This is a genomic window from Clostridium algidicarnis DSM 15099, assembly GCF_002934235.1.
Lineage (GTDB): Bacteria > Bacillota > Clostridia > Clostridiales > Clostridiaceae > Clostridium_L > Clostridium_L algidicarnis.
Window position 1 is genome coordinate 57,672 of record NZ_PTIS01000005.1, and the last position, 57,671, is coordinate 115,342.

The 57,671-nt window shown below is 31.7% G+C and carries 45 protein-coding genes and 4 pseudogenes (2 of these 49 cut by a window edge); 44 read left to right on the top strand and 5 right to left on the bottom strand.

Features of this window, described 5'->3' with window-relative positions; translation table 11 throughout:
- The 23 genes and pseudogenes from BD821_RS05260 to BD821_RS05365 form a co-directional block, all read left to right on the top strand.
- Positions 1-133 carry the end of a methyl-accepting chemotaxis protein gene (locus BD821_RS05260; RefSeq protein WP_104409621.1) on the top strand. The gene continues 1,880 nt to the left of window position 1, outside the view, so the window shows 133 of its 2,013 coding nt (coding positions 1,881-2,013); the start codon falls outside the window, past its left edge; the stop codon is at positions 131-133.
- Positions 134-359: 226 nt separating this feature from the next.
- Positions 360-1,283, top strand: a complete 924-nt coding sequence (gene yhfZ, locus BD821_RS05265; RefSeq protein ID WP_104409622.1) for a GntR family transcriptional regulator YhfZ — start codon at positions 360-362, stop codon at positions 1,281-1,283.
- A 95-nt stretch (positions 1,284-1,378) separates the two neighbouring features.
- A complete protein-coding gene (locus BD821_RS05270) occupies positions 1,379-1,777 on the top strand; it encodes a PRD domain-containing protein (protein WP_104409623.1) in 399 nt (132 codons plus the stop codon).
- 2 nt (positions 1,778-1,779) lie between these two features.
- Positions 1,780-2,142 carry a DUF2620 domain-containing protein gene (locus BD821_RS05275; RefSeq protein WP_104409624.1) on the top strand — a complete coding sequence of 121 codons (363 nt, stop codon included), beginning with the start codon at positions 1,780-1,782 and terminating at the stop codon, positions 2,140-2,142.
- 129 nt (positions 2,143-2,271) lie between these two features.
- Positions 2,272-3,561: a YhfT family protein gene (locus BD821_RS05280; RefSeq protein WP_104409625.1), complete on the top strand. Its 1,290-nt coding sequence runs from the start codon at positions 2,272-2,274 to the stop codon at positions 3,559-3,561.
- A 140-nt stretch (positions 3,562-3,701) separates the two neighbouring features.
- Positions 3,702-4,577, top strand: a complete 876-nt coding sequence (locus tag BD821_RS05285) for a phosphotriesterase family protein (protein ID WP_104409626.1) — start codon at positions 3,702-3,704, stop codon at positions 4,575-4,577.
- Between the two features lie 21 nt (positions 4,578-4,598).
- Positions 4,599-5,702: an aminotransferase class V-fold PLP-dependent enzyme gene (locus BD821_RS05290; RefSeq protein ID WP_104409627.1), complete on the top strand. Its 1,104-nt coding sequence runs from the start codon at positions 4,599-4,601 to the stop codon at positions 5,700-5,702.
- Between the two features lie 17 nt (positions 5,703-5,719).
- On the top strand, positions 5,720-6,877 hold the full coding sequence (locus tag BD821_RS05295) for a YhfX family PLP-dependent enzyme (RefSeq protein ID WP_104409628.1): 1,158 nt from the start codon (positions 5,720-5,722) through the stop codon (positions 6,875-6,877).
- A 112-nt stretch (positions 6,878-6,989) separates the two neighbouring features.
- Positions 6,990-8,198: a phosphopentomutase gene (locus BD821_RS05300; RefSeq protein ID WP_104409629.1), complete on the top strand. Its 1,209-nt coding sequence runs from the start codon at positions 6,990-6,992 to the stop codon at positions 8,196-8,198.
- Positions 8,199-8,558: 360 nt separating this feature from the next.
- Positions 8,559-10,634, top strand: a pseudogene (gene dnaE / locus BD821_RS05305) (DNA polymerase III subunit alpha); the annotation flags it as partial.
- 597 nt (positions 10,635-11,231) lie between these two features.
- Entirely contained in the window at positions 11,232-13,355 is a 2,124-nt protein-coding gene (ltrA, locus tag BD821_RS05310; RefSeq protein WP_479723206.1) for a group II intron reverse transcriptase/maturase, read from the top strand.
- A gap of 28 nt (positions 13,356-13,383) precedes the next feature.
- Positions 13,384-13,512, top strand: coding sequence for a hypothetical protein (locus BD821_RS13760; protein ID WP_278335144.1), 129 nt, complete (start codon positions 13,384-13,386; stop codon positions 13,510-13,512).
- Positions 13,493-15,019, top strand: a pseudogene (locus tag BD821_RS05315) (helix-hairpin-helix domain-containing protein); the annotation flags it as partial. The gene BD821_RS13760 and the pseudogene BD821_RS05315, both read left to right, overlap by 20 nt.
- Before the next feature lie 447 nt (positions 15,020-15,466).
- Positions 15,467-16,423: a 6-phosphofructokinase gene (gene pfkA / locus BD821_RS05320; protein ID WP_104409631.1), complete on the top strand. Its 957-nt coding sequence runs from the start codon at positions 15,467-15,469 to the stop codon at positions 16,421-16,423.
- Positions 16,424-16,494: 71 nt separating this feature from the next.
- Positions 16,495-17,916, top strand: a complete 1,422-nt coding sequence (gene pyk, locus BD821_RS05325) for a pyruvate kinase (protein WP_104409632.1) — start codon at positions 16,495-16,497, stop codon at positions 17,914-17,916.
- Positions 17,917-18,621: 705 nt separating this feature from the next.
- Positions 18,622-20,010 carry a 23S rRNA (uracil(1939)-C(5))-methyltransferase RlmD gene (rlmD, locus tag BD821_RS05330; protein WP_104409633.1) on the top strand — a complete coding sequence of 463 codons (1,389 nt, stop codon included), beginning with the start codon at positions 18,622-18,624 and terminating at the stop codon, positions 20,008-20,010.
- A gap of 508 nt (positions 20,011-20,518) precedes the next feature.
- The gene (locus BD821_RS05335) at positions 20,519-20,887 is read left to right on the top strand and encodes an ArsR/SmtB family transcription factor (RefSeq protein ID WP_104409634.1); all 369 of its coding nucleotides are present in this window, start codon (positions 20,519-20,521) and stop codon (positions 20,885-20,887) included.
- 145 nt (positions 20,888-21,032) lie between these two features.
- Positions 21,033-21,254 carry a cation transporter gene (locus BD821_RS05340; protein ID WP_003145146.1) on the top strand — a complete coding sequence of 74 codons (222 nt, stop codon included), beginning with the start codon at positions 21,033-21,035 and terminating at the stop codon, positions 21,252-21,254.
- A 15-nt stretch (positions 21,255-21,269) separates the two neighbouring features.
- Positions 21,270-23,114, top strand: a complete 1,845-nt coding sequence (locus tag BD821_RS05345) for a heavy metal translocating P-type ATPase (protein ID WP_104409635.1) — start codon at positions 21,270-21,272, stop codon at positions 23,112-23,114.
- Positions 23,115-23,938: 824 nt separating this feature from the next.
- Positions 23,939-24,385 carry a MarR family winged helix-turn-helix transcriptional regulator gene (locus BD821_RS05350; protein ID WP_104409636.1) on the top strand — a complete coding sequence of 149 codons (447 nt, stop codon included), beginning with the start codon at positions 23,939-23,941 and terminating at the stop codon, positions 24,383-24,385.
- Complete coding sequence (locus BD821_RS05355; protein WP_226104351.1) at positions 24,385-25,455, top strand: FUSC family protein; 1,071 nt, start codon at positions 24,385-24,387, stop codon at positions 25,453-25,455. The genes BD821_RS05350 and BD821_RS05355 overlap by 1 nt, the downstream gene beginning before the upstream one ends.
- A 159-nt stretch (positions 25,456-25,614) precedes the next feature.
- Entirely contained in the window at positions 25,615-26,550 is a 936-nt protein-coding gene (locus BD821_RS05360; protein WP_104409637.1) for a type I phosphomannose isomerase catalytic subunit, read from the top strand.
- A 229-nt stretch (positions 26,551-26,779) separates the two neighbouring features.
- Positions 26,780-27,502, top strand: a complete 723-nt coding sequence (locus tag BD821_RS05365; protein WP_104409676.1) for a ferritin-like domain-containing protein — start codon at positions 26,780-26,782, stop codon at positions 27,500-27,502.
- 69 nt (positions 27,503-27,571) lie between these two features.
- Here the strand turns inward: BD821_RS05365 and BD821_RS13640 are convergent.
- Positions 27,572-27,778, bottom strand: a pseudogene (locus BD821_RS13640) (cytochrome b5 domain-containing protein); the annotation flags it as partial.
- A gap of 60 nt (positions 27,779-27,838) precedes the next feature.
- A pseudogene (locus BD821_RS05370) lies at positions 27,839-28,399 on the bottom strand (cupin domain-containing protein); the annotation flags it as partial.
- A 232-nt stretch (positions 28,400-28,631) separates the two neighbouring features.
- Here BD821_RS05370 and BD821_RS05375 point away from each other — a divergent pair.
- The 13 genes from BD821_RS05375 to BD821_RS05435 all read left to right on the top strand — a co-directional run bounded on the left by BD821_RS05375 (position 28,632) and on the right by BD821_RS05435 (position 41,006).
- On the top strand, positions 28,632-29,153 hold the full coding sequence (locus tag BD821_RS05375; protein ID WP_104409639.1) for a DUF1643 domain-containing protein: 522 nt from the start codon (positions 28,632-28,634) through the stop codon (positions 29,151-29,153).
- A gap of 316 nt (positions 29,154-29,469) precedes the next feature.
- On the top strand, positions 29,470-30,363 hold the full coding sequence (locus tag BD821_RS05380; RefSeq protein WP_104409640.1) for a DegV family protein: 894 nt from the start codon (positions 29,470-29,472) through the stop codon (positions 30,361-30,363).
- 396 nt (positions 30,364-30,759) lie between these two features.
- Positions 30,760-31,404, top strand: a complete 645-nt coding sequence (locus BD821_RS05385) for a corrinoid protein (RefSeq protein WP_029452287.1) — start codon at positions 30,760-30,762, stop codon at positions 31,402-31,404.
- Positions 31,405-31,437: 33 nt separating this feature from the next.
- Entirely contained in the window at positions 31,438-32,496 is a 1,059-nt protein-coding gene (locus BD821_RS05390; protein ID WP_372443407.1) for a uroporphyrinogen decarboxylase family protein, read from the top strand.
- A 10-nt stretch (positions 32,497-32,506) separates the two neighbouring features.
- Complete coding sequence (locus tag BD821_RS05395; RefSeq protein WP_104409678.1) at positions 32,507-33,505, top strand: uroporphyrinogen decarboxylase family protein; 999 nt, start codon at positions 32,507-32,509, stop codon at positions 33,503-33,505.
- Positions 33,505-35,229 (top strand): ASKHA domain-containing protein, encoded by a 1,725-nt coding sequence (locus tag BD821_RS05400; RefSeq protein WP_104409641.1) that lies wholly within the window; start codon positions 33,505-33,507, stop codon positions 35,227-35,229. Before BD821_RS05395 ends, BD821_RS05400 begins: the two co-directional genes overlap by 1 nt.
- A 44-nt stretch (positions 35,230-35,273) precedes the next feature.
- Entirely contained in the window at positions 35,274-36,134 is an 861-nt protein-coding gene (locus BD821_RS05405; RefSeq protein ID WP_104409642.1) for a uroporphyrinogen decarboxylase family protein, read from the top strand.
- Between the two features lie 475 nt (positions 36,135-36,609).
- Positions 36,610-37,767 carry a GGDEF domain-containing protein gene (locus BD821_RS05410; RefSeq protein WP_104409643.1) on the top strand — a complete coding sequence of 386 codons (1,158 nt, stop codon included), beginning with the start codon at positions 36,610-36,612 and terminating at the stop codon, positions 37,765-37,767.
- A gap of 226 nt (positions 37,768-37,993) precedes the next feature.
- Positions 37,994-38,347: a NifB/NifX family molybdenum-iron cluster-binding protein gene (locus BD821_RS05415; protein WP_029452297.1), complete on the top strand. Its 354-nt coding sequence runs from the start codon at positions 37,994-37,996 to the stop codon at positions 38,345-38,347.
- A gap of 18 nt (positions 38,348-38,365) precedes the next feature.
- Positions 38,366-39,196, top strand: coding sequence for a P-loop NTPase (locus BD821_RS05420; protein ID WP_104409644.1), 831 nt, complete (start codon positions 38,366-38,368; stop codon positions 39,194-39,196).
- A complete protein-coding gene (locus BD821_RS05425) occupies positions 39,187-40,035 on the top strand; it encodes an ATP-binding protein (protein ID WP_104409645.1) in 849 nt (282 codons plus the stop codon). Before BD821_RS05420 ends, BD821_RS05425 begins: the two co-directional genes overlap by 10 nt.
- Positions 40,036-40,161: 126 nt before the next feature.
- A complete protein-coding gene (locus BD821_RS05430; protein WP_104409646.1) occupies positions 40,162-40,518 on the top strand; it encodes a NifB/NifX family molybdenum-iron cluster-binding protein in 357 nt (118 codons plus the stop codon).
- 44 nt (positions 40,519-40,562) lie between these two features.
- Positions 40,563-41,006 (top strand): DUF134 domain-containing protein, encoded by a 444-nt coding sequence (locus BD821_RS05435; RefSeq protein ID WP_104409647.1) that lies wholly within the window; start codon positions 40,563-40,565, stop codon positions 41,004-41,006.
- A gap of 98 nt (positions 41,007-41,104) precedes the next feature.
- On the opposite strand, the gene pdxR is transcribed toward BD821_RS05435, so the two are convergent.
- Positions 41,105-42,487, bottom strand: coding sequence for a MocR-like pyridoxine biosynthesis transcription factor PdxR (gene pdxR, locus BD821_RS05440; protein WP_104409648.1), 1,383 nt, complete (start codon positions 42,485-42,487; stop codon positions 41,105-41,107).
- A 214-nt stretch (positions 42,488-42,701) separates the two neighbouring features.
- On the opposite strand from pdxR, the gene BD821_RS05445 reads away from it, so the two are divergent.
- The 6 genes from BD821_RS05445 to BD821_RS05470 all read left to right on the top strand — a co-directional run bounded on the left by BD821_RS05445 (position 42,702) and on the right by BD821_RS05470 (position 53,915).
- Positions 42,702-43,562, top strand: a complete 861-nt coding sequence (locus BD821_RS05445) for a pyridoxamine kinase (RefSeq protein ID WP_104409649.1) — start codon at positions 42,702-42,704, stop codon at positions 43,560-43,562.
- A gap of 44 nt (positions 43,563-43,606) precedes the next feature.
- Entirely contained in the window at positions 43,607-44,374 is a 768-nt protein-coding gene (locus BD821_RS05450) for an ECF transporter S component (RefSeq protein ID WP_104409650.1), read from the top strand.
- Positions 44,375-45,345: 971 nt separating this feature from the next.
- Entirely contained in the window at positions 45,346-50,880 is a 5,535-nt protein-coding gene (locus tag BD821_RS05455) for a S8 family serine peptidase (protein ID WP_104409651.1), read from the top strand.
- 116 nt (positions 50,881-50,996) lie between these two features.
- Positions 50,997-51,917 carry an SMR family transporter gene (locus BD821_RS05460; RefSeq protein ID WP_104409652.1) on the top strand — a complete coding sequence of 307 codons (921 nt, stop codon included), beginning with the start codon at positions 50,997-50,999 and terminating at the stop codon, positions 51,915-51,917.
- A 166-nt stretch (positions 51,918-52,083) separates the two neighbouring features.
- Entirely contained in the window at positions 52,084-53,031 is a 948-nt protein-coding gene (locus BD821_RS05465) for an MYG1 family protein (RefSeq protein ID WP_104409653.1), read from the top strand.
- Positions 53,032-53,186: 155 nt separating this feature from the next.
- Positions 53,187-53,915 (top strand): spore coat protein, encoded by a 729-nt coding sequence (locus BD821_RS05470; RefSeq protein WP_104409654.1) that lies wholly within the window; start codon positions 53,187-53,189, stop codon positions 53,913-53,915.
- A 237-nt stretch (positions 53,916-54,152) separates the two neighbouring features.
- Here the strand turns inward: BD821_RS05470 and feoB are convergent, their stop codons facing one another.
- Positions 54,153-56,303, bottom strand: a complete 2,151-nt coding sequence (gene feoB, locus BD821_RS05475; protein WP_104409655.1) for a ferrous iron transport protein B — start codon at positions 56,301-56,303, stop codon at positions 54,153-54,155.
- 65 nt (positions 56,304-56,368) lie between these two features.
- Positions 56,369-56,608, bottom strand: coding sequence for a FeoA family protein (locus BD821_RS05480; RefSeq protein ID WP_104409656.1), 240 nt, complete (start codon positions 56,606-56,608; stop codon positions 56,369-56,371).
- 224 nt (positions 56,609-56,832) lie between these two features.
- Here BD821_RS05480 and BD821_RS05485 point away from each other — a divergent pair, with 224 nt between their 5' ends.
- Both BD821_RS05485 and BD821_RS05490 read left to right on the top strand, forming a co-directional pair.
- The gene (locus BD821_RS05485; RefSeq protein ID WP_104409657.1) at positions 56,833-57,324 is read left to right on the top strand and encodes a metal-dependent transcriptional regulator; all 492 of its coding nucleotides are present in this window, start codon (positions 56,833-56,835) and stop codon (positions 57,322-57,324) included.
- A gap of 212 nt (positions 57,325-57,536) precedes the next feature.
- On the top strand, positions 57,537-57,671 hold the 5' end (the start) of the coding sequence (locus tag BD821_RS05490) for a DUF2156 domain-containing protein (RefSeq protein ID WP_104409658.1). 771 nt of this gene lie beyond the right edge of the window; only the first 135 of its 906 coding nucleotides appear in the window; the start codon lies at positions 57,537-57,539; its stop codon lies off the right edge, out of view.

Genomic DNA, 57,671 nt, shown 5'->3' on the forward strand with positions numbered 1-57,671 from the left:
AGCATCCTCAGAAGAAATAGCAGCATCTAGTGAGCAAATGGCTGAAACTAGTAAAGAAATGCACACTTCAGTAACCTCTTTAAGTGACAAAACCAATGAAATGAGTGAAGAAGTAAATAAGTTTAAGATTTAATAAAAAATATAGAAGATATATTTTTTAAATAAACAAATACAAATATATAAAAGATACCCTTATACCATATTTATGATATAAGGGTATCTTTTTAGTTCCTTTAAAAAATATACATTTATAAGTTAACAATAATTAAATTTATAAATTACCGTTGAAAAGGTTTTTATAATGTGGTATTATAAAGATACAAAGTACAAAAAAGTGTATATTGACATGGAGAAATAATATGAATTTAAAAGAGAAGTTAATGCAAAAGAATGGATATGTGGCTATGACCTTAGCTAAGGAATTTGTATCAAAGGATGTGGGAGATAGAATAGACACTGTAGCTACATTTACTGAAAGATATAATACAGCCAGAGGGACAGTTCAATCAGCTATTAAGTTTTTACAAGAATATAAGGCTATATCTTTTGAATCTAGAGGACATCTTGGAACTTTTATAACATATATAGATTATACAAAACTTCTAGAAGTAGCAGACATAAAAAGTATACTTGGAGTTATGCCACTTCCTTATTCAAAAAGATATGAAGGACTTGCTACAGGTATTTATAAAAGCTCATTTGCAAAGAAGTTTCCAGTAAACCTTGCATATATGAGGGGAGCTAGAAATAGATTAGATTCTCTAGAAGAAGGTAGATATGATTTTGCAGTTATGTCTTGTCTTGCAGCAGAACATTATATTGAAAAGGGCGAACCTATACAAATAGCAGTAAACTTTGGTACAAACTCCTTTGTTGATAACCATGTACTGGCATTTAACAAAAACTTCGGCTCTGAAATAAAAGATGGCATGAGGGTTGGAATAGATACATCTTCATTAGATCATGAGATAATGACACTAAAAGAATGTGCTGGTAAAAAGGTAGAGTTAGTTCATTTATTATATAGCCAAATAATAAGCAATTTAGTAAACGGAACAATTGATGCCTCTATATCTACCATTGATGAAATAAGAGATAAGAAGCTAGATGTTAAATATAAAGTAGTATCGGAAGATTATGGTGGAAAAAATACACAAGCAGTTTTAGTTATACACAAAGATAGAGAAGAAATGAGAAATTTAATACTGAAATTTTTAAATAAAGAAGAAATCATAAAATATCAAAACTCAGTTGTAGAGGAAAAAATCATACCAAATTACTAAAAAGCTTTTATATAATAAATAAAAATAGTCTAAAGATATTTTTTAAACTCAATGTACAAAATTATGTATATTGAAAAGTTTCGGGGGGATGGAAAATGAATTTAATGACAAGACTAGTTATCTTAAAAGATGCTGGACAAATAGACCAAAACATACATGGAGATATAATAAAAATAATAGATATGTTTGATGAAAAATATAACATAAAACTAACAGAAGAAAATGCATCAATGTTAATAACTCATTTAGCTATTTCTTTTAAAAGAATAAAGATTGGGGAAACTGTGAATCCTATAGAGGAAATTATGTATGAGGAGATAAGGGCAGATAAAAATTATAAAAAGGCAGAAGCAATATTTAAGGATATTGAAGTAACAATTGGAAAAAGTATTAATGACAATGAAAAAGGATTTATAATAATGCATTTATGTAGTTTACTACATAATGAAGATACTGACAAAAATACTGACGAAAATATAATAAAGGATGTGTAATAATGATTAAAATAGTTATAGGTGGGCAATTAGACAAAGATATGGTAGCAGAAATAACTAGAAAGGTTGCAGGGGATAGAGCAACTATAGAGATTAAATCTGATATAGAAGCGGCTATGGCAATTAAAACAGGAGAAGCAGATTATTATTTAGGAGCTTGTAATACTGGTGGCGGTGGAGCTTTGGCTATGGCTATAGCGCTTTTAGGTATGGGACTTTGTGCTACAGTTTCAATGCCAGGAAATATAAAAAGTAAAGAAGCAATCATAAGTGAAATTGAAGCAGGAAAAAAGGCATTTGGATTTACACCACAACATGCAGATACAGTTATTCCAATCATAATTAACAAAATACTAGAAGGTTAAAAATATGATATTAAGTCTGATATTAAATTCCATTTTAAGTTTAGTATTAAAACCAATATTAAATCTGAATTAAATCTAATTTTAAATATCAGACATTATATAAAAATATAAAAAATAGGAGGGTTTTACATGAAATTTGTAATTATAGCACTTTTAGGGGCTCTTGCAGCTATACTTTCAAACATGGGAGTTGCAGTGTTTAATGATGGGTTAAGACCCGTAGTCCCAGAATACTTAGAAGGAAGGATGGATAAAAAAGCTTTAGCAGCCACATCTTTCGCCTTAAGCTTTGGACTAGTTATAGGATTTGGTATACCAGTTTCTATAGCAGCTTCTATTATTTTAATACACAGTATACTACTAGGAACAGACATCATCGGAAGTTGGTGCCCAAGTGGTAAAAAAGGTATCATAATGTCAGGAGTTATAGGAGCTTTATATGGTTTAGGTCTTGTTAGCGGACTTCAAGCTATTGTAGATTTATTTGCTAAATTACCAATTAATTTCTTGCCTCAACTAGGACAAGTTGGAGCACCAGTTGTTGCAGCATTTGCTGTATTCCCAGCTTTAGTTGTAGCTTATCAATTTGGATTTAAAAAAGGTATCATTACATTATGTATTTCATTTTTAGTTAGACAAATAACATTATATTATGGAAAGTTTAAGTGGAATGGAGCAACAATTAAGATAGATCAAGAAGGAATGGCTTTACTTGCAGGTATGATTATAATGCTTGTATTTGCAATGAAAGAAAAACCAGATCCTAATGCACCAAAGGTGGACCTTGTATCTATATTTGCGGAAAGAGTTAAAAAGATCAAAAAGAATTTACCTATACTTGCAGTAATGGGTGGACTTATTTCAGCAGCTACTAGCCTTGCTATGGTTGCAGGAGACCCTATATCATTAAACTTACTTAAAGAAGGTAAAAATGTAGAAGCAGCTATGACAGCTTTTGCAAGAGGAATTGGATTTATTCCATTAGTAGCAACTACAGCAATAACTACAGGAGTGTATGCTCCTGCTGGAATGACCTTTGTATTTGTAATTGGATTACTTGTAAAAAATCCTTTATTATCCTTCATATTAGGTGCAGGAGTAATGTCTTTAGAAATATTATTCTTAGATGTACTTGCAAGATTCTTAGATAAATTCCCAGGAGTTAAAAAGTGTGGAGATAATATAAGAACATCCATGAGTAAGGTGCTTGAAGTTGCATTGCTTGTAGGTGGACTTATGGCAGCAAATGCTATGGCACCAGGACTTGGACTATTCGTTGTTATAGGACTTTATGTACTTAACAAAACTTCAAAGAAGCCTATTGTAGATATGGCAGTTGGTCCTATGGGAGCAATTTTAGTAGGTATACTAATTAACATATTATTTGTAGTTGGACTATATCTTCCACCAATAGTTTAATAGGTTTAAGGTTAAGTAGATAATTTATATGAAATTTACATTAGATATGAGTGAGGCATTAGATTAAAAAATTAAAACCTTAGATGTCTCAATATCTTTAAGATATTGGGACATCATTTTAAAAGGAGGGAATGAACTTTATGAAATTAGTTGAAGGAATAACTTATTCTCATGAACACGTAACATTAGATTTATCTGGAGTAAAACAAAACGATGATTGCAATCTTAATGTCTTTGATGAAACTGTAGAAGAATTTAAGGACCTTTATAAAAAAGGTGTTAGAAACATAATAGAGGTAACTAATAGAGGCATGGGTAGAGATATAGATTATATAAAATCCGTAGCTAAAGAAACTAATATGAATATATTATGTTCTACAGGATATTATAAGGTTCCATTTTTCCCGAAGGAAGTTTATGATTTATCCGCTAAAGAATTGTCTAAAATTATGATTGATGAAATAGTGAATGGAATTGATGGCAGTGATATAAAAGCAGATATTATAGGAGAAATAGGAACAAGTAACAATATTATAGAAGAAGCAGAGAAAAAGGTATTTGTTGCAGGGGCTTTGGCTCATGTTGAAACAGGAAAGACTATAATAACGCATACGACTTTAGGGACTTTAGGATTAGAACAAATTGAATTATTAAAATCTTACGGTATGGATATAGAAAAACTAATAATAAGTCATGTGGACTTAACAGGAGATATAGATTATATATTAAGACTTATAGACAAGGGAGCAAATGTTGCCTTTGATACAATTGGAAAAGAAAATTATAAGCCTGATGGTGTTAGAATAGATATGCTTAAAGAAATATGTAAAAGAGGACTTAGTGATAAGGTACTTATGTCTATGGATATTACAAGAAAATCTAATCTAAAAGGTAGAGGTGGTATAGGGTATTCTTATTTATTAGATAATTTTATACCAAGACTTTTAGACAGTGGTATTTCAGAAAATCATATAAAAACTATTACAGAAAAGAATATAGTAAGAATTTTAAATTAAGCTTTAGATAGGAGAATCTTTATGAATACTTATCCTTTAAAGTCTATAGGAATAGACGAAGCAAAGAAGATGCAATTTAAGATGATAGATACCATAACTAAATACTTTAATGGTTCAGAGGTGTTAAGCCTTGGTGACCTTGGTGTAGTTAAGGGATTAAATAAACCTTCATTTACAAAAAAGGCGGAGAAGGTTTTGGCAGAGTTTTTTAATGCTGAAGCTGCAACTTTAGTAAGGGGAGCTGGAACAGGTGCTTTAAGATGGGGTATTATAAGCTTTTTAAAACCTGGAGATAGTATACTTGTCCATGATGCTCCCATATATCCTACTACGGAAGTTACATTAAATACTATGGGAATAAAAACTATAAAAGCTGATTTTAATAATATAGATGAAGTTAAAAAGGTGTTATTAAAAAGCAAATTAGATGGAGCATTAGTACAGTATACAAGGCAAAAGTTAGAGGATAGCTATGATATTGGAGAGATAATAACTCTTATAAAACAGCATAATGAAAATATAAAGATTATAACTGATGATAATTATGCAGTAATGAAGGTAGATAAAATAGGTACACAACTTGGTGCTGATTTATCTGGATTTTCATCCTTTAAACTTTTAGGACCAGAAGGTGTAGGAGTTTTAGTTGGAAAAGCTGATTTAATTGAAAAAGTGGTTTCTTTAAACTATTCAGGTGGAAGTCAGGTACAAGGATTTGAAGCTATGGAAGTATTAAGAGGACTTGTATATGCTCCAGTGTCTTTAGCTATTCAAGCTGAAGTAAATGAAGAGCTGGTTGAAAGACTAAAAAACGGAGAAGTTAAAGGGGTTAAAAATGCCTTTTTAGCTAATGCTCAATCAAAGGTTTTGTTAGTAGAATTTGAAAAAGAGATAGCCAATATTGTATTAGAAGAATCAGAAAAGTTAGGAGCAGCACCGAATCCAGTGGGAGCTGAATCTAAGTATGAGATGGTTCCAATGATATATAGGATTTCAGGAACCTTTAGGAAGGCAGACCCTACTCTTGAAAAAAGAATGATAAGAATTAATCCTATGAGAAGTGGAGCAGACACTGTTATTAGAATACTTAAGGAAAGTGTTAAAACTGCTTATGAAATATTGTAAGGAAGAGGAATGATGTTATGTTTTTAGAAAAGACTATAGATAGAAACCCTAACCTAATAAAAGCTGCATTTTATCTTCATCAAGAAGGCGTTATATCACCTGATACCTATGTATTAGATTATGATATGATCTTAGAAAATGCAAAGATGATGAAAAAGGAAGCAGATAAGTACGGAATAAAGCTATATTTTATGGGAAAACAAATAGGTAGGAATCCTTTAATTTGTAAGGCTTTAGTGGATATGGGGTTTGAAGGGGCTGTGGCTGTAGATTATAAAGATGCCAAGATTCATATCGAAAATGGTATTAAACTTGGTCATGTGGGACATTTAGTACAAATACCTAAAAATGATGTGGAACTTATAGTTTCTGCAAGGCCACAAACTATATCTATTTACTCTATTGAAAAGGCTAAAGAGATATCTAAGGCAGCAGTAAAACTTAATGTAAAGCAAAATATTACTTTAAGAGTTATTGATGATGAAGATATGTTATATCCCGCTCAATATGGTGGTTTTTATTTAAAGGATTTAGAAAAGGTTGTAGATGAACTCAGAAGTTTACCAAATATAGTGATTCATGGACTAACCTCATTTCCTTGTTTTTTATATGATAGCAAAGAAAAGAAAATAAAAGACACTCATAATTTGAAAACTGTATTAAAGGCAAAAGATATATTAAAAGATATGTACATTAATATAGAAGAGGTAAATCTTCCTTCAGCTAATTGTACTGAAAGTATGAAGCTTATAAAATCCTTTGGGGGAACACATGGAGAGCCTGGACATGGATTTACAGGTACTACGCCATTTCATGGTGATCATGATAACTATGAAAAGCCTGCAATGGTTTATGTAAGTGAAGTTTCTCATAACTTAAATTCAAACAGTTATTGTTATGGAGGAGGATACTACAGAAGATCTAACTTAAAAAAAGCTTTAGTTGGAACAGATATAAATAATGGTAAATTAATAGATGTAGAAGAACCAAGTTTAGAAAGTATAGATTACTATTTTACACTAAAAGAAAATACAAAGGTTTCAGATACTGTAATTATGGCTTTTAGAACACAAATATTCGTAACACGCAGTGATGTTGCCATAGTTAAAGGAATAAGTGATGGAAAGCCAGAACTTATTGGGCTTTATGATTCTCAAGGAAGAAAAATCAGATAAAATTATAGTTTTGAATTAGAGAAGGGCAGATAAACTTATGATTTTAGATGGGAGATATTAAATAAACTTATGAAAAATAAATCTTTAAATAAAAGATGAAGGGGTGACAGTGTTGGGTAAATTTATGGTTATAGTTTTAGATGGATTTGGTATAGGGTATATGAAGGATGTTAGTATTGTAAGACCGCAAGATATGGGATCAAATACTTGCAAACATATATTAGAAAACTCTCCAAATTTAAAGCTTAAGACTCTAGAAAGACTAGGACTTATGAATGCTTTAGGTGAAGAGATTGGACTTATGAAATTTGCTAAGGGAGCAACCTTTGGTAAGGCAGAATTAACTCATTTTGGAGCGGATACATTCTTTGGACACCAAGAAATAATGGGAACAAAACCTATGAAACCATTAAGAGAACCTTTTTCTAAATATATTGATGAGGTATATAACCTTCTTAAAAAAGAAGGCTATGATGTGGAGTATATAGAAGGGAAAGAGGCAAAACTTCTTATGGTGAATGGTGCCCTTACTGTAGCTGATAATATAGAAACAGACCTTGGTCAAGCTGTGAATGTTACAGCATCTTTAGAACTTATGCCTTTTACTGAAGTTTTAAAGGTAGGTAAATTAGTTAGAAGTATAGTTATGGTTCCAAGAGTTATAACCTTTGGTGGAGAAGGCATAACAAAAGAAGATATATTAAATGCTATTGAAGAGAAGCCAAATGGATTTATTGGTGTTAATGCACCTAAGTCTGGAGTTTATAATAAAGGATATCAATGTAGACATTTAGGTTATGGAGTAGACCCAAATGTTCAAGTACCAACTATTTTAGGTGAAGCTTCCATAGATGTTACATTACTTGGGAAGGTTGCAGATGTTGTAATTAATGAAAAAGGCAAAAGCATATCCTGGGTAGATACAGCAGAAGTTCTTCAGCTCACCTTAGATGAAATGGATAAAATAGATACAGGATTTATATGCACTAATGTTCAAGAAACAGATTTAAGTGGACATGCAGAAAATGTAGAAAGATATGCAGAAAAATTATCTATAGCTGATAAATATATAGAAAAGATTATAGAAAAATTAAAGGATGACGATATATTATTAATCATGGCAGACCATGGAAATGACCCAACTGTAGGTCATAGTAAACACACAAGAGAATGTGTGCCTTTACTTATTTATGGTAAGAATGTAAAGAATGCTAATTTAGGTACAAGAAAGACCTTATCCGATGTTGGAGCTACTGTAGCTGACTTTTTAAAGGTAGATAGACCTGAAAACGGTGAGTCATTCTTAAATTTAATAAGATAATATATTCTAAAAATACTTTAAATAATATACTTTAAGTTTATATATAACAAAGTAAAGGTAGAGTGCTTAAGACTTAATCATTATAATTAAATAAAATTACAAAAACACCTCTAGATTAATATTTTTATTAGTCTAGAGGTGTTTAATATATTATAGAAGGATTTGTGAAATGCAAAATATTTATGTATAGGATGGAGGCTTCTATAGTGATTCCATGTACATTAAAAGCTATTAAGGGTATAATTAATATGAATAAATCTCTTTGGAAAGGGGATTAAATTTTTGGATTATTCAATTTTAGAAGAAAAAGATACAGAGGATTCATTAGAAAAGAGCAAAGAAAAACATAATGAAGGCTCCATTAAAAAGCAGTTTTGTCACCTTCATTTGCATACTGGGTACAGCCTTTTAGATGGATCTGGAAAGATACCTAATATAATAGAAAAGGCTAAAGAGCTAGGTATGGAAAGTATAGCTATAACTGATCATGGAGTTATGTATGGCTGCGTTGAGTTTTATAAGGCAGCAAAGGATGCTGGAATCAAACCTATTTTAGGTTGCGAAGTATATGTAGTAGCTAAATCTCTAAGTTTAAAGCAGGCTGATGAAGAAAATGAAACTCATCACCTAGTGCTACTTGTGAAAAATGAAGTAGGTTATGAAAACTTAATGAAGATAGTATCTAAGGCATCTATAGAAGGTTTTTATTATAAGCCTCGAATAGATCATGATTACCTAAAAACACATAGTGAAGGACTTATAGCATTAAGTGCATGCCTTGGAGGAGAAGTTCAGTCTTATATATTAAGAGAAAATAAAGCAAAAGCTGTAAAAACAGCACTTTTTTATAAAGAAACATTTAAAGATGGGTTTTATTTAGAACTTCAATATCATGGAATAGACGATCAAAGAAAGGTGAACAAGGAATTAATTGAAATGTCTAAAGAATTAAACATTCCTTTAGTAGCTACAAATGATGTCCATTATATAAATAGAGAAGACTCAAAGTCTCATGATGTATTACTTTGCATACAAACTGCAAAAACCATACAAGAAGAAAATAGAATGAGATATCCTTCAGATCAGTTTTATTTAAAGTCTCCAGAGGAAATGTGGAGGGAATTTGCCTATATAAAAGAAGCCTTAGAAAACACAGTTAAAATTGCAGAGCAGTGTAATTTTGATTATGAATTTCATAAATCTAAGCTACCTAAATTTCCACTAGAAGAAGGAATAGATCCCTTTGAATATCTAAAAGAAACCTGTTACAAGGGCCTTGCTTCTAGGTATGAGGTATTTAGTGAAACAGAAGGAGAAAATTTTAGTTTAGAAAGAATTTATGAAATAGCAGAGGAATCTAAAAAGGCAAAAGAATATGTGGAAAGACTTGACTATGAACTTCAGGTAATAAATCAGATGGGTTATATAGATTACTTTTTAATAGTTTGGGACTTTATAAGATTTGCTGTGGAAAATAGTATTCCAACAGGTCCTGGAAGAGGTTCAGCTGCGGGGTCGCTAGTTGCATACACCCTTGGCATAACAAAGATAGATCCAATAAGGTATGGACTGATTTTTGAAAGATTTCTAAATCCAGAAAGAATCTCAATGCCAGATATTGATTCGGATTTTTGTTATGAAAGGCGTCAGGATATAATTGATTATGTAGTGGATAAGTATGGCAAGGACAATGTGTCTCAGATAATAACCTTTGGAACTATGGCAGCGAGGGCTTGTATAAGAGACGTAGGAAGGGCTATGAGCTATTCCTATCAAGAGGTAGATAAGATAGCTAAGATGATACCTACCGTGCTTAATATAACCATAGATAAGGCCTTGGAATTAAACCAAGAACTTAAAAATGCTTATGATGATGATATAAGAGTAAAGGAATTAATAGATGTAAGTAGAAGCCTTGAAGGACTTCCAAGACATTCATCTACCCATGCTGCAGGTGTAGTTATAGCATCACAGCCTCTTGTAAATTATGTGCCACTTCAAAAGAATGAAGAAATGATAGTTACACAATTTACCATGGGAACCCTAGAGGAACTTGGACTTTTGAAGATGGACTTTCTTGGACTTCGAACCCTTACTGTAATGAGAGATACAGTAGATATGATAAAGGTTAACAGGGGAATTGACATAGACATAGATAAGCTAGAATTTGAGGACAAAGAAGTATATAAAATGATAGGTGAAGGTAAAACCGTTGGTGTATTTCAGCTAGAATCAGCAGGAATGACTAACTTTATGAAGGAACTAAGGCCAGACTCTTTAGAGGATATAATAGCTGGAATAAGTCTTTATAGACCAGGGCCTATGGCAGAAATACCTAGGTATATAGAAAGTAAGAAAAACCCTGAAAAGTTAGTTTACGAAACACCAGAACTCGAAAGCATACTTGATGTAACCTACGGTGTCATGGTGTACCAAGGTGCGACTCGTTCTTAGCTTAAATAAACAAAGGCTAAGCACATTAAGTAATTAATGGAGAACTAATAATTTCGAAGTGTGGAATGATAGGGTAACGTCTTGAAACACACTCTTTAATACTCCGACTGGCATTACAAGAGGAAACTTTAAATGTCAGAAGCTCGGTGAAGTCGGCAGAAGTAAGTCTAAGTCAAAGAAATAATCAAGTAAGATTGGTTCAAAAGTGGTTAGAACCCACCTGTCATGAAAGATTAAAGTATAAGATAGGATTTATGATATGCCGGAAGTCTACAAAATACCTATGGTGAGTATGTCAAAATGACTGACGAACTCGAGAATTTAAAGGGTCTATATACCACCATATGGAAACATATGGGGCTGTTTGAAACAGTGTTAGTGTAGTTGAGTAAAAATCTTGGTTATGAAAGACTATGTTGTGTTACAGGCACATCAAAGCTAACAGGCTTATATTGAGCACCTAAAGGTATCATGTACAGATAGAAATTATTGGAACGAGGAAAGGTATTGGATATTTTCAAAAGATGATTATTACTTTTGGAAATATAAACTGACGAAGAATAATAAGCAGTTGAACCAATGCTGAAAAGTAGTGTTCGAACCAAAGAAATCTTTGTAATGAAGATGGAGGAATGGGCACAAGTCGTTGTAACTTTTATAAATTTAGTTATTAAATTCATTCATTCAAACACAATAGGGATTTCGTGTATGACTAAAAAGGCTCACTTTCAGCTACAGAAAGGAAGTGAGAGCCCTATGCCTAAAGACACAAGAAATTGTATTGACAGTTTGAGACATAATGAATACTACGACACGCAGAATGTCTTTGATGAACTTTATGACAAGAGTAAAAAGGACTCTGAATTTTACAAGCTAATGGATATTATCCTTAGTGAGAAAAATATCTTACTTGCTTATAGAAATATCAAAACTAATGGAGGTAGTATTACTCCTGGTACTGATAAAAAGAATATTAATGATATAGCAAGGATGCAACCAGATGAAGTTATTCAAATGGTAAGGTATATTCTAAGAGGAAGTAAACATGGCTATAGACCAAAAGCTGTTAGAAGAAAAGAAATTCCGAAACCAAATGGGAGCATAAGACCACTTGGTATTCCCTGTATATGGGATAGACTTGTTCAACAATGCATCAAACAAGTAATGGAACCAATTTGCGAAGCAAAGTTTTCTGATAACAGTTATGGCTTTAGGCCTAATCGCTCGGTTGAACATGCAATATCAAGAACTTATCGAATGTTGCAAATGTCCAATTTACATTGGGTAATTGAATTCGATATAAAAGGTTTCTTTGATAACGTTGACCATAGCAAGCTCATCAAACAAATATGGGCATTAGGAATTCGTGACAAAGAGTTATTATACGTAATCCGAAGAATTTTAGAAGCTCCTATGAAAATGCCCGATGGTAGTTTGGTAAAACCAGATAAAGGAACACCACAAGGAGGAATTTTATCTCCGTTACTCGCAAATATCGTTCTAAATGAGTTGGACCATTGGGTTGAAAGTCAGTGGCAGTATAGCAAAGTGACTGACAACTATAGTCAAAGACTACAGAAAAATGGAACGGTTGATAAAGGACATGGTTACAGAGCGATGAGAGACTCCACCAATCTGAAAGAGTTGTGGATAGTGAGATATGCTGATGACTTCCGTATATTTTGTAAGAATAAGCAAGATGCGGAGAAATCTAAAGTTGCCATTGAGAAATGGTTAAAAGAAAGATTAAAGTTAGACATTTCACAGGAAAAAACTCGAATTGTTGATGTGAGAAAAAGAAGTATGGAATTCTTAGGATTCAGTATTAAAGTTCATAAAAAGAAAAGAAGTTCAAAGTATGTTGTAGATTCACATATTAGTCAAAAAGCCCTTAGGGATAAGGGTGAAAAGTTAGCAAATCAAGTAAAAGTATTTTGTAGCTATCAAGGTTCAGATAAAGAAGCAAAGGAAGTTGTCATTTACAATTCAATGGTAATGGGAATTCAAAATTATTATCGTATTGCTACCAATGTAGCAAATGACTTAAATAGAATTCAAAATAGAAATTACCGAATTATGTACAATAGATTGAACACACAAAGGGGAAACCGACTTGTGAGACAAGGAAGGCCTCTAAGAGACATAGAAAAGAAACGATATGGGAAATCAAAATCCTTGAGATATATAGCGGGGACGAGAGAACCAATCTACCCAATCTATTATGTTCAGTTTAAAAATCCGATTGCTCTTAATCGAAAAATATGCCCTTACACAATTGAGGGTAGGAAAATAATACATGATAATTTGAGAACTAATAGTAACATCATGTATCAATTAATGAACCAAAAGATAGGTAATATTAGCATTGAATACTATGATAACAGGATTTCATTATACATTGCCCAATGGGGAAAATGTTATATCACTGGTAAGGAATTTACAAATACCGATGAAATACATTGCCATCATAAGAAAGCAAAATATAAAGGTGGCACTGATGAATATTCAAATCTTGTTCTTGTAGATAAGGATGTACACAAACTATTACATGCAAAGAAACTTGAGATAATTAAATATTATATAGATTTGCTACATCTAAAACAAACTGAAATAAGAAAGGTTAATAGATTAAGACAACTATTGGAATTACCAATAATAGTTAAGGAAAAACAGAGCCTTAATCTTAGTTATAATTATGAATAGACTATAAGTTTTAGGTTGTTTGATTAGAATGAATAAAAGTTATGACGATGGAACGCCGTATGCGGGGAAACTTGCATGTACGGTGTGGAGTGGGGGAAAAGCTGAAGATAGTATCAAAGGCTTACCTATCACTATAGCAGGTTATGGAAATTGTTAGAAAGCTTGCAGGATATTCCATGGGCCGAAGTGACTTAGTTAGAAGAGCTATGTCAAAGAAAAAACATAAGGTTATGGAAGAGGAAAGACATAACTTCATAAACGGTGTAGTAGATGAAAAGGGAAATATAGAAGTACCAGGTTGCGTAAGAAATGGAATTTCAAAAGAAGCAGCAAATAAGATATTTGATCAAATGATGGATTTTGCTTCCTATGCATTTAATAAATCCCACGCGGCGGCCTATGCTGTAATTGGATACCAAACAGCTTACTTTATGAAGTATTATCCTGTAGAATATATTGCTGCTATGTTAAATAGCGTCATGGGAATAAGTGAAAAAGTATCAGGGTATATTAGATTTGCAGAAAGCATTGGAATACAAGTTTTATCACCAGATATAAATGAAAGCTATGGTAAGTTCACCGTTAAAGGAGATACCATAAGATTTGGACTAGGTTCTGTGAAAAATGTAGGATTAAATGTAGTAAATGGAATAGTGGAATCTAGAGAGAAAAAGGGTAGATTCGTATCCCTTTATGATTTTTGCAATAAGATGGAAGTTTCAAGCATTAATAAAAGAGCATCCGAAAGTCTTATAAAAGCTGGAGCCTTTGATGGGTTTAAGACCTTTAGATCGCAAATGCTAGCAGTAAATGAGAAGATGTTAGACGGAATTTCTAATCAAAAAAAGAAGAACATAGAAGGCCAGGTAAGCCTTTTTTCAACCTTTGATAATACAGAAGAGCAGTTTCAAATAAAATATCCTAATATAAAAGAATTTGATAAAAAATATATATTAGCTATGGAAAAAGAAATGACAGGATTATATCTTACAGGACATCCTTTAGATGAATATGAAAAAAGCTTAAACCTTCAAACTTCTACTAATATTGCTAAAATATTTAGTGATTATGATGAAACTTATGGTGAAAATTCTATAATAGAAAATACATCAGTTGATTTACTAGAGTCCATTGAAGATTCTAATATAAATAAAATTATAGCAGATACTTTAAAAGATGGGGATAGAGTAGCAATAGGTGGAATTATTTCAGATTTCAATAGAAAAATAACAAGAAATAATGATATGATGGCCTTTATAAAACTAGAGGATTTAACAGGAGTTATAGAATGTATAGTATTCCCTAAAGCCTATGAAAAATTATCATCTTTAATAGATGCGGATAGCCTAATAGTTATAAAGGGAAGGCTTGTAATGAATGAAGATGAAGATCCTAAAATCATCTGTGAGCAGATAATACCCTTAGAAAAGGTTGATAGTTCAAAACTTTATATAATGGTAGAAGATGAAAAGACAGCAAGAAATATAATAAAAGATTTAAAAACAATAATGTTTAAATTTAAAGGAAATACCCCAGTATACTTATTTGCAGCAAAGGAAAGGACTTCATTTAGACTTTCAAGAGATGCATGGGTAGACTTAGATACTGAAATAGTAGGGATTTTAAGAGAAAAGTTTGGAGAAGATAGGGTAAAAATCACTTAGAATTAGTTAAGGATTAATTAAAGTAGATATTAAAAATAAAAATTCATAATCCTTAGATTTTAGTAAATACTAATAAGGATAATCTCCTAAATTTTTAAAGCGGTTCTAAGATAAAATTAGAATCGCTTTAAATAAACAAATAATTATAGGAATCTACAAGATATACTAGGATGTAAATGTATACACCAAGAGTATTGTGAATTATACTAAATATTTTGAAGAAAGAGTTGAAAAAACCTACATAATTCAGTAAAATTAAGGTGAGAAGATATTAATGGTAGTACCTATATATTATTAAATTGCATGTCAGTATCTGTCATTAATTAAATAAAATGAGCACTAATTATGTATACTTTGATTTTTATTATACAAAGTCTAAAAAATAAACGAGTACAAATTTAACCTAGGCGGGACTGAATTTGACCTGCCGGTATAGGAGGAATAATTATGAAGAAAATAGCCATACTTACAAGTGGTGGGGATGCACCAGGAATGAATGCTGCTATAAGGGCTGTAGTTAGGACAGCTATAGAAAAAGGTATAGAGGTAATGGGAATTAGCAGAGGGTACAGCGGACTTATAAACGGTGAAATATTCACAATGGATAGGCATTCGGTATCAGATATAATCCAAAGAGGAGGTACTATGCTTAGAACTGCAAGATGCGAAGAATTTAAAACTGAAGAGGGAAGAAAAAAGGCAGCTAATGTACTTGAAGTTTTTGGCATAGATGGGCTTGTGGTAATTGGAGGAGATGGCTCTTTTATGGGGGCTAAGCTTCTTTCAGAACTTGGTGTATCCACTGTAGGATTACCTGGAACTATAGATAATGATTTAGCATACACAGAATATACTATAGGATTTGATACAGCTTCAAATACAGTTTTAGATGCCATAAATAAATTAAGAGATACATCTACTTCCCATGAAAGAGTTTCTATAGTAGAAGTAATGGGAAGAAACTGTGGAGATATAGCTTTAAATGCAGGAATTGCAGGAGGAGCAGAAAGTATAATAGTTCCTGAAAAAGAATTTGATGTAAATGAACTGTGCAAATCAATTTTATCAGGAAGATTAAAAGGAAAGATGCATAACTTAATATTACTTGCAGAAGGTGTAGGTGGAGCAGAAGAATTAGCTAGACACGTAGAAAAGATGACAGGCATTGAAGCAAGAGCTACAATACTAGGACATATACAAAGGGGAGGAAGCCCAACGGCCTTTGATAGAGTACTTGCATCCAAACTTGGATATAAAGCTGTAGAGGTATTAATGGAAGGAAGATCATCTAGAGTTGTAGGTATTAGAGATGGAAAGGTAGTAGATTTAGATATTAAAGAAGCACTAGCTATTCCAAGAAAATTTGATGAAGATCTTTATAAAATGGCTCAAGTATTGTCATAATACAAACTAAATATTGATTGAAAACATTGAAAAGTTAAAACTTACTAAAATTATTTAAAGGAGTGTATTTAATGAGAAAAACCAAGATAGTATGCACGATAGGTCCGGGAAGTGATAATGAAGAGGTGCTTTCAGAAATAATTAAATCAGGAATGAGCGTTTCAAGACATAACTTTTCCCATGGAGACCACTTAGAACATAAAATAAGAATGGATCTTGTAAAAGATCTTAGTAAAAAGCTTAATGTACCTATAGCAATAATGTTAGATACAAAGGGACCAGAAATAAGAACTGGAGATTTTAATGCTAAATCAGTGGAGTTAAATGAAGGAGATCAGTTCACCATATATTGCAAAGAAGAAATAATTGGGGACAACACAAAGTGTTATGTAACCTATGATGAGTTAGCAGAAGATGTTAAAAAAGGAGACTCTATACTTATTGATGATGGCTTAGTTGGTCTTAGAGTAGAATCAGTAGAAGATAATAAAATTCACTGCACAGTTGTAAATAGCGGTGTGGTATCTAATCATAAAGGTGTAAATGTACCAGGAGTTTCAATGAAGCTTCCATCCGTTACTGAAAAAGATATTGATGACTTAAAATTTGGAGTGGAGATGGATGTAGATCTTATAGCAGCTTCATTTATAAGAAAGGCCGCAGATATTTTAGAAATAAGAAACATATTAAAAGAAATAGGTGGAGATAATATAGCAATATTTGCTAAAATTGAAAACCAAGAAGGCGTAGACAATATAAATGAAATCATAGAAGTTGCAGATGGAATAATGGTAGCTAGAGGAGATCTTGGTGTAGAAATACCTATAGAAAAGGTTCCTGTAGTTCAAAAGATGATAATTGAAAAATGCAATAGAAAAGGAATACCAGTTATTACAGCAACCCAAATGTTAGATTCCATGATGAGAAATCCAAGACCTACAAGAGCAGAGGCTTCTGATGTTGCTAATGCAATTTTCGACGGTACAGATGCAATAATGCTTAGCGGAGAGACGGCAAATGGAAAATATCCAGTAGAATCAGTAGCTACAATGTCAAGGATAGCTATAGAAACAGAAAAAGAGCTAGATTTTAAAACACTACTTATGAAAAAGAAACTACAACATACCCCATCAATTCCAACAGCAATTAGCCTTGCTACAACTACTACAGCTATGGAACTAAATGCTAAGGTAATTATCACAGCAACCCAAAGTGGAAGTACTGCAAGAACAGTTTCTAAGTATAGACCTAAATGTCCAATAATAGCAGTAACACCTTATGAAAGAGTAGCAAGAAAGCTATGTCTAAGCTGGGGAGTATTTCCTTTGATAACCCATAAAGCAGAAAGTACAGATGAACTTATAGAAAAATCTATAGAACTTGTGAAAAAAGAAGGCTTTGTTAACACAGGAGACTTAGTTGTAATGGCAGCAGGAATACCTATAAATGATATAGGATCAACTAATATGATGAAGGTCCATGTAGTAGAATAATCAAGTGAGTCTTAGACTCAGGTGGAGTTTGCTTATAAGGAATACATCTTTCCATAAAAGGCTAGAAGAACTTATCCAGGGGCGTAGCAGCCGTCATTCCCCACCTTGAAGAGGATAGGGGTGTTACGGATGGTAGCCATCGGATATAATATGTATAGATAAACACTAATACCCTTGTATATAAGTTAATCGAAGCACTTTAAATGAAGGAATTTAAATTAAAAGACTTTAAATAAAAAGACTTTAAATGAAAATGCTTTAAATAAGAATACTTTAAATGAAAACATGTTGAAAGAAATAGACTTGAAGGAAATCATGCAATATTGCTCAATAATCCTATCTAACCTTATGAATAAGGATTAATTTGGAACTAAAGTGCAATATTTATTGCATAAATACAAAGTTAACAGAAAGTTAACAAATAAACAGTTAATTAATGGTATATTCTATATGTATAGGTTAATAATTAGTGATATAATCGTAAATCACGAATATGGAGTTATGGCAACTGATTCTATACTTAGCACCTTAAAAGGTGCTTTTTTTTGCATTAATTTGAAAAAAGCAAGGTTGGAATAATAAGTAAATATAATTCCGGATTTAAGATCGATTTTTAAACTTAATTTCAAATGAAAACTATACCCTAATTTAAATATAAGATATAATAATATAGTAGTAGAAATATAATATGGATGGTGAAAGTACTTGATAGAAAAAAACAAAGAATACATAGTAGATATAATATCAGCTGGGTACGAAGGAGAAGGCATGGCAAAAATTGACTCCTTTCCAATATTTATACAAGGAGCCATAGAAGGTGAAAAGACTAAAATAAAAATAATAAAATTAAACAAAAATTATGCTTTTGGAAAGCTTATAGATATAATAACCCCATCAAAACATAGGGTAGAACCTTTATGTGAAATATATAGTAAATGTGGAGGATGCAATCTTCAACACATGAGCTATGAGTCACAGCTGGAGTTTAAAACAAAAAGAGTTAAAGATTGTATTGAAAGAATAGGAAAGATTAAAGATGCCACAATACATAACACCATAGGGTCAGCTAGTCCTTATAGATATAGAAATAAGGTTCAATTACCAGTAGGTGGTGAAAAAGGTGATGTAAAGATCGGATTTTATGCCCAAAGAAGCCACAATATAATAGATATGAAAAAATGCATCATCCAAGATGAAAGTGGAGACAAAGCTGTAGATATAACAAGACAGTGGATGAATAAATATGGAATAGAGCCTTATAACGAAATAGAAAGTAAAGCTTCTAATCTAAAAGGAATAGTAAGACACATAATGGTTAGAAAAGGCTTCAAAACTAATGAGGTCATGGTAGTTTTAGTAACAACTACAAAGGAAGTTCCATATAAAGAAGAATTCATAAAATTCATAAGGGATAACATAGATGGAGTAAAATCCATAATACAAAATATAAATCCTAAACTCACAAACGTAGTCCTTGGAGAAGAAAATATAGTTTTATTTGGAGAAGATCATATAAGCGATTATATTGACCAGTTTAAGTTTAAAATATCCCCGTTATCATTCTTCCAAGTAAATCCAATACAAACAGAAATACTTTATAAAAAAGCCTTAGAATATGCAGACTTAAAAGGTGATGAAATAGTATTCGATGCCTACTGTGGTACAGGAACCATATCCCTGTTTTTATCCCAAAAAGCAAAAAAGGTATACGGAGTAGAAATAGTAAAAGAAGCCATAGAAAATGCAAAGGAAAATGCAAAACTCAACGGAATTAATAACACAGAATTCATAGTAGGACAGTCCGAAACAGTAATTCCAGAACTTATAGAAAAAGGCATAAAAGCAGAGGTTGTAGTAGTAGATCCCCCAAGAAAAGGCTGCGCAAAAGAACTGCTAGAAGCCATAGCCCACATGTCACCAAAAAGAATAGTCTACGTATCCTGTGATCCATCAACCCTCGCAAGAGACCTAGCAATTTTAGAAGAAATGGGCTACAAAACAAAGGAAGTGCAGCCAGTAGACATGTTTTCAGAAACAAGTCACGTTGAGAGTATAATTCTGATGACGTATTGTGGTTCAGGGGGCGAAAAGTAGAAGTTGACCACAACATATAGTGGTTCAAGAGTGATTTTGGAGCAAAAAATGAGCGAAAAAACACCGTTTTTTGACCCCTATTTTTGGGGTGCTTTATAGATGACATAGGGTAAAAAGAGTGATGACATTATAAAGGTGGAAAAATTGATGGCTCAGAAAGAGGGAGAAATAATCCTCTGGGATGATAAGAATTTTATATAATCTAATGTAGTGGTAGTTGTTTTGAAACAGCTACCACTATAGTTTTTTAATAGTTTGAAATTTTATTTCAAACTATTATAGAACCTACAATATTTGTGTTTTTAAAATAGGTTTGTATAGAAATCACCCTTTTATGGTATTAATGTCGTAATAGATGGTTTTGAGATATTTCAAATAATATAAAAAACACTTGAATAAATGCTCATATAACTATTGACATATGAGAAAAACAATAATATAATAAATACACAACGTATGAATGCTTGCTCAAGTATTCAGATGAAATGATTTAAAAAGAGGTGATAATATGACTGAAAAATTTAATTCAATTGAAAGATGTGACTGCAATGTAATTCATGAGGATATTGTAAATCAAGTTAGAGATAAAATGCCTCAAGAAGAAAGCCTTTATGATCTAGCAGAATTATTTAAAGTATTTGGAGATTCAACACGAATCAGGATATTATGGGCTTTACATGAAGCTGAAATGTGTGTTTGTGATATCGCTGTATTACTTAACATGACACAATCAGCAATTTCCCATCAGCTGAGAGTCTTAAAACAAGCTAATTTAGTGAAAAACAGAAAAGAAGGGAAAGTAGTATATTATTCATTAGTTGATGATCATGTAAGAGAAATATTTGACCAAGGTCTAATTCATATCAACGAGAAGTAGTAATGTGGTATAATAGAATATTTTTTGAAGATATTTGGGCAGATATTTAAGTCTTCATATCAAATGAGCTATGTTTCAATAAAATTTGAAAAAGACTTGTAGTATTTAAAATAAAATTACAAATAATATTTAGGAGGATTTAATAATGAAAAAGAAATTTATACTTGAAGGCTTGGATTGTGCAAATTGCGCGGCAAAAATGGAAAAAGCTATTAATGAGCTTGATGGAGTAAAAGAAGCTACTGTTAACTTTATGACCACAAAACTCGTTATTGATGGTGAGGATGAAAAAATGCCAACAATAATAGCAGAGGCCGAAAAAATAGTTAAAAAAATTGAACCCGATACAACTATGAAAAAGGCTTAAAGGAGGCTGTTTAGTATGACAAAACGACTATGGCGAATAATAATTGGTGCAGCCGTGTTAGTTGCAGCAACAATTATTAATTTTAATAATGAATGGTTACAGATTGCTCTCTTTATAATAAGTTACATTATTGTAGGCGGAGATGTTGTAAAAAGAGCTGTAAAAAATATTTTTAAAGGTCAAGTTTTTGATGAAAACTTTTTAATGAGTATTGCAACAATTGGTGCATTTTTTATTGGTGAGTATCCTGAAGGTGTTGCAGTTATGCTGTTTTATCAAGTTGGAGAACTGTTTCAAAGCTATGCAGTTGGCAAGTCGAGAAAGTCAATTGCAAGCCTTATGGATATTCGACCAGATTATGCAAATGTTAAAAAAGGCGATGAACTTGTCAAAGTTGACCCAGATGAAGTACAAATTGGAGATATTATTGTAATTAAAGCAGGAGAAAAAATTCCTCTTGATGGCAAGGTAATTGAGGGAAGTTCAATGATTGATACATCGGCACTAACAGGCGAATCTGTTCCTCGTGAAGTAGAAGTTGGAAGTGATATCCTAAGTGGGTGCATCAACATTAATGGAGTTATTACAGCGGAGGTTACCAAGGAATTTGGAGAATCTACAGTAAGTAAAATTCTTGATTTAGTTGAAAATGCAAGTAGTAAAAAATCCAATTCAGAACAATTTATTACGAAGTTTGCGAGATATTATACACCGGTTGTGGTTATAATTGCAGTTTTTCTAGCTATTATACCGCCTCTTGTTATAGACGGGGCGACTTTTAGTGATTGGATATATAGAGCACTAGCATTCCTTGTGGTATCCTGTCCGTGTGCTTTAGTTATTTCAATTCCTTTGAGTTTCTTCGGTGGAATAGGTGGAGCTTCAAAAAAAGGTATTTTAGTCAAGGGTAGTAACTATTTAGAGGCTTTAGCAGAAACTGAAATTGTTGTTTTTGATAAAACTGGAACACTAACGAAAGGTGTATTTAATGTACAGGAAATTCATCCAGAAGGAGTTTCCAAAGAAGAGCTACTAGAATTAACTGCATATGTGGAAAGCTATTCCAATCATCCGATTTCACTTTCACTGAAACGTGCATATGGCAAAGAAATAGACAATGGACGTATTTCAGATGTAGAAGAGATATCAGGTCATGGTGTTATTGCAACAGTAGATGGCAAAAAGGTTATGGCAGGAAATATCAAACTTATGAAAATGATGGATATCCCTTATTTCAAGGGAGAGCTGATCGGTACTGCTGTACATGTTGCTGTTAATAACAAATATATAGGTTATATTCTAATTGCCGATGAGGTAAAGGAAGATTCAGCACAAGCAATCAAGGAACTTAAGGCAGCTAATATTAAACAAACAGTTATGTTGACAGGTGATAATAAAAGTGTTGGTTCAAAAGTTGCTAAAGAGCTTGGTCTTGATAAGGTTTATGCAGAACTATTGCCAGCAGACAAAGTTGAAAAACTAGAAGAATTATTTTCGCAAAAATCTAAAAAAGGTAAACTTGCTTTTGTTGGTGACGGAATCAATGATGCACCTGTATTAGCCCGTGCAGACATTGGAATAGCAATGGGTGGTTTAGGTTCTGATGCAGCCATTGAAGCTGCTGATATTGTAATTATGACTGATGAGCCATCGAAAATTGCTACTGCAATGAAAATTTCTAAAAAGACACTAAAAATTGCACATCAAAACATAGTATTTGCAATTGGAATAAAAATAATTGTTCTTATTTTGAGTGCTTTTGGAATAACTACTATGTGGGCAGCTATATTTGCAGATGTAGGTGTAACTATCATCGCAGTATTAAATGCTTTTAGAGCTTTGAATGTAAAGAATCTATAATTAGTAATCCTTTTAATGCCGATTGGGAGTGGAATATATCTTAATCGGCAATTTTAGGTACAGTGGTTCATATAGCAATAGATAAAGAATATGCAGGGTATATTGTAATTTTTGATGAAGTTAAACATGATTAAAAAGAGCAATAAACGAGCTTAAAAAAATTGGAGTAAAAAAGATAGTTATGCTTAACAAGGAACCCAGGGTAGAATAAAATGGAAAACTGCGCTTAAGCAGAAATATTAGCAATGGCAAATAGCAAGAGGGTAACTTAATGATAAGATAAGAGGTTTAATGAAAGGTTTGTAGACTATGGAAAGCTTTTTAGAGTTTAGTTCCGTAAAACTTAGTAGACAATATAAAATATAAGATAATGGATAATAAATCAAATAAAATAGTTGCCCACTTTTACTTGACTCAAACCTAATTGAGGAATCAGATTGACATGTCTACACTCATGGCATATTATAATAGTAACAGGACTCCCCGCACCTCTCACGCAAGTGATGTGTCCCATGGGGAGACATTTTTTTATATAAGGAACCCAGGGTGGAATAAAATGGGAAACTTAGTCTCCCTCTCACCTCTGAGGCCTAGTGAATTATCAGGTAAAAGCATTTCATTAAAATAAAATTTAATGAAGTGCTTTTTTAGTTGGTTTCCATGTGGGGTATAAATGTGGGAAACTATAGAAATGTTAAAGCATAATTTGACAAATAATAAAAACACTATTAAAATATAGTTTACAAAGTAAACTATATTAAATGGATTTGGTATTTTTAAATATATTTATATAGCCAATTAATTTAGAAAGTGTGGTAATAATAGTGGAAGATTCAAATTGGATTTATATGTTAGAAAGTATGCAGAGTATAAGATATTTTAGTAGGGTAATGATACAACGTGCCACTAAAGAATATCAAATGCCAGCAGAACACTTAGAGTTATTATCTAGACTGGCAGTTAGTAATGAAAAGATGACTCCAATGACTCTTAGTAAGCTTATGAAAGTAAATAAGACAATAATAAGTAGAATAATAGACAAATTAAATAATATAGGTTATTTAATTAAAACTAAGGATGAAAATGATAAGAGGAGTTATTTTGTTTCTATAACAGAATTGGGAGAAGAACAATTAAAGAATATATATAAGCATTATTTAGGGCCAATATATGAGCTTCGTAGAAAATTGGGTGAAAAGGACTTTTCACAGTTGATGGCATGTATAGAAGAAGCAAATGTAAAAATGAATGATCATGTGGAAGGAATATAATGATGAGTTTTTATGAAGCAATGCAACTAGGAGCAGTTAATCTTAAACCGTTAATTAAAGATACTGAAGATAACAAATTAAAGAAAAGGTATATAGTAGCTTTAATAGTTAAGAACTTTTTATGCCTTTTATTTTGTATGATTGTAGTAACCTTTTTTAATAATGTATTTGGTAGTGATAATAGCATAGTAGGTGTAGTAACAGTTATAGCATTATTGACATTTAGATTTTCAAACTTAGATTTTAAAACAACACAATCAACCATTGCTATATTAGGAATATTTGCTATATTCATTGTTTCGCCATATTTAGCATCAATAGTCCATCCAGTATTAGCTAGTATAATAAACTTTATTTCAATGATGGCAATTGTGATTTTATCCTGTCATAACGTAACTTTATCTAATCAATCAACGCTTGTATTATCCTATCTACTTTTATATGGATATCATGTTGATGATGTGAATGGATATATAAATAGGATATTTGCATTAATCCTAGGTGGAATAATAGTTTCAGGAATTTTTTATTATAAGCATATAAAGGTAAATTTTGAAAATAGCTTTAGTGATATAATTAAAGATATAGATTTTAGTAAACCACGTACTAAATGGCAGTTGAAACTTGTATTAGGAATAACTATTATTATTTTAATTGGAGAACTGGTAAATTTACCACGTGTTATATGGGCTGGATTTGCATTTATGTCAGTAATGCAACCAGATAAAGAAAAGATTCAATACCGCGTAAAAAGGAGATGTCCATTCACAATTATAGGATCTTTAATGTTTGTAGCATTGTATTTAGTTATACCAGAGGGATATAAAGGTTATGTTGGCATTATAGGTGGACTTATGGTAGGGGCCTCTGGAATGTATACATGGCAAACTTCATTTAATTGCTTTGGTGCACTGTCAGCAGCAGTTCCTATATTTGGATTACATTGGGCCATAGTTATACGTATAGTTGATAACATCATAGGAGTTGTATACGGTAAGGTTTATAATAAGATATTTGATAAAGTAGATGAAAAGGTCTTTGGTGAAAATACAATTATGGGGGTGGGGTAAAACGCAACTACCTCTGGGACCAGAGAGTTCTTGTATAGTAATAATCGACTACCTAAGGGGATAAGAAAATTTCAGGTACAAGCATTTCATTATATTTAAAGTAAGCATATGATAAAATAAGGTAGAAGTATAATTAAAAAGAATTCATGGGGTGAAGATATGTATCCAATAAGATTTGAAAATTTATATTATGATAAGATTTGGGGTGGAAGAGACTTTGAAGACTTTAGGTGTAATTTGCCAAAAGGAAATATTGGAGAGAGCTGGGATGTAGCTTGTCATAAAAATGGCATGAGTATTGTAGCTAATGGACAATTTAAAGGAAGAGGTTTCGATGAAATTATCAAAAGATATGGTCATTCTTTAGTTGGCACAGATGTTAGTACAGAAAAATTTCCTCTATTACTTAAGCTAATAAACTCAGAGGAAAACTTATCTGTTCAGGTTCATCCAGGGGATGAATATGCTAAAAAATATGCTAATGAATATGGAAAAACAGAAGCTTGGTATGTAATGGATGCAAAACCTGGTGCAAAATTAATTATTGGAACTAAAGATTGTTCTAAAGAAGAATTTGAAAAGGCAATTAAAGAAGGTAAATGCGAGGAATATCTAAATATTATTGAAGTAAAAAAAGGTGATAGTTTTCTTATTAATAGCGGATTAGTTCATGCTATAGGTGGAGGGCTAACAATTGCAGAAATACAACAAAATTCGGATATTACTTATAGAGTATATGATTATGGTAGGAAGAGAGAGCTTCATGTTGATCAGTCATTACAAGTAATAAATTTTGATTTAAAAGCAATAAATTGTTCTGAAAATGAAGTAGCAGACTTTGAAGGGTTTTCTAAAGTATTATTATGTGAGAATGAATATTTTGGAATGGAAAAGTATAATATAAAAAAGGAATTAAATGATGAGAGTGACGAGAAAAAGTTTTTCATTATAACTTGTGTAGAAGGTAATGGGGAAATTATATTCAAAAATTCAAAAGAGAAAATTAAAAAAGGTGATAGCTATTTAATTCCAGCTACTTTAGGTAAATATTCTATAAAAGGGCAACTTGAAATCATTAAAAGCTATCCAAATTAAAGAAAATTCCTTAGAATATATAAGTTATTTGTAGTTAAGTTATATAGATAGTCATCATTAGAAGAACTTATCCAGGGGCGTAACAGCAGTCCACCCCACCTTGAAGAGCATAGGGGTGTTACAGATGGTAGTCATTGGATAAACCAGTCAGTGAAAGGTCACATTTATATATTTACACATATACTATATTGTTGAATTATTATTTCAGGAGGGATTTTTAGTGTATGTTATGCCAAGAGCAAATAATCAGATGATGTATAGTCCTCAATTACAGATGGCACTTGAGGGCGTAAAAAAGGCTGTTCAAGGTGAGAGAGAAGATGAACTTTTTTATGATTATCTTATAAGTGTGGCTCCTACTACAGAAGAAAAAGATATTTTGACTTCTATAAGGGATGATGAACGTAGACATAATACATTGTTTAGAAAGATTTATAAAGACTTCACAGGTGTTGAAGTACCATCAGGTGATGAAGAAACCTTTGAAAAACCAAAATCTTATATAGAGGGTATTAAAAAAGCTTTATTTGGAGAGTTAAGGGCAGTAGAAAAGTATAGGGATATCAGAAGCGCTCTACCTATTGGACCTTATAGAGATGTATTATTTGATATAATTACAGATGAAATAAAACATTCTTCAAAATACAATTATCTATTTACCTTAAACAGTAGCATGAATGCTAAGGCTATGGATAAAGATCCTGCAAAGGATACATCTAAATTTACACCAGATGATTGGGTAAGATATATAACACCATTAGTAAATCGTGCTTTAGCAGAAGCCAAAGAAGGAATTAATCCAGAACATTTATATCAAGAATTTATATTATCAGGAGTGCTTGTTGGACTTGGAAAGAATCCACAGGAGGCTATAGAACAAGTTGAACTGTGGGAAAGAGATGGTACATCTGAATTGCTTCTAAAGAGTAAGATGGCAAGATATTATTATTAATAAAGCATAGAAAAATGTGATAGCTTAGCATTTAAGTTATCACATTTTATTTTTAAATCAATCTTATATTTATTTTTTAAGTATACCAATTTTAGGAAGATTAGATAGTTTGTTTGATGCTCCATGGCAACTTTCAAATTGTGCTGTTAAATCTTTGCCAGCAGTTAGCCCGAAGTGGGTACCTCCACTCCATTTGGAATTATTACTTACATCATATACTATTCCATTAACTGCTACGTAAGCTGGTTTACCCATAGTGCCATTATATTGAGAAAGTTCCTCTAAGGTAAGCTCTTTAGTTTCTCTAGTATATCTTTGGTTATTTTCAAAATCGTAGTTATGGTTTTGCTCAGCTGCATCTGAATCGGCTTTAGTTAGGTGAACTGTGCCGTGTGGATGCTGAGGAGGTGCATAAATAGAATATAATTTAATTGGGTTATTGCCTGTATTAATTAGATTGTGCCATTTACCAGCAGGAATTATGAAAATAAAATCATCAGAGACTCTTTGTTGAAAATCCAAATAATCTTTTCTATCACCCATTTTAACAATGCCTTCGCCGTCTTCAATACGTATAAATTGATCAACGTCAGGGTGCATCTCTAAACCTATTTCTCCGCCAACTGGAATACTCATCAAGGTAAGTTGCAAATAGTTTCCTGTCCATAAAGCAGTACGAAAAGTATTGTTTTGATTAGTTGCCTCCTCAATATTAATTACAAATGGTTGTGGACCATAATCTTTTAATTGTCTTTGAGACAAGTCAGAGTTATTCATGGATGTATTATCAAAATAGGGACATCGATAGGAGTTGTAAGGATTATACATTGTATCTAAATTATAATCTGGTGTATTCATGTAATAAGGGCATGGATATGTTTTATAAGCATTATACATATTGTTCATTCCTTTCATAGATTTACAATAGTATTATATGATTAATCTTTAGATAAGGTTCTTCTAGTCGCTATATTGAGGTTGTACCAATTACAGTATAAAATGTATTTAAGATAATATAAGATAAAGTAAGAAAGAATCATGATAAGGTTAATTTTACAACAAACATAAACAAAAGTTCATATTTGAAATTATTAATTAATAGCTAAAAAAGTATAAAGGAGATTTAAATATGCATAATTGGATTTATGAAATTGAAGAAAAAAATACAATACGATATGTCATTGGAACAGTGGGGGAAAATCCGTTATTTTGTTTTGGTATCAATCCTAGTATAGCAGAACCAAACTTACTAGATCCAACATTAAAGAAAGTAGAAAAGATTGCATTGAATAATGGGTATGATAGTTGGGTTATGTTTAATGTTTACCCTAAAAGAGATACAATATTTGAAAATTTACAAGATGTTTGTAATGATAGCATTCATTTAAAAAATATAAATATAATAAAAAAGTATTTAGATAAAGTAGAAAAACCTACAATATGGCTTGCGTTTGGTGATCATGTTTACCATAGAAAGTATTTAATTCCTTGTTTTAACGATATATATAAAGAAATTAAAGAAAACAATATAACTTGGGTTACTACAGGAATAAATAAATCTGGATCACCAAAACATCCCTTATATCAGAAAGACAATTCGATTTTGAAGTATTTTGATATGGATAATTATATGAAATCTTTAAAATCATAAGTGTGAATACTTGATTATCATTCCTTTAATAGTTAACTCAGTATTAATTAAAAAATCTCAAATTAAGGTTAATTTTAAATTTGGGATGATGTGTGTAGATTAATACTAAATTATATAATTTATATTAAAGCAGAAAAGCATGTATGATGTTTTAGAAAACATTGTAAATAGTATGGTGCAAGTGTGTGGGCTTGTTTTTTGATTTTATATTTGATAGCAAATAATAATGTTTTGTGTTACAATTTAAAGAATTAGTGTGTAAATTTTTAAAAATAAAAAAGCAATTATAATTACATTATATAAAGGAGTGTTGAGAATGTCTGACTATATTTTAACTTGTTGTTCCACAGCGGATATGCCATACGAGTACTTCAACAAACGGAATATTCCATTTGTTTGTTTTCATTACAATATTGATGGGGAGGAATATCTAGATGATTTGGGACAAACAATGCCTTTTGAAGAGTTTTATGGGAAAATAGCTTCAGGAGCTATGCCTACAACCTCCCAAGTTAATGTAGGGCAATTTATAAACTTTTTCGAACCATATTTAAAAGAGGGCAAGGATATCTTGCATATTTCTCTTTCAACAGGGTTATCAGGTGTATATAATTCAGCCTGCATAGCAATGGAAGAACTTTTAGTTAAATATCCAGAAAGAAAAATTAAGATTGTGGATTCCTTAGGTGCATCCTCAGGTTATGGTCTATTAGTGGATATAGCTGCTGATATGCGTGACAACAATGCAACTATAGAAGAAACACATAGCTTTGTAGAAGAAAATAAGCTTAACGTTCACCATTGGTTTTTCTCTACGGATCTTACACATTACAAGCGCGGTGGTCGTATATCAGCTACCTCTGCAGCTGTTGGTACTTTACTAAATATATGTCCATTATTAGATATGAGTTATGATGGACTGCTTACTCCTCGTACTAAAATTCGTGGTAAAAAGCATGTTATATCTGAAATTGTGCACATGATGGAAGTCCATGCACAAGACGGACTTAACTATTCTGGCAAATGTTTTATATCTAATTCAGCATGTTATGATGATGCTCGAAGGGTTGCTGACTTAGTAGAGGAGAAATTTGTAAATCTTAATGGCAAAGTAATGATAAATAGCGTTGGAACTGTAATCGGATCACATACAGGACCAGGAACTGTAGCACTTTTCTTTTTAGGAGATAAACGAACTAATTCAAATTAATAAAATACTTAAGGAACTAATTCTTAACTTTAAAAGATTATGATATTAAGGTTTAGTAATGAAATAATAATTAAATATTATTTAATGATATAGGACTTTGGGATAAATCCCTTAGTCCTTTTAATATATAAAGATTAAACTTGTTTAGATGTTTTCAAAATAAACGTAAATAGAAAAGGAACAAATAATCATTAGCTAGGAAATAAAGAAAATATTCAAATCAAAAAATTGAATCATTACTTTAATATTATTCTTCATAGTTAACCTAATTTACTTTGATTTTTTATTTTATCCTATACCAATAAGGTTTCACATAGATAATCCCTATTTGTATACTATTGTCAAAGGATATACAATATTAATTGACAAGTCTAGCAAGTTAAGGGGGATGTATCAATGAAGGAAGAGAAGCTATTTGAAGAAATTAGTGAGGCTGTAATAGAGATGGAAGATGATCTGGTGGCGAAACTATGTAATAGATCTTTAGAGCTTTCAATACCAGCTGATAAGACAATTGCAAAAGGTTTAGTTGTTGGCATGGATAAGGTAGGACAACTTTATGAAGAAAATGAATATTTTCTTCCAGAGGTTCTTACTTGTTCAGATACCTTAAACATAGGACTTGATATATTAAAGCCACATGTAAAAGTAGACGTTACTGCTAATCCAATAAAGGTAGTTATTGGGGTGGTAGAAGGAGATACACATGATATAGGTAAGAATTTGGTTAAGATAATGACAGAATCTGCAGGTATTGAAGTATATGATTTAGGTAGAGATGTTCCATTAAAAAGCTTCATCACAGTGGCGGAAGAGGTAGGGGCAAATTTCATATGTATGTCCACTTTAATGACAACTACTATGATGGGGATGAAATCTGTAATAGATATGTTAAAAGAGAATAATATAAGAGATAAATATAAAGTAATGATTGGTGGAGGACCAATATCTCAAAGATTTGCAGATGAGATTGGTGCAGATGCGTATACTGTAGATGCAAATGAGGCCGTAAAAAGAATGAAATTAATGGTAGCAAGTTAATTGAAAGAAGGGGTAAGATTGAAAAGAGATCAAATGACTCCAAAGGAAAGAATGACAGCTTTTGCAAAAGGACTTGAAATAGACCGTATACCATGTAATCCACATATGGGTGTAACCATGGCACCATTCATAGGAATACCTCTTAAAGAATATTACCATTCAGCAGAAAGAATGGCAGAGCTTGAGATAGCATTATTTAGACGGTTAAACCATGATGGTGTAAGTGTTTCAGTTACATTAAGAGGAGTTGCTGAGGCAATGGGATCTAAAATGCATTATCCTGATAATAGTATTTCACTTATGGAATCACCTGTAGTAAATAGTATAGATCAAATAGAAAGTTTAAAACCCTCTGATCCTGAAAAGGATGGGAAATTGCCATTAGTTCTTAAGGCCATAAGTATTATAAAAGATAAAATTGGAAATGAGGTAAATGTTGGAGCAGGCCTTGCGGGACCTTTTAGTACGGCAGCTTCAGTAGTTGGTACTGAAAATCTTTTAAAATGGATGCTTAAATATCCAGATAAAGTTCATATATTAATGGAAATAGTTACTGAATCAAATAATAGATTTATAGAAAAGGCAGCAGAGCTAGGTGTGGGGGTGGGCTTTTCAGATCCAGTGTCTTCAACTAGCTTAATAAGTGTTAAACAATTCAATGAATTTTCTGCTCCCTATATAAAGAAAAATGTGGATAAGATGAAGTCATTAACAGGAAGGAGTGCTTCAATTCATATTTGTGGTAAAAGCAAAGGTATTTGGCAAACAGTTATGGATACAGGAGTTTCTAGTTTTAGTATAGATAATGTAGAAGATCTTGCTGATGCTAAGGAAATAATGGGGGATAGGGTTACAATATCAGGAAATGTACCACCAGTTGACGTAATACAAAAAGGAACAAGAGAAGATGTACTTAGAGCTGCAAAAGAATGTATTAAGAAGACCTATGGAGCTAAAAAGGGATATATACTTAGTTCAGGTTGTCAAATCCCTATGAACACACCTATGGAAAATATTGATGCATTAATGGACGGGGCTAGGATATATGGTAGCTATCCTATTAATGAAGAATTATTATTTAGTGAAGATTAGGAGAAAAGCTATGAATGAAAAAGAAAGATTGTTAAAGGTCCTTAAGGGTGAGAAAGTAGACAGGCCTCCAGTGATATGCCCTGGAGGTATGATGAATGCAGCTGTTACAGAACTTTTAGGAGATATAAATGCTAATCATAATACTGATCTAGACTCTATGGTAGCTACTGCTATTAAGGTAAGAGAAGTTATAGGGTTTGAAAATTATGGTGTACCTTTTTGTATGACCTGTGAATCAGAACCTTTTGGTGTGGTGGTTAGTGAAGGTGATAAAAACAATGAGCCAAGAATACTACAGTATAATGAATCTAACTTAGAAGAGATTATGAGAACTTTTAATCCAAGCTTTCCCGTAAATTCTAGAAGTGAAACTGTACTTAAAGCAATTGAAGCTCTAAAAAATGATAAGGTTCCTGTAATTGGTAACATAACAGGGCCAATAAGTACAGCCACTTCAATTGTTGATCCACTTAAATTATTTAAAATGTTAAGGAAAGAACCTGATGAAGCATATAAATTCATTGAATATGTAAACGATTATTTAGTGAAATATGCAAAAAAGATGGTAGAAGCAGGAGCTGATCTTATAGTTATTTCAGATCCTACAGCAACTGGTGAGATATTAGGTCAGAAAAACTTTGATAAGTTTGCAATGCCTATGTATGTAAATATGTTAGAGGCTATGAAAAGCATTAATACCCCTGTAATAATTCATATATGTGGGGATACAAAAACTATAATTGATAGCTTAAATTCTTTAGATGTAGCAGCTCTTAGTTTTGATTCTATAGTGAATATGCGGTGCGCAAAATTAAAGCTTAGTACAAGACTTATGGGGAATGTAAGTACATTGCTATTACAAAATGGACCTGTAGACAAGGTTATTTCAATTACAAAAAATGCTATGGAATCAGGCGTAGATATCGTATCTCCAGCCTGTGGACTCGGTATGTCTACTCCAATAAGAAATCTTAAAGCTATGACGGATTATGTGAAAGGAAGTATGTAATGCCTATAGTTAAATTTATTAAAGAAAATATAACTATTGAAGTAGAAAAAGATACTATTTTATTAGATGCAATTAGAAAAGCAAAATTAAACATAGAAACCCCATGCAATGGTATGGGGTTTTGTGGTAAGTGTAAAGTGATAGCAAGGGGGGAACTATCAATTCCAAGTCATAAGGAAAGAAAGATTATAGATGAAAATAAATATGAAAGATTATCTTGTATGGCTATGGTGCTTGGAGATGTAGAAGTAGAGCTAATTGAAAATGAAAAGATACTTAAGACAATAAATAAAGGGTTTAGCATTGAGGTTGAAATAGATAGTCCTGTGAAAATTATAAAACTAAAACAGATTGATAAAGTAAGTTCTAGTCCTTATGCTGACTATCTAGGATATAATTTAAATTCAGTAGAATTATATAGAAAAGTTAGTATTATGGAAGAACAAAATCCTAAAGAAATTTGGGGAGTTATATTTAGTGACAGACTACTAGATATTAGTAGCTATGAAAAAAGTATATTAGGAGTGGCAATAGATATTGGAACCACAGGGATATCCTATTATTTATTAGATTTATCAAGTGGTGAAATACTTAAAAGTCTATCATCATTAAATCCTCAAACAGAGTATGGGGGCGATGTGATTACCAGGATTTCATATTGTATGGAAGATCCATTCGGTGCTATTAAACTTCAAGAATTAATTGTAGATGAAATTAATAACACTATAAAGAAACTAACAAATAGTATATATAAAATAGATGATATTTATCATATTACAATTTCAGCAAATACAACTATGTCACATCTTTTATTAGGAGTAAATCCTAGGTCACTGGCTAAGGCACCTTATAGACCAATGTTTTTAGGACTAGGAGATATTAAAGCAAAGGATATATCTATTAAAGTTAATGAAGAAGCTGTACTTAGTATAATACCATCTGCTTCAGCTTATGTAGGTGGAGATATAGTATCAGGGATTATGGCATCAGAATTTCAAAATGATAGGGGAGCTGTATTTATAGATATTGGTACAAATGGAGAGCTAGCAGCTTTAAAGGATGGAAAGATAATATCAACCTCAACAGCAGCAGGGCCTGCACTAGAGGGTATGAATATAGAATGTGGATGTCGTGCACAAAGGGGAGCAATTGAGACATTTCATATAGATGAGAAATATAATATTCATTACAAAACAATAGGAGATGAAAAGGCTCTCGGGATTTGTGGAAGTGGACTTATAGACATAGCTGGAGCATTGGTTAAGAGAAATATATTGATGAAATCTGGTAGATGGAATAAGAATTTAGATCCTAATGTGGCTGAAAGATTAGTAGATAAGAAATTTTACATAACTAAAGACATATATATTTCACAAAAAGATATAAGACAAATACAGTTAGCAAAGGGAGCCATAGCTGCAGGGGTAATTTTGATGTTAGAGGAAATAGGATTAAGAATAGATGACATACAAAAGATATATATTGCAGGTGCATTTGGATACCATGTTAATCCTGATAATATAAAGATCATAGGGCTTATACCTAAAGGATTTAGTGGTGAAATATGCTTCCTTGGGAATACATCGCTAGAGGGTTCTAGGTTAGCTTTAATAAATAAAGAATGCCTTCAGAAGGTATATGATATTAAGGAGAATATGAAAGTATTAGAACTGTCCCTTAGAGAAAGTTTTCAAGAGGTTTTTGTGTCTCAATTAAATTTTTAGGAAGGGATATAAGATAGTAAATTAATTTTAGCAAAGGAGATAATATGGAAGTTTCAAAGATTTTTAAATGTACAGCAAATGAAGTGGATATAATACCAGATAGTATATTAGAAAAATTAAATATATCTTATGAAGAGGCAAATAATGATGCTTATAACATAGCTATATTGTCTAAAGCTTTGAAAGAACATAATGGAAAAGAATATTGTAGACTACCATTTTGTCATACTGTAGAGGCTGAGGCATTTGGATCTATAGTGATATTTAATCAAAGAGTAGGTAATAGAATTGGTAAATACTCAACTCATGAAATAAATTCAATTGAAGATATTTTAAAAATGGACTTAAGTAAGGGAAGAATCTCTAAGGTTCTAAAAGCAGTGAGAATATTAAAAGAAAGTGGAGAAACTGTGATACTTGATGTTACCGGTCCAATAAGCATTGCTACATCTATTATGGATAGTAACTTATTTTATAGGGCTATTAGAAAAGATAGAGAAAAGGTTGATAAGTTATTAGATATAATTGAGGAGAGTATAGTAGAATTTATCCTAGAAGGTGTTAAAGAAGGGGTAGATATTATTTCCTTTGCAGATCCAACAGGTACTATAGATATAGTTGGACCAAATATATATAAAGAGATATCAGGAAAGTCCACATATAGGATATTGAAAGAGGTGGAAGGTAAGTTACAAGATACTATTATCCACCTATGTGGTAAAACATCTACCTCTCTTGAATCTATAGGACTTTTAGACAGTGAAAAGATAAACGTAGAAGGGGAAAACTATTTTGAGATGATTGAAAATATTAGAAAAGAAAGAAAAGATATTAAATTTATTGGACATTGGTGCCTTAAATTGAATAAGTTGAATAATGTATTAATAGCATTAAAAACAATTTAACTGATTAGAGTATTACATAAATCATATATAAAAGTTGAAATAACAATATTTTCATTCTTGATTTAAATGCTGCTATTGAGGCGGCAAGAGCAGGAGAAGCTGGAAAAGGATTTTAAGTGGTAGCTGAAGAAATAAGAAAGCTTGCAGAACAATTAAAAGATACAGCAATGAAAATTAAAATATTATTTTTTAAATTTAAATATTTAAAATAAGATATTATAGATATCTAAGTTTAATCCTATATAAGATCAGTTGAATACTGGATTTATATAGGATTTTTTTATTGATTATATATTCTACATTGAATGAAAGTGTTAAATTTTTTAACTAAAGATTATAATAGTATAGTATTATTATCTTATAATATTATGAATTATAAGAGGAATTATGGAGGGTAGAGGTTGCTAATTAAATATAATACATAATAGTGTCATTTTAGATTAATTAAGTTAATAAAAATAAGGAGTGGTGGTATATGAATTTAGTAAGCAATTTAGTGATAAATATATATTCCATAACCCTATTGGTAGTTATCTTATGTCACTCATTAAAAAACAATGAAAAACAATCTAGGCAGTATAAGATTTTTATTATGATGTTACAGATTACCATCTTGATGCTGATTTTGGATATACTTAGTAGATTTGATGGTAAGCCTAATACAGTTTATACAATTATAAATCACGTTGGAAATTTTCTAATATCACTTGCAAGTCCTATCTTAGCATCACTCTGGTTATTGTATGTTGACTCTCAAATATTTCATGAACATAAAAGGACAAGTAGAATAAGTTATCTTATACTTGGCATTAACGTGGGAAATGTCATTATGGTAGTATTGACTCAATTTTTTGGATGGTTTTATTATATTGATTCCAATAATATTTACCACAGAGGACCATTATTTTTACTATCTGCTTCAATTACAGTTGCATTAATTGCTTTAGCCTTTGTTTTAATCACGGTAAACCAAAAGAATATTGAAAAGAAATATTATTTTTCATTAGTATTTTTTGCAGTACCACCACTTATTTGTATCATTTTACAAGTCGTTTTTTATGGAATCTCACTAATGCTTAACAGTGTTGTGTTATCTTTGCTTATAGTGTTCTTAAATATACAAAATCAAAGTATGCATATTGATTACCTCACAGGAATAAATAATCGTAAAAGGCTTGAGGCTTATTTAAAGCAAAAAGTTAGTACAAGCAATGAAAATAAAACATTTTCCGCGATTATGATGGATTTGGATGATTTTAAATCTATTAACGATACCTTTGGGCATGACGTTGGAGATGATGCACTGAAGCTTACGGCAAAACTTCTAAAGAACTGTACTAGATCAAAGGACTTTATTGCTCGATTTGGTGGTGACGAATTTTGTATTGTTCTAGATATATCTAATAAGAATGAGCTAGACTGTGTAATTCGTAGAATTAATGATTGTACTAAAAAGTATAATGAGTCTAGTGGTAAGCCCTATAAGATTAGTTTTAGCATGGGATATGCCGTTTATGATTATAATAGCAGAATGAGCGTGGAAGAATTTCAAAAACAAATAGATATATTGATGTATGAAAATAAGCGGATTAATAAAGAAATAAAGAATGAGAATAATGGAATTCATATTTAAGATAATGAGCGTAATTATTTTATGATTTAATAGATTAATATACCCTCCTTATTGAGTAATATTATTTGCCGGTTATAAATATAAATAGTTTAAAAAAGTAATAACACCTTTTGATGTTGTTACTTTTTTTGGCGTCTTTTAGTTACTGGCATTTGACAATAACTAAAAATAGAAGTAAGATGAAGATGGCAAATGCCAACAATAAAATTGATTTGGAGGAATAGTAATGAAAATAGCAATTTCGGCAACAGGAAAAACTAATGAGGATTTACTGGATATGAGATTTGGTAGGTGTGAATATTTTCAAATTCATGATACTGAAAAGGGTGAATTTACAATTTTAGAAAACAAAGGTCAAAATGCTACTGGAGGAGCGGGTATTGCATCATCTAATCAATTAATAGATGAAAAGGTAGACGTTATTATCACAGGAAATCTTGGACCTAATGCATTTGGACTTATTCAAAAGGCACAAATTAAGGCATATGGGTGTGGAAATATAAATATAAACTCGGTACTTAAAAAGTATAAGGATGGTGAACTTGAAGAAATAAAGATATCTGGTCCTCAAAACCATTAGATTGGAGATGAATGCTTAATGAATATAGCAATACTTAGTGGAAAAGGAGGAACAGGGAAAACCACGGTATCTACGAATCTTGCCCTTGCATTAAATGCAAATTATATAGATTGTGATGTAGAAGAACCAAACGGTTTTTTATTTTTAAAGCCCAAAGTATATAAAACAGAAAAGGTTATGGTTGAGTATCCTGTTATAGATGATGATAAGTGTGTAAGCTGTGGAGCTTGCGTAAATGTATGTCAGTTTAATGCTCTTGCTAAAGTAAAAGATGACATTATGCTTTTTCAAAAATTATGTCATGGCTGTGGAGCTTGTGAAATTGTATGTAAATATAATGCACTAACCTATGAGAAAAGAGAAATAGGCAAAATTGAAAAAGGTATTGTAAGAGATATAAATTGCAACAGAGGAATTTTAAATATAGGCGAGCCTATGGCAGTACCAGTTATAATAGAACTTCTTAAAAATTTATCAGATGGAGTTAACTTAATTGATTGCCCTCCAGGTACTTCTTGTAATGTAGTTAACACTTTAAAATATGCTAATGCAGCAATACTTGTTACGGAACCTTCAGAATTTGGACTTCATGATTTGAAAATGGCTTTAGAACTTGTAAAAATGTATAATATACCCTTTGGTATATTAATAAATAAAGATGATGGAAAAGATAATATTATAAAAAAGTATTGTAAAGAAGAGAAAGTTAGATTAATAGGCACTATACCTTATAGCAAAGATACAGCAGTGATTTACTCTAAGGGTGAAATACTATATGATGATTTGCATCATAAAGTAATATTTGATGAGATTTCAAAGACATTAAAGGAGGTGCTATCTTGGAATTAGTAGTTTTAAGTGGAAAGGGAGGAACAGGGAAAACTACCATTGCAACAGCAATATCTGAACTTGCAAAGGATGTAATAAGGATAGATTGTGATGTAGATGCACCAAACCTTTATTTGTTTTATGATGGTGAAGATATTGAAAAGAATATATTTATAGGTGATAAAAAGGCTATAATAGATGAATCACTTTGCATTAAATGTGGCAAATGTTCCGCTATATGTAGATTTAATGCTATAGAAGATTTCACTATAAATCCATTTGCTTGCGAGGGGTGTGGTGCCTGCGTGTTAGTATGTCCAGAGAATGCTATAAAGTTAAAAGATGAAAAGACAGCAGACACATTTATAACTAAGTTAGATAAAGGAATAATTTCAAGAGCAGAAATGGGAATAGGTAGTGATGGATCTGGAAAGTTAATAACTTATTTAAGGAAGAATGGCAAAAGATTCAAGAAAAACGAGGAATTAACTATAATAGATGGCTCACCAGGTATAGGTTGTGCTGTAATTGCTTCAATAACCGGAAGTGATGCAGTATTAGTTGTTACAGAGCCTACAAAATCAGGTTTAGAGGATTTAATGAGAGTAACAACCTTATGTGAGCATTTTGGGGTTTTTACTATGGTCTGTATAAACAAGTATGATATAAATGAAGATATGAGCAAAGAAATAGAAACCTTCATTGAAGAGAAGAAATTGGCTTTAGTAGGAAAGATTCCATATGATGATATGGTTATGAAATCCATAAATGAATTAAAACCAATAACCTTTTACAAAGATAGTATAGCAGAAAAGGCTATTGAAAATATGTGGGATAATATGAAAGGGCATTTACATTGAATTTAAAAGAAATATAGAGTTATTATAAATGATAGAAGTAAATTGTATCCTTGATTAGGAAAATATTAAAAGAGATAAAGCAAAGGTAGTGTTAATACTACGAAAAAATAATAGGAGGAATTTAAAATGAAGATAGCAGTTGCAAGTGAAGGAAAGTGTGTAAGTGGACATTTTGGACATTGTGAAGGATTTACAATATATAATGTAGAAGAAGGTAAATCAATAAATAAGGATTTCACTAAAAACCCAGGACATAAACCAGGATTTCTTCCAGTATTTTTAAAGGATTTAGATGTAAGTGTTATTATTGCAGGGGGTATGGGAGAATCAGCACAGCATTTATTTACTGAAAATGAAATTGAGGTAGTTGTCGGTGCTGAAGGTTCTTGTGATGAGGTAGTGCAAAAGTATATAAAGGGTGAATTAAAGTCAACAGGCAGTGTTTGCAAGGAACATGAACATGAAGGACATTGTAATGAATAATTATAAATGGTGATTTTATTACGTTAAATGCAGGGGGGATTAACATGGCAAGACCAATAAAATTTAGAAGAGTAGAGTTTTTCCCAGAGAATACTTATTTCGTTCCATGGGGTAAGCCTAAATGTGAAATTGAAGAGGTAGTTTTAAAGGTAGAAGAACTTGAAGCTATGAGACTTAAGGATATTGAGGAATTAAATCAAGAACAGTGTGCTGAACGAATGCAGGTATCAAGGCAAACCTTTCAAAATATTATAGATAGTTCAAGAAAAAAGATTGCTATTGCTTTAACAGAAGGAAAAGCCATAAGGATAAATGGGGGCAATTATAGAACAAAATTTTGTAAGTTTAAATGTTTTAATTGCAAAAACATATATGAAATAAACTATGAACAGGATAAAAACAATTGCCCCGCTTGTGGTTCGGAAAAAGTGAGGTGTAGTAAAAAGTCGGATTTTTGTACAAAGTGGTGTAATCCCACAGATCAATAAGGCTAATTTATATTTTGAAAATATCATTATTGTAAGTATAATTATTAAACTTAAAAGGTAAAACAACTGATATATTTAGCATAAAACTTATAGGTTTATTACTTAAAGAACTCATTTTTAAGTAAGGTTAAGGCTTCCTCAAAGTTGTCCTCTGAAACTCCAGAACAAGATAATAATAATCTTGGATATTTACTTTCATCTACAGAATTAAATGAACGTACTAAAACCCCTGCATTTGCACCACGTTTTTCTAGTTCCTTAGATGAAAGTTCACTTTTAACTTCCATTTGAATTAGGAATCCGCCTGAGCCAGGAATTCCCTTGGCTTTATTACCAAATACCTTATCTATAGCAATACATAGTTGCTGGCTTTTAATCATATAAAGCTTTCTTGTTTTTTTTATTTGTCTTGATAGGTGGCCATCTCTAATGAATTGACAAAGGGCAATTTGATCGGTTTTTGATGCAGTTTGATTATATATTTTACCTCTATTTGAATAAGTATTTGTTAATTCTTTTGATAAAACCATAAAGCTAATTCTTAAAGAAGGTAGCAATAACCTTGAGAAGGTACCCATATATATGACCTTTTCCCCTCCATCTAAACCTTGCAGTGATGGTACAGGACGGCTGTAATATCTAAATTCACTATCATAATCATCTTCAATTATTAAGCAATCATTAGTATTGGCAAAGGATAATAGTTCAAGCCTTGTTTGCATAGGCATAACATCTCCCCAAGGGGTTATATGTGAGGGTGATGTATATATTATCTTTACCTTATCTTTAGAAAAGCTAGATAGATCATTTGTAATATTATCGTAACTTATAGTGTCAAAGCCCCTATCAGAAAATACAGCTCTTGCTTGTTTAAAGCTGCCACCTGCAAAGGAAACAGGAGAACGAACTCCAGTAAGGGAACATAATATTTGTAACAAACTTTGGACACCTGCTCCAATGACAATTTGCTCAGGGGTGCATATTACTCCCCTTCGATCACCAACATACTTAGATAATACAACTCTAAGGTCATACTCACCTTGAGGATCTCCATAAGATAAAAGCCTTTCTCCATTGCGAAGTGCACTTTTCATATATCTACTCCATAAGTCAAAGTTGAAACTCTTATAATCTACTGCAGAAGTAGCAAAATCGTATAATGGTTTGGATTTTATATTAGTTTTTTTAACCTCTATTGGTGAGTGCTTTTGAATATCCATATAATTTAAGTCATTTACATAAAACCCGCTTCCGGGCTTTGACGTAATATATCCTTCTGCAGCTAACTGTAAATAGGCTGCCTCTACTGTGGTCCGACTTATAATCCTCTCATTTGCACACCTTCTTATAGATGGAAGCTTACTTTCTGCTTTAAGGATGCCAGAAGAAATTAGACCTTTATAGTGGTTATAAAGTTGAATGTACAATGGAACATCGGAAGAATCATTTTGATTTAATGTGGTTATACTAGATTTACCCATATAAAAACTCCTTTATTATTAAAACTGTACTGGTTAAAATTTTAGTTTTTGTACATTTCAACAATGACAAATCTTATGTATAGTATATATATAAGAGGAAAAATATTCAACCATATATATTACTATTATTGAACTTATATATTGACTTTACTAATAATGGTAGTTAATTTGGAGTTTAATTTATGAAGGGAATATTATAAAAGGGGGATTTAAATTGGAAGAATTAAAAAGAGTTCTAGCTATTCATGATCTATCAGGTTTTGGAAAATGTTCTTTGACTGTGGCATTACCTGTAATTTCTGTTGCAGGAATAGAATGTACATGTATGCCAACAGCAATACTTTCTACACACACAGGTGGATTTACAGGATATACTTTTAGAGATTTGAGTGAGGACATGTACCCTATGGCAAAACATTGGAAGTCATTAGGATTAGAGTTTGATGCTATATATATAGGTTATCTAGGAAGTTCAAGCCAAGCAAAGTCTGTAGAAAATATTATAACCTTGCTTAAAGATGATAAAACTTTAGTAATTATAGATCCTGTAATGGCTGATAATGGGGAGTATTATACAGGGCTTGATGAAGATATGTGTAAGGGTTTTCTCTCTATGTGTAAATTTGCAGATATAATAACACCTAATTTTACGGAGGCTACTTTGTTATTAGGAGAAAAATATATTGAACCACCTTATACCAAAGAATACGTAGAAGGTTTATTAAAAAGACTTTCTGATTTAGGACCATCAAAGGTTGTACTTACAGGCGTATCCTTTAAAGAAGGGGAAGTTGGAGCAGCATCTTATGACAAAGCAACTAATGAGATAAGTTATGCATTTACAAAAAGAACACCAGGAAGCTATCACGGTACTGGAGATTTATTTGGTAGTGCATTTGTGGCAGCAATTGTTAGAGGAATTAGTATAAATAAATCAATAAAAATTGCAGTAGATTTAGTTAAGTCTTCAACAGAAATTACTTACAAAAGGGGTACTCCAACTAATTACGGGGTTGACTTTGAAAGTAGATTGCAACAGTTTAGTATTGACATTCAAAATAATATAAATAAATAAAGAATATAAATAAAATTAATTTATAAATTCGGGGGGATTTTAAAATGACTACAAGAAAAAATGAATTTTCTACACGTACTATGGTTCTAATTGGGCTATTTGCTGCTCTTTGTTATGTGGCATTATTTTTCAAAATACCTATTCCATCACCTGTAGGTAAGCCATTTCTACACATGGGAAATATGTTTGTAATATTAGCAGCACTTCTTTTTACAGGTACTATAGGTGGACTTTCAGGTTCCATTGGAATGGGTTTATTTGATCTAATGAATGGTTATGCATCTAGTGTTCCAAAAACTGTCCTATTAAAGTTTGGTATTGGAGTAATTGTAGGGGCAGTTGCATCAAAGGGAAATAAAGAGGATGCAAAGTCTCCAAGAAAGTGGCTAAGAATTGCTTCACTTACCCTTATTATAATAGGTATAGCTCTTTTAATTATGTCAGTTACAAGAGGAAATGAAATAGTGGTTGCAGGAATTCAAAAGAAGCTAGTAATTAATCCTGTGCTATATATATTTTCGCTTATTCTTGGAGGAGCCTTAGGGGTTGTATGCTTTTTATGTAAGAACCTATCCGTTAAGATCCAATATGCAATTCTAGGTGCTGTGGCAGGTATAGCATTTAACTTAGTTGGAGAATTCTTATTTGGATTAGTAACTCTTTTATTGGCAGGAAGTGCTTTTATTCCAGCAGTATTAAGTTCAGCAGTAAGTTTACCTGCAACGCTTATAAATGGTTCATTCTCCATATTTGTTGCTGTGGCACTTTATATTCCACTATCTAAATCAATATTAAAATCAAAAATTAAGTAAGACTCCAAATTTTATATTTGGCCAGTCGAACTTACACCTACGTAATGAAATGGAGTAGGTGTTTCATAAGTAAGACTCCAAATTTTATATTTGGCCAGTCGAACTTACACCTAGGTAATGAAATGGAGTAGGTGTTTCATAAGTAAGACTCCAAATTTTATATTTGGCCAGTCGAACTTACACCTAGGTAATGAAATGGAGTAGGTGTTTCATAAGTAAGACTCCAAATTTTATATTTGGTCAGTGGAACTTACACCTAGGTAATGAAATGGAGTAGGTGTTTCATAAGTGAGACTCCAAATTTGATATTTGGTCAGTGGAACTTACACCTAGGTAATGAAATGGAGTAGGTGTTTCATAAGTGAGACTCCAAATTTGATATTTGGTCAGTGGAACTTACACCTAGGTAATGAAATGGAGTAGGTGTTTCATAAGTGAGACTCCAAATTTGATATTTGGTCAGTGGAACTTACACCTAGGTAATGAAATGGAGTAGGTGTTTCATAAGTGAGACTCCAAATTTGATATTTGGTCAGTGGAACTTACACCTAGGTAATGAAATGGAGTAGGTGTTTCATAAGTGAGACTCCAAATTTGATATTTGGTCAGTGGAACTTACACCTACGTAATGAAATGGAGTAGGTGTTTCATTTATAAATAAAAAAACAGCACTGGTATTTATGATATTAGTGCTGTTTTTTTGCTACCCGTAGATAGCAGCCAAATCTAAAAGGTTATTGTCTACGGTATTTTTATACCCATTTTTAAGAATGATTTTAACATTAAAAGTATGAACTTTTATGGAGATTTATTTTAAAACTTATATATGAGTTTTAAAATAAATCTGGGCGAAATGTTGGATAAAATGTGATGTGATTCCATTTTATAAAGTATGTAAGTGACATATTAAGTTTATTTATAAAATAGACTAGAAAAAGAGACAAAAAATTATATTATAAGGGGGCGTATTAATGAAGGGTAAGAATAAATTTAAAAAGATCAAAGTGTTTTTTCCTATATTACTATCTTTTACACTTATACTTGGCTGTTTACCTACTGTAGGACAAGCTAGGACTATGTCTGAATTAGAACCTTTAGATAACCTTAACGAATATTTAAACAAAATTGATTCAAAGGTAAAGAAGCAATTAGAAAATGATGATGATTTAGTTGAGGTATTGATATATTTAAAAGACAGGGTTTCTATTAATGAAATAGAAGAGATTTCAAAATCACAGGGTGACTATAATACTAGCTATGAAAATGAAGTTTCCAAACGAAAAACTGTGATAAATACTCTAAAGGAAAAGGCAGAAACAAGTCAAAATTCAGTAGTTTCATATTTGTCTAGTGAAAAGTTAAGTGGAAAGGTAGAAAAGATTCAATCTTTTTATATTGCAAATATTGTATACGTTAAAGCAAATAAAGAGGTAATAGAAGAAATCGCGAAAAGAGATGATGTAGAGAAAATTTATTTTAATGATATTATAGAATTAGAAGAGCCTATAAAAGGTGTAGATTTAGATACAGTAACTAATATGGCAGAAGACGAAATTGAATGGAATATAAAAAAGGTGGAAGCACCCAAGGTTTGGGAGAACTTTAAAATAGATGGTACAGGAGTTGTGGTAGGAATTTTAGATTCTGGAGTTGATTGGACGAACCCAGCTCTAAAAGACAAATGGAGAGGCTATGATAAGGAAACAGAAACTGTTGTTAATCCAAAGGAAAGTTGGTATGATCCAATGACTAATTCAGAGCTTCCTTGGGATAACCTAGGTGTTCCACACGGTAGCCATTGCACAGGAACAATACTTGGACAAGAGTCAAATGGAGATAATACAATAGGTGTAGCACCTGGGGCAAAATGGATAGCAGCAAAGGCATTTACAGATAAGGGAGGACAACAAGTCCACTTATTAGCAGGGGCTCAGTGGTTTCTTGCACCTGGTGGAAAGGCAGAAAAGGCTCCAAACATAATAAATAATTCTTGGGGTGGATCAGCAGGTGTAGATCCTTGGTTTAAAGATGTAGTAGCAGCTTGGAGATCTGCTGGTATATTACCAGTCTTTGCAGCAGGAAATCAAAAATCAGGAGAACCTAAGCCTTGGCCAGGTTCAATTCAAAACCCATCAAATTTGCCAGGAAGCTTTGCAGTAGCAGCTGTTGATATTAATAATAAAAGAGGCGATTTCTCAAAGCTTGGACCTTCACCTTGGGATCCTAAGATGATTAAGCCAGAAATATCTGCTCCTGGAGTAAATATTCGTTCTTCTGTTGTAGGTGGATATGAAGGAGGGTGGAATGGTACTTCTATGGCTGCTCCACACGTATCAGGCATAGCGGCTTTAATGAAGTCAGCAAACTTTTCTTTAACAGTAGATGAAATAGAAACTATAATTAAAGAAACCGCAACAAAGTTAACAGATAATGAATATACAGAGTCTCCGAATATGGGATATGGATTCGGGTTAATTAATGCATATGACACAGTATCAAAGGTTTTAGGTGTAGGTACTGGAACCATAGAAGGACAGGTTTTAATTTCTGGAGAAGATAAGGTAGCTCCAACTGTAATTCATGAGAAGTTGCCAGAAGTGTTTGCAGGATTAGATGCAACTGTAATAGCAGAGATAAAAGATAATGTTTCTGTAACTGATGCTAAGCTATTAGTTAAAAATGATGAAATGAGTGACTGGAAAGAGATAGACATGAAACTTAAAGATGGAGATTCAGTAAGAGGCACTTATGAGGCTATAATTCCTGGAGATTTAGTTATTAAAACTGGTGTAGATTATAAAATTGTGGCTACAGATTATGGAAATAACATTTTCACAACTGATGAATATAAACTTAGTGTAATGTTTGGAATAAAGCCAGATAAATATAGTAATGACTTTGAAACTGATATTAAAGGATTTAAGTTATCAGGTGACTTTCAGTGGGGAGCTCCTACATCATTTGTAGGTCCTAAAGCTTTAAGTGGAACAAAGGTAATAGGAACAAAGCTAGATACCTATGGTGTTACAGAAGATATAGTTAGTGAAGTAGTATTACCATCTCTTGATTTAAGAGATGAAGATTTAAAGTCAGCTAGCTTAAGGATATCAGAATGGAGTGATATATCAAGCTTTCACAGTGCTAAAATGCTTATATCAACAGATGAAGGATCTACATGGGAAGAATTAAGAAAAGTATCTGGGGGAGATAGAGAGTGGCATGAGGTTTATGTAGATCTTAAGTCATATATAGGGAGTGAAAACCCAGTACAAATAAAGTTCGAATTTTCTACTATGTCAGAAAATAATGGCTATAGTATAGGTTGGTATTTTGATAATCTAAGACTTGTTGGAGAGGATAAAACTGCTCCAAGCATTCCTACAAATGTTAAGTTGCAGAGAAATAAATCAGGAATATCATTAAGCTGGGACAAGGTTAATGAAGCGGATTTAAAACAATATGATGTATATCGTTCAGAGACAGCAGGAGGTCATTACACAAAGGTTACAACTACAACAAATACATTTTATACAGATACTGATGTGAAAACAGGAAAGTATTATTATGTTATTACGTCTAGTGATTTTGTTGGAAACGAAAGTGATTATTCTAAAGAGGCAGAAATTGATTATAAAGAGATAGAAAAGATATTTTACGAAAACTTTGAAAAGGACAATGGTGGATTTACAACAGGAATTTTATCAGAATCAGGAAAAAAGAATGATTGGGAGTGGGGGGTGCCAACTTCAGGACCAAAAACTGCATTAACTGGAACGAAGGTATGGGCTACTAATCTTAAAGGAAATTATTCTTATGAGCATTCTGGGTACTTAGACACACCATCCATAAGTCTTCCAGATGATGAGGAATCAGTTTTATCAGTAGACCAATGGATGAGCATATATAGTTATGTTTATGAAGGAACTGATGACTTTGCTAATATCCAAATATCAGAAGATGATGGTGAGACTTGGAAGGTTTTAAAAGATACTATGAGGGGTTCTAAAAGCTGGGAAACTGTTACCTTAGATTTATCAGAATATAAAGGAAAAACCGTTAAAATCAGATTTTACCTTTATACAAATGACTTAATGGGTGGACCAGGATGGTATATAGATTCAGTAACGGTACTTTCAAAGAAGGATAATGTAAATAATAAATTAAGTTTAGATTTTTTAGAAAAATTGAATTTAAATCTTTTAGATTCAGATTCTGTGGATAAAGATAATGGAAATCATAAGTTTGTGGAAGGTTTCTTACCGGCAGATGCAGTTGTTACAATTTTAGAAACTGGAAGAAGTGTAAAGACAGACCTTACAACTGGCGGATTTACAATTACCCATGCCGGAAATAAAGAAGGAGAAAACTATACACTTAGAGCTGTTTCTTACGGTTATTATCCAAAGGAAGTTAAGGTATCTCTTAAACCAGGGGAAACAGTAACAGAGGTAATTAAGCTAGATCCTATTAAACATGGGAATATTACAGGAAAGGTAGTAGATAAAGCTACCAATACAGCAATTGCTAATGCTACGGTGAAGGTACTTGAAGATTCAAACATTCAAAGTGTTATAACAGATGAAGAAGGTAATTTTACTATAAATGGAGTATTTGCAGGAGATTATACTGTAAGGGTAATGAGTAGAGACTTCTATACAGAAAATATTAATGTAACTGTAGAAGGAGAAAAAGATAATTTAGTAAATGTAGCTATGAGAAAGTTTGTTGGTGTTGAAGATGAAATTGCATATGATGATGGTACAAACGAAGATGCAAGAGTATTTGTTAATGCTGGAGTAGGGTTTGGTGTCAGATTCACTCCAAAATCTTATGGTAGAGTTAAAGAAGCAAATATTTTCTTTGTAGATAACCATAAAAAGGCACTAGGGAATAAGATTGGGATTTCTATAGTGTATATTGATAAAAAAGGTAAGATAAGTGAAGTGGGAGACTTAAAAGAAGTAACCATAGAAAGAGGTAAGTGGAATAAAATAGACCTATTAGACTATGATTTTGCTACAGACAAGGACTTTTATATAGTGACAAAGCAGTTATATCCTGCTGCTCAATCCCCAGCTATAGGTATCGATAAAGATAGCCTAGAAAATGAAAGATCCTATGTGTATACTGGTGGCCTTACACCAATTGCTGATTATGAAATTGACGGTGCTATGATGATTAGAGCTATTATGGACTATGAAGTAGAGGCGCCAAAAGAAGAAGTGACCACTCCAAATATAACTAACCTTAAGGAATTAAACTATACAAATAAAGATAATATAATCCTTGAAGGTAATATGAATATTGAGGGAAAGGTAAATGTATTTGTAAATGATGAAAAGGTTACAACAGTTGATACTGAAAACAAATTGTTTAGTGCAAATATACAAGTTAAAGAAGGGGAAAATAATATCACAATAAGTGGTGAAGCAGATGGAAAAACCTCAAAGATGTCATCAATAATTAAAGTGATAGGGGACACCACATCACCAGAGGTTACAATAGAAGTACCTGTAGATAGTGATTTAATTAATAAAGCTACTATTGAAATTACAGGTAATGCAAAGGATGATAATCTTAAAAATGTAACAGTTAATGAAAAAGAAGTTATTGTAGATGAAAAGGGTAACTTTAATATAAGTATACCAGCAGTAAGTGGTGAAAATATAATTACAGCTATAGCTACAGATCTTGCAGAAAATCAAACTACAGTAACAAAGAAGGTTAATGTAGTAAATGCTAAAGTAACAACACCTGAAATTACAAACTTAAAAGAAATAAATTATATAAATACGGATACTGTAACACTTGAAGGTAAAATGAATGTAGAAGGAAGCGTAAATGTATTTGTAAATGGTGAAAAGGTAGCAGCAGTTGAGACTAAAGATAAGTTATTTACAGCAACATTAGATCTTAAAGAAGAGGTAAATATTATAACAATAAGCGGTGAAAAAAATGGAGTTACAACTGAAATGTCTGAAAAGGTTAAAGTAATAGTAGATAAAACATTACCAGAAGTTACAGTAGAAGTACCAAAAGATATGGATGTTGTAAATAAAGATTCTATTGAAATTACAGGTAATGCAAAGGATAATAATCTTAAAAATGTAACAGTTAATGAAGAAGAAGTTTATTTAGATGAAGATGGTAACTTTAAAATAATTCTACCGGTGGTAATGGGTGAAAATACTATTAAAGTAGTAGCTACGGATCTTGCAGGGAATGAAACTGTAGTAACAAAGAAAGTTACTATAACAAAAGAAACTAAGATTCCAGAAACGGAAGATCCAGTAATAAAGGAGCCAAAAGATGATAAACCAAAGGTTGATGTTCCAAAAACTGATACACCAAAAGCTGAGACACCAAAAGCTAGTGGCCCTAAAACTACAACCACAAAAACTAAACTTGTAAAGACAGGAAGTTTAGTTAATACATCATCTATGATGTTATTGGGTATTAGCTTAATTATAGGTGGATATATTTTCATAAGAAAGCAAAAGAAATAAAAGAGTAGGCAGGTAAAGAAAGAAGAATAGCTTTGTTTAAAGCTATTCTTCTTTTATAATTCACTATATGATATATTGGTAGTATTACATAAATTGTACAGGAGAGGATGTAAATTATGGGGTATTTATTTTTAGCTATAGTATGTAGTTCTTCCATCGCTTTAATTTTCAAGTATAGTGAAGGTTCTAAAATGAATAGGTATGCAGTTACTAGTGTTAATTATTTTACAGCGTTATTTATAAGTTTATTAATGATCATAGCTAAACCATCTACAAAGATACATATAACTGATATTTCAATAAAAGGTTTTATTTTGGAATGTTCAAAGGTTCTTTCTCAAAACCATGTTTATTTTTCTCCAGAATCCAGTTTTATCTGGGCTTTGGTGGTTGGAATAATAGGAGGGGCATTTTTCTTCTTATCCTTTATTTATTATCAAAAGAGTGTAAGAGAAAATGGGGCCTCTCTTTCAGGAACCTTTGGAAAGCTTGGGATATTGGTGCCTATGATATTTTCTATTTTGTTTTGGAAGGAGATACCTAAACCCTTTCAATGGATAGGCATATTGATAGCTTTGTTTTCCATAGTTTTTGCAAATATATCTTATGATGAAAATAATAATAAAAGTATAAACTTAACACTTATATTATTATTTTTATTTGGAGGAATGGCAGAATTTCAAAACAAACTATTTCAAAAGTATGCACTTTTAGAATATAAAGATGTATTTTTATTTGTTACATTTACTATGGCATTTTTATTAAGTTTATATTTTGTTTTAAAGTCAAAAGAGAAGATATTGAAAAGAGATTTATTAACTGGCTTTTTAGTTGGAATACCAAATTTGTTTTCTTCATACTTTCTTATAATGGCACTAAATTCTGTTAATACATCCATAGCTTTGCCAGTTTATAGTGCAGGGAGCATTATATTTATAAGTCTTGGAGAAGTATTATTATATAAAGAAAAATTATCTAATAAGAACAAAATAGCAGTGGGTTTAGTGGTATTTGCCCTTGTTTTAATTAACATCTAAGGAAAATAAAACAATTATCATAATCTAAGCTTATGTAAAAAGTGATACTAAGGTAGATTAAATAAGATATAATGGAGAAACATATATTTCCTAGTTAGAATATCTAGTTCTAATAAATTATAAACAGTAACAGAAAACAAATTTAAAAAAGGTAGTTGATAAATAATTGGAAAAACAGTTTAAAAAAATAGGAACACATGATGGAAAGTTTCATGCAGATGAAGTTATGGCAACAGCTATACTAAATGAAATTTTTGTAACAGAATTAATAAGGACAAGAAATAAAAAGGTATTAGATGAATTAGATATAGTTTACGATGTTAATGGTGGTGAGTTCGACCATCATGGTATTGATAAGGTAATGCGAGAAGATGGAACCCCATTTTCCTCCTGTGGACTTATATGGAATAAGTTTGGTAAAGAAGTAGTGCATTTTAAAAATGAAAGTTTAAATGAAGATCAAATTGATGAGATTTTTAATTTTATTGATAGGAGCTTAGTAGAAGGAATAGATGCCTTAGATAATGGAATATGGATAGATAAATCGGAAATTCCTTTAATGAATATTTCCTCAATTTTATCAGGTTTTAATCCATTATGGTATGAGGAAGATAAAGAAAACCAGAATTTTAATAAAGCAGTTGAATTTGCAACCTTAATTTTAAATAATAAAATCAATTTCAAAATGTCGGTGATTAAAGCTAAAGAAAAGGTAGTAAAAGCTTATGAATCTAGAGAAATTCCTGAAGTTATGATACTTGATTCATATTGCCCATATGGGGAGTCGCTTAAGGAAATTGATGAAGCACAGGAAATACTGTTTGTAATTTTTAAATCTAAAACTAATTATCTTTTGCAAACTATAAGAGGAAAAGATGGTAAGGATAAAAAGAAGCTTCCAAAGGATTGGATGGGTAAAAGAGATGAAGAACTTGCAAATGTAACAGGAGTTAGTGATGCTACATTTTGTCATACTGGAAGATTCATTGCTGGAGCTGTTTCACTAGAAGGAATTAAGAGGCTAGCAAGTTTAGCAATTCAAGAGCCTTATGAACATGAAAGCATAATGGACAAGATTATGAAATTTACAAGAAAGTTATTTATAAAAAGATAACTAAATAACTAGATGATTCCATAATATGTTAGCACCTCAGAGGTGCTAACATATTATGGATATACCATGGAGAGTATTAGATAAATATTAAATGTAACAGGTGGGTTTTCCATAGCATAAGATATTATACAACAATTAGATGTAAAGGGGATTTTATGTATACTTCTTATTTTAGAGCTAATGATGGAAGTCCTGGGATTGTGGCTTATGCTAGGGGAGATGTAAATGGAGATAGGATAATTGATAATATATATTTAACGGGTATAATGACATCGGATAGTCCGTTTGTTCAAGATATAACACTTGTAATACAAGATGGTATGACAGGTAGATTCACTAGTATACCGCTTAAGGAAAACACAGGATATAGCCCTACCATACTTTTAAGAGATTTCACAGGTGATGGCGTAAGTGACATACTAATAGGAATTAATACGGGTGGCAGTGGTGGCATAATGTATTACTATATTTATTCTTTTATTAATAATACACCAAGACTGATTTTTGATTTTGATGTATATAATCAGCAATATGAATATCAGGTTAATTATAAAGACAACTACAAGGTGGAAGTTATAAGTGAAGAAAATAATAAAATGTACATTATAGATATATCTAATAAGGGTGAGGAATACTTAAATGAGATATATGATAAAGATGGGAAGCTTAAAGCACCAATTGAAGGTTTTGTAAATCCACTCAGTGGTTTATATCCTGTGGATTTTGATTCAGATGGAGTATATGAGCTGCTAGGATATCAAAAAATAGCTGGAAGATACAATGCAGATTCTTTAGGTTATATTTTGAATACCTTAAGATGGAAGAATGATATGTTTATTTTAGATAATCAATACTTAGCTATTTTTGGAGCAGATATACAGTAGGATTTAAATTTAAAATATTATTAAGATTAAATAACATAAAAAGGTCAGATATATCTTAAAGATTAATCTGACCTTTTTACTTTACTTTTTTGTTTATTATAATTACATAATTTTAAATTAGGTTGGGAATATAAAATTAGGTTGGTAATATAAAATTAGGTAGGTAATTTTATTATACAAGTGCATTACCGGCATATAGAAGGGGAATAAGTTATTTTGATTACAAAGGCATGGTTACTATACAAGTCCTATTAATCTAGCGGTATTTGCAACTATAAAGCAAATGATAATACCAGTTATGGTTGGAAGAAGGAAGGACACCATGGTCCACTTAAAGCTTTGAGTTTCTTTTCTTATAGTAAGGCAGGTGGTAGCGCAAGGCCAATGGAATAAAGAAAATAGCATAACACATACTGCGGTTAAAGAGGTCCAACCATTAGAAATAAGAAGAGTTCTTAACTGAACTAGGCTATCGAGTTCAAGCATGCTTCCTGTAGACATATAGCTCATAATTATTATAGGGATCACTATTTCATTTGCAGGGAAACCCAAAATGAATGCCATTAATATATAGCCATCAAGACCAATAAGTCTCGCAAAGGGATCAAAAAAGTTGGCACAATGAGTTAATATACTTAAATCACCTACAGTAATATTAGCCATTACCCATATGATAAGTCCAGCTGGGGCTGCTACCATAACTGCGCGGCCAAGTACAAATAAAGTTCTATCGAATATGGAGCGCACAATAACTTTTCCTACTTGGGGCTTTCTATAGGGTGGTAGCTCTAAAGTAAAATTTGATGGAATACCTTTTAATATGGTCTTTGATAAAAACTTAGATATTAAAAGGGTCATTACTACACCAAGGATAATTACAGCTGTAAGTATTAGGGCAGAGACTATGGACTGAAAGGGACCAAATATAGCTGAGGAAAAGAACATGGTTATAATTGCTATAAGAATAGGAAACCTTCCATTACAAGGTACAAAGTTGTTTGTGATTATGGCAATTAGTCTTTCTCTTGGTGAATCAATTATTCTACATCCTATTATGCCGGCAGCGTTGCAACCAAAGCCCATACACATTGTTAATGCTTGTTTTCCACAGGCACAGGACTTTTTGAAATAATTGTCAAGGTTAAAAGCAATTCTAGGTAAATACCCTAGATCTTCAAGTAAGGTAAATAGAGGAAAGAATATAGCCATTGGAGGAAGCATAACTGATATTACCCAGGCAAGAGTTCTATATATACCAAGAACTAATACCCCGTGGACAAAGGGTGGAGTACCAAGTGAGGTAAAGAAAATTGTAAGCTTATCTTCAATCCAAAATAGTCCCTTAGCTATAAGCTGTGATGGAACATTAGCTCCGGTAATGGTAATCCAAAAGACTATAGCTAAAAGAAGAATCATAATTGGAATTCCAAACTTTTTAGAGGTAAGATATTTATCTATTTTTCTATCATTGTTATTGTAATTTTTATTTTTAAAGGAAACTACCTCATTACTTATGCTTTCTGATATAGTTACTAGTTTAGAAACAACTTTATCACGAAAGGTATCTGAATCAATATGCTTTTTACTTAAAAATTCACGGACTTCATCAACTTTTTTTATAATATCCTCTTCTTTAGTTAAGTCAAAATTAAGATATTTATTAATGGAAGTTAAGAGAGTCTTATCACCATCTATGATCTTTAATGCTAACCATCTAGAATTAAGAGTATTTTGAAATTTAAGTTTAATAATGTCCTGAACTTCACCTAGGGCCTCTTCTATAGGTTCATCATATATAACACTTAATGTGTTAGGGATACTATCCTTAGATGAAACCTCTAAAACAGCATCCATTAGATGATTTAAGCCGTCACCATGTAGGGCACTTGTTCCAACCACAGGAACTCCAAGTTCTTTTGATAGTTTATCTAAATTTATGGAGATTCCCTTTCTCTTTGCTTCATCCATTAAGTTAACACATACGACCACCTTTGAAGTTATCTCAAGAGTTTGCAAAACAAGATTTAAATTTCTTTCAAGGCAGGTTCCATCAACTACAATTACTGTTGTGTCTGGATTTCCAAAACATATGAAATCTCTAGCAACCTCTTCTTCAATGGAATTTGCCATTAAGGAATATGTGCCTGGAATATCTACTAGGATAAAATTATTATCCTTATAAAGATAATTTCCGTGAGCATTTGTTACAGTCTTGCCAGGCCAGTTACCAGTATGTTGATTTAAACCAGTTAAACTATTAAAAACAGTACTCTTACCTACATTAGGATTACCACCTAAGGCTATTATCTTATCATCTAGGTTTATTTTATTGATTTTCAGCTCTTCTTCAAGCATATTTGAATTAGTTGATTTATAAGCTTTGACCATTAATGTTCCTCCCTAAGAATATTGAAAACTTGTATATTTTAAAATAAACTTTTATAAGTATTAGTTTAAAGTGCTTCTACCAAAATCATAGAAGACATTTCACTTCGAAGAGCAATGACAGTACCTCGAATAAGATACGCAATAGGGTCTCCAGAAGGACTTTTATGCAAAGGTTTTACTACAGTGTCATAGGTTAATCCTAAATCTAACATCCTCCTTCTTATTAGACCCTCAGAAGTAAGGTCTTTTACTTTGCAGCTTTTACCAAGGGGTAAAGAATTAAGTGGAATATAGCAATCATTCATATAAAAATAAACCTCCTATATTATTTTATTTAATACTAATAAGTTCGACGATTTAGTGTAGAGAAAGAAACTTTCCCTAAGCTAAGATATGATAAATACTTTCTAGGTGTTACTAGTATATATAAAATATAAGGTATTAAAAAATATAATTTTAATAGAAGAACATATTGATTAATTACTTTTTTCAATATGAGAAAAATGATATTAAAAAGGGTGGCGATTTAGTGACTGATGAATTTTATACTGTACGTGGATATGAATTGAGAAGAGAGGGAAAAGATATGATGACCCCTGCATTAGAAGATTATCTTGAAATGATTTATAGAAACTCAATGAATGAGGATTATATTAGAATAAATATACTTGCAAAGCTTTTAAATGTTAAGGACTCTTCAGCTTCAAAAATGGTAAAAAAACTAGGAGAGTTAAAGCTTGTTAATTATGAAAGGTACGGAATAGTAACCTTAACAGATGAGGGTAAAAAGCTAGGTGAGTTTCTACTAAATAGACATAACGTAATAGAAAACTTTTTATCTCTTATAGGATGCAAAGAGGACATTCTCCTTCAGGCAGAATTAATTGAGCATACTATTACTCCTGACACAGTGAATAATATAAAAATCTTAAATATTTTTTTTGAAAAGAACAAAGATGTACTAGAAAAATATACAAATTACAAAAGAGATATTATAGAAAGTAGTTTAAGGTTAAAATAGATAAAGGGAGGATAAAGTGTTATAATTATTAAAGATATTACTACTTTAAAATCATGAAATTTAAGTAGTAATCATGTCTACCTAGGCAAATAAATTATAGTTGATTTACATTTAATTATTATATAGCTGTTAATATATAAATTAAGAAATTTATTCGAAAAATTTAATGATAAATTTTGATTTAATCAAAACAATATACGGAAGGTGATTTAATGAATTTTAAGAAGCTTACATTAGAAGATAAAGAGTTGTTTGAAAAATATATATATCCATACAAATTTTTAAGTTGCGAGTATTCATTTACTACTTTATATATATGGAGAGAAGGTTGCGATGTCCAGTATGGA

What these genes read in the sequence shown, in the direction of transcription:
- yhfZ (WP_104409622.1), top strand. Translation starts at nt 360, where the DNA reads ATGAATTTAAAAGAGAAGTTAATGCAAAAGAATGGATATGTGGCTATG.
- BD821_RS05270 (WP_104409623.1), top strand. Translation starts at nt 1,379, where the DNA reads ATGAATTTAATGACAAGACTAGTTATCTTAAAAGATGCTGGACAAATA.
- BD821_RS05275 (WP_104409624.1), top strand. Translation starts at nt 1,780, where the DNA reads ATGATTAAAATAGTTATAGGTGGGCAATTAGACAAAGATATGGTAGCA.
- BD821_RS05280 (WP_104409625.1), top strand. Translation starts at nt 2,272, where the DNA reads ATGAAATTTGTAATTATAGCACTTTTAGGGGCTCTTGCAGCTATACTT.
- BD821_RS05285 (WP_104409626.1), top strand. Translation starts at nt 3,702, where the DNA reads ATGAAATTAGTTGAAGGAATAACTTATTCTCATGAACACGTAACATTA.
- BD821_RS05290 (WP_104409627.1), top strand. Translation starts at nt 4,599, where the DNA reads ATGAATACTTATCCTTTAAAGTCTATAGGAATAGACGAAGCAAAGAAG.
- BD821_RS05295 (WP_104409628.1), top strand. Translation starts at nt 5,720, where the DNA reads ATGTTTTTAGAAAAGACTATAGATAGAAACCCTAACCTAATAAAAGCT.
- ltrA (WP_479723206.1), top strand. Translation starts at nt 11,232, where the DNA reads ATGCTGAAAAGTAGTGTTCGAACCAAAGAAATCTTTGTAATGAAGATG.
- BD821_RS13760 (WP_278335144.1), top strand. Translation starts at nt 13,384, where the DNA reads ATGAATAAAAGTTATGACGATGGAACGCCGTATGCGGGGAAACTTGCA.
- pfkA (WP_104409631.1), top strand. Translation starts at nt 15,467, where the DNA reads ATGAAGAAAATAGCCATACTTACAAGTGGTGGGGATGCACCAGGAATG.
- pyk (WP_104409632.1), top strand. Translation starts at nt 16,495, where the DNA reads ATGAGAAAAACCAAGATAGTATGCACGATAGGTCCGGGAAGTGATAAT.
- BD821_RS05335 (WP_104409634.1), top strand. Translation starts at nt 20,519, where the DNA reads ATGACTGAAAAATTTAATTCAATTGAAAGATGTGACTGCAATGTAATT.
- BD821_RS05340 (WP_003145146.1), top strand. Translation starts at nt 21,033, where the DNA reads ATGAAAAAGAAATTTATACTTGAAGGCTTGGATTGTGCAAATTGCGCG.
- BD821_RS05345 (WP_104409635.1), top strand. Translation starts at nt 21,270, where the DNA reads ATGACAAAACGACTATGGCGAATAATAATTGGTGCAGCCGTGTTAGTT.
- BD821_RS05355 (WP_226104351.1), top strand. Translation starts at nt 24,385, where the DNA reads ATGATGAGTTTTTATGAAGCAATGCAACTAGGAGCAGTTAATCTTAAA.
- BD821_RS05360 (WP_104409637.1), top strand. Translation starts at nt 25,615, where the DNA reads ATGTATCCAATAAGATTTGAAAATTTATATTATGATAAGATTTGGGGT.
- BD821_RS05365 (WP_104409676.1), top strand. Translation starts at nt 26,780, where the DNA reads ATGCCAAGAGCAAATAATCAGATGATGTATAGTCCTCAATTACAGATG.
- BD821_RS05375 (WP_104409639.1), top strand. Translation starts at nt 28,632, where the DNA reads ATGCATAATTGGATTTATGAAATTGAAGAAAAAAATACAATACGATAT.
- BD821_RS05380 (WP_104409640.1), top strand. Translation starts at nt 29,470, where the DNA reads ATGTCTGACTATATTTTAACTTGTTGTTCCACAGCGGATATGCCATAC.
- BD821_RS05385 (WP_029452287.1), top strand. Translation starts at nt 30,760, where the DNA reads ATGAAGGAAGAGAAGCTATTTGAAGAAATTAGTGAGGCTGTAATAGAG.
- BD821_RS05390 (WP_372443407.1), top strand. Translation starts at nt 31,438, where the DNA reads ATGACTCCAAAGGAAAGAATGACAGCTTTTGCAAAAGGACTTGAAATA.
- BD821_RS05395 (WP_104409678.1), top strand. Translation starts at nt 32,507, where the DNA reads ATGAATGAAAAAGAAAGATTGTTAAAGGTCCTTAAGGGTGAGAAAGTA.
- BD821_RS05400 (WP_104409641.1), top strand. Translation starts at nt 33,505, where the DNA reads ATGCCTATAGTTAAATTTATTAAAGAAAATATAACTATTGAAGTAGAA.
- BD821_RS05405 (WP_104409642.1), top strand. Translation starts at nt 35,274, where the DNA reads ATGGAAGTTTCAAAGATTTTTAAATGTACAGCAAATGAAGTGGATATA.
- BD821_RS05410 (WP_104409643.1), top strand. Translation starts at nt 36,610, where the DNA reads ATGAATTTAGTAAGCAATTTAGTGATAAATATATATTCCATAACCCTA.
- BD821_RS05415 (WP_029452297.1), top strand. Translation starts at nt 37,994, where the DNA reads ATGAAAATAGCAATTTCGGCAACAGGAAAAACTAATGAGGATTTACTG.
- BD821_RS05420 (WP_104409644.1), top strand. Translation starts at nt 38,366, where the DNA reads ATGAATATAGCAATACTTAGTGGAAAAGGAGGAACAGGGAAAACCACG.
- BD821_RS05430 (WP_104409646.1), top strand. Translation starts at nt 40,162, where the DNA reads ATGAAGATAGCAGTTGCAAGTGAAGGAAAGTGTGTAAGTGGACATTTT.
- BD821_RS05435 (WP_104409647.1), top strand. Translation starts at nt 40,563, where the DNA reads ATGGCAAGACCAATAAAATTTAGAAGAGTAGAGTTTTTCCCAGAGAAT.
- pdxR (WP_104409648.1), bottom strand. Translation starts at nt 42,487, where the DNA reads ATGGGTAAATCTAGTATAACCACATTAAATCAAAATGATTCTTCCGAT.
- BD821_RS05450 (WP_104409650.1), top strand. Translation starts at nt 43,607, where the DNA reads ATGACTACAAGAAAAAATGAATTTTCTACACGTACTATGGTTCTAATT.
- BD821_RS05455 (WP_104409651.1), top strand. Translation starts at nt 45,346, where the DNA reads ATGAAGGGTAAGAATAAATTTAAAAAGATCAAAGTGTTTTTTCCTATA.
- BD821_RS05460 (WP_104409652.1), top strand. Translation starts at nt 50,997, where the DNA reads ATGGGGTATTTATTTTTAGCTATAGTATGTAGTTCTTCCATCGCTTTA.
- BD821_RS05470 (WP_104409654.1), top strand. Translation starts at nt 53,187, where the DNA reads ATGTATACTTCTTATTTTAGAGCTAATGATGGAAGTCCTGGGATTGTG.
- feoB (WP_104409655.1), bottom strand. Translation starts at nt 56,303, where the DNA reads ATGGTCAAAGCTTATAAATCAACTAATTCAAATATGCTTGAAGAAGAG.
- BD821_RS05480 (WP_104409656.1), bottom strand. Translation starts at nt 56,608, where the DNA reads ATGAATGATTGCTATATTCCACTTAATTCTTTACCCCTTGGTAAAAGC.